The sequence below is a fragment of the Actinoplanes sp. NPDC051851 genome, assembly GCF_040681165.1.
GTDB lineage: Bacteria > Actinomycetota > Actinomycetes > Mycobacteriales > Micromonosporaceae > Actinoplanes.
Window position 1 is genome coordinate 1 of the sequence record NZ_JBFAYF010000005.1, and the last position, 57,671, is coordinate 57,671.

The 57,671-nt window shown below is 70.7% G+C and carries 48 protein-coding genes (1 of these 48 running past the window's edge); 30 read left to right on the forward strand and 18 right to left on the reverse strand.

Translation table 11 applies throughout. From position 1 onward, the window contains the following. The 4 genes from AB0M08_RS06810 to AB0M08_RS06825 form a co-directional block, all read left to right on the forward strand. The coding region (locus tag AB0M08_RS06810) for a transposase (RefSeq protein WP_364489632.1) at positions 1 to 381 on the forward strand (381 nt) is incomplete at its 5' end. After that, positions 378 to 578: a hypothetical protein gene (locus AB0M08_RS06815; RefSeq protein WP_364489635.1), complete on the forward strand. Its 201-nt coding sequence runs from the start codon at positions 378 to 380 to the stop codon at positions 576 to 578. The genes AB0M08_RS06810 and AB0M08_RS06815, both read left to right, overlap by 4 nt. 63 nt (positions 579 to 641) lie before the next feature. Next, a complete protein-coding gene (locus AB0M08_RS06820) occupies positions 642 to 4,028 on the forward strand; it encodes an AAA domain-containing protein (protein WP_364490319.1) in 3,387 nt (1,128 codons plus the stop codon). Beyond that, on the forward strand, positions 4,028 to 4,858 hold the full coding sequence (locus AB0M08_RS06825) for a hypothetical protein (protein WP_364489638.1): 831 nt from the start codon (positions 4,028 to 4,030) through the stop codon (positions 4,856 to 4,858). The genes AB0M08_RS06820 and AB0M08_RS06825 overlap by 1 nt, the downstream gene beginning before the upstream one ends. 238 nt (positions 4,859 to 5,096) lie before the next feature. Here AB0M08_RS06825 and AB0M08_RS06830 read toward each other — a convergent pair whose 3' ends face one another. The 3 genes from AB0M08_RS06830 to AB0M08_RS06840 all read right to left on the reverse strand — a co-directional run bounded on the left by AB0M08_RS06830 (position 5,097) and on the right by AB0M08_RS06840 (position 6,898). Further along, positions 5,097 to 5,480 (reverse strand): hypothetical protein, encoded by a 384-nt coding sequence (locus AB0M08_RS06830; RefSeq protein ID WP_364489640.1) that lies wholly within the window; start codon positions 5,478 to 5,480, stop codon positions 5,097 to 5,099. Beyond that, positions 5,480 to 5,968: a hypothetical protein gene (locus AB0M08_RS06835; protein ID WP_364489643.1), complete on the reverse strand. Its 489-nt coding sequence runs from the start codon at positions 5,966 to 5,968 to the stop codon at positions 5,480 to 5,482. Before AB0M08_RS06835 ends, AB0M08_RS06830 begins: the two co-directional genes overlap by 1 nt. A gap of 183 nt (positions 5,969 to 6,151) precedes the next feature. Then, complete coding sequence (locus tag AB0M08_RS06840; RefSeq protein ID WP_364489646.1) at positions 6,152 to 6,898, reverse strand: sulfite exporter TauE/SafE family protein; 747 nt, start codon at positions 6,896 to 6,898, stop codon at positions 6,152 to 6,154. Positions 6,899 to 7,023: 125 nt separating this feature from the next. Here AB0M08_RS06840 and AB0M08_RS06845 point away from each other — a divergent pair, with 125 nt between their 5' ends. Then, a complete protein-coding gene (locus AB0M08_RS06845) occupies positions 7,024 to 10,317 on the forward strand; it encodes a PAS domain S-box protein (protein WP_364489649.1) in 3,294 nt (1,097 codons plus the stop codon). 180 nt (positions 10,318 to 10,497) lie between these two features. Here AB0M08_RS06845 and AB0M08_RS06850 read toward each other — a convergent pair whose 3' ends face one another. The 3 genes from AB0M08_RS06850 to AB0M08_RS06860 form a co-directional block, all read right to left on the reverse strand. Beyond that, positions 10,498 to 10,821, reverse strand: coding sequence for an STAS domain-containing protein (locus AB0M08_RS06850; RefSeq protein WP_364489652.1), 324 nt, complete (start codon positions 10,819 to 10,821; stop codon positions 10,498 to 10,500). A gap of 159 nt (positions 10,822 to 10,980) precedes the next feature. After that, a complete protein-coding gene (locus AB0M08_RS06855) occupies positions 10,981 to 12,087 on the reverse strand; it encodes a substrate-binding domain-containing protein (protein WP_364489655.1) in 1,107 nt (368 codons plus the stop codon). Beyond that, on the reverse strand, positions 12,084 to 13,958 hold the full coding sequence (locus AB0M08_RS06860) for a heparinase II/III family protein (protein ID WP_364489657.1): 1,875 nt from the start codon (positions 13,956 to 13,958) through the stop codon (positions 12,084 to 12,086). Before AB0M08_RS06860 ends, AB0M08_RS06855 begins: the two co-directional genes overlap by 4 nt. 290 nt (positions 13,959 to 14,248) lie before the next feature. On the opposite strand from AB0M08_RS06860, the gene AB0M08_RS06865 reads away from it, so the two are divergent. Genes AB0M08_RS06865 through kduD form a run of 8 tightly spaced genes read left to right on the forward strand, consistent with a single transcriptional unit; the run spans position 14,249 to position 23,334 of the window. Continuing rightward, complete coding sequence (locus AB0M08_RS06865; protein WP_364489660.1) at positions 14,249 to 16,360, forward strand: DUF2264 domain-containing protein; 2,112 nt, start codon at positions 14,249 to 14,251, stop codon at positions 16,358 to 16,360. Beyond that, positions 16,360 to 17,649, forward strand: a complete 1,290-nt coding sequence (locus AB0M08_RS06870; RefSeq protein ID WP_364489663.1) for an extracellular solute-binding protein — start codon at positions 16,360 to 16,362, stop codon at positions 17,647 to 17,649. Before AB0M08_RS06865 ends, AB0M08_RS06870 begins: the two co-directional genes overlap by 1 nt. Before the next feature lie 58 nt (positions 17,650 to 17,707). After that, positions 17,708 to 18,595, forward strand: coding sequence for a sugar ABC transporter permease (locus AB0M08_RS06875; protein WP_364489666.1), 888 nt, complete (start codon positions 17,708 to 17,710; stop codon positions 18,593 to 18,595). Beyond that, entirely contained in the window at positions 18,595 to 19,488 is an 894-nt protein-coding gene (locus AB0M08_RS06880) for a carbohydrate ABC transporter permease (RefSeq protein ID WP_364489669.1), read from the forward strand. The genes AB0M08_RS06875 and AB0M08_RS06880 overlap by 1 nt, the downstream gene beginning before the upstream one ends. A 52-nt stretch (positions 19,489 to 19,540) precedes the next feature. Continuing rightward, positions 19,541 to 20,413, forward strand: a complete 873-nt coding sequence (locus tag AB0M08_RS06885; protein ID WP_364489672.1) for a hypothetical protein — start codon at positions 19,541 to 19,543, stop codon at positions 20,411 to 20,413. A 55-nt stretch (positions 20,414 to 20,468) separates the two neighbouring features. Continuing rightward, positions 20,469 to 21,740 (forward strand): glycoside hydrolase family 88 protein, encoded by a 1,272-nt coding sequence (locus AB0M08_RS06890; protein WP_364489675.1) that lies wholly within the window; start codon positions 20,469 to 20,471, stop codon positions 21,738 to 21,740. Between the two features lie 10 nt (positions 21,741 to 21,750). Further along, positions 21,751 to 22,575 carry a 5-deoxy-glucuronate isomerase gene (gene iolB, locus AB0M08_RS06895; protein ID WP_364489678.1) on the forward strand — a complete coding sequence of 275 codons (825 nt, stop codon included), beginning with the start codon at positions 21,751 to 21,753 and terminating at the stop codon, positions 22,573 to 22,575. 3 nt (positions 22,576 to 22,578) lie between these two features. Further along, the gene (gene kduD / locus AB0M08_RS06900) at positions 22,579 to 23,334 is read left to right on the forward strand and encodes a 2-dehydro-3-deoxy-D-gluconate 5-dehydrogenase KduD (protein ID WP_364489681.1); all 756 of its coding nucleotides are present in this window, start codon (positions 22,579 to 22,581) and stop codon (positions 23,332 to 23,334) included. Between the two features lie 441 nt (positions 23,335 to 23,775). On the opposite strand, the gene AB0M08_RS06905 is transcribed toward kduD, so the two are convergent. Continuing rightward, positions 23,776 to 25,710, reverse strand: a complete 1,935-nt coding sequence (locus tag AB0M08_RS06905) for a primary-amine oxidase (protein ID WP_364489684.1) — start codon at positions 25,708 to 25,710, stop codon at positions 23,776 to 23,778. Between the two features lie 11 nt (positions 25,711 to 25,721). Beyond that, entirely contained in the window at positions 25,722 to 27,359 is a 1,638-nt protein-coding gene (locus AB0M08_RS06910; RefSeq protein ID WP_364489687.1) for an amidohydrolase, read from the reverse strand. Between the two features lie 176 nt (positions 27,360 to 27,535). Here AB0M08_RS06910 and AB0M08_RS06915 point away from each other — a divergent pair, with 176 nt between their 5' ends. The 9 genes from AB0M08_RS06915 to AB0M08_RS06955 all read left to right on the forward strand — a co-directional run bounded on the left by AB0M08_RS06915 (position 27,536) and on the right by AB0M08_RS06955 (position 37,136). Further along, positions 27,536 to 28,126, forward strand: a complete 591-nt coding sequence (locus AB0M08_RS06915) for a TetR/AcrR family transcriptional regulator (protein ID WP_364489690.1) — start codon at positions 27,536 to 27,538, stop codon at positions 28,124 to 28,126. An 11-nt stretch (positions 28,127 to 28,137) separates the two neighbouring features. Continuing rightward, positions 28,138 to 29,043 (forward strand): LysR family transcriptional regulator, encoded by a 906-nt coding sequence (locus AB0M08_RS06920; protein WP_364489693.1) that lies wholly within the window; start codon positions 28,138 to 28,140, stop codon positions 29,041 to 29,043. Positions 29,044 to 29,256: 213 nt separating this feature from the next. Next, positions 29,257 to 30,660, forward strand: coding sequence for a cytosine permease (locus AB0M08_RS06925; protein WP_364489696.1), 1,404 nt, complete (start codon positions 29,257 to 29,259; stop codon positions 30,658 to 30,660). Continuing rightward, positions 30,657 to 32,129 carry an aldehyde dehydrogenase family protein gene (locus tag AB0M08_RS06930; protein WP_364489699.1) on the forward strand — a complete coding sequence of 491 codons (1,473 nt, stop codon included), beginning with the start codon at positions 30,657 to 30,659 and terminating at the stop codon, positions 32,127 to 32,129. The genes AB0M08_RS06925 and AB0M08_RS06930 overlap by 4 nt, the downstream gene beginning before the upstream one ends. After that, on the forward strand, positions 32,126 to 33,589 hold the full coding sequence (locus AB0M08_RS06935; RefSeq protein WP_364489705.1) for an FAD-dependent oxidoreductase: 1,464 nt from the start codon (positions 32,126 to 32,128) through the stop codon (positions 33,587 to 33,589). The genes AB0M08_RS06930 and AB0M08_RS06935 overlap by 4 nt, the downstream gene beginning before the upstream one ends. 71 nt (positions 33,590 to 33,660) lie before the next feature. Continuing rightward, complete coding sequence (locus AB0M08_RS06940; protein WP_364489708.1) at positions 33,661 to 34,893, forward strand: NAD(P)/FAD-dependent oxidoreductase; 1,233 nt, start codon at positions 33,661 to 33,663, stop codon at positions 34,891 to 34,893. Next, complete coding sequence (locus AB0M08_RS06945; RefSeq protein ID WP_364489711.1) at positions 34,890 to 35,324, forward strand: RidA family protein; 435 nt, start codon at positions 34,890 to 34,892, stop codon at positions 35,322 to 35,324. The genes AB0M08_RS06940 and AB0M08_RS06945 overlap by 4 nt, the downstream gene beginning before the upstream one ends. After that, positions 35,321 to 35,989 (forward strand): DUF1028 domain-containing protein, encoded by a 669-nt coding sequence (locus AB0M08_RS06950; RefSeq protein WP_364489714.1) that lies wholly within the window; start codon positions 35,321 to 35,323, stop codon positions 35,987 to 35,989. The genes AB0M08_RS06945 and AB0M08_RS06950 overlap by 4 nt, the downstream gene beginning before the upstream one ends. After that, entirely contained in the window at positions 35,955 to 37,136 is a 1,182-nt protein-coding gene (locus tag AB0M08_RS06955; protein ID WP_364489717.1) for a M20 family metallopeptidase, read from the forward strand. The genes AB0M08_RS06950 and AB0M08_RS06955 overlap by 35 nt, the downstream gene beginning before the upstream one ends. Here the strand turns inward: AB0M08_RS06955 and AB0M08_RS06960 are convergent. Further along, positions 37,114 to 37,413: a putative quinol monooxygenase gene (locus tag AB0M08_RS06960; protein WP_364489720.1), complete on the reverse strand. Its 300-nt coding sequence runs from the start codon at positions 37,411 to 37,413 to the stop codon at positions 37,114 to 37,116. The two genes, AB0M08_RS06955 and AB0M08_RS06960, sit on opposite strands and share 23 nt — an antisense overlap. Positions 37,414 to 37,461: 48 nt before the next feature. Between AB0M08_RS06960 and AB0M08_RS06965 the strand changes: the two genes are divergently transcribed. After that, the gene (locus AB0M08_RS06965; protein WP_364489723.1) at positions 37,462 to 37,872 is read left to right on the forward strand and encodes a VOC family protein; all 411 of its coding nucleotides are present in this window, start codon (positions 37,462 to 37,464) and stop codon (positions 37,870 to 37,872) included. 122 nt (positions 37,873 to 37,994) lie between these two features. Here AB0M08_RS06965 and AB0M08_RS06970 read toward each other — a convergent pair whose 3' ends face one another. After that, the gene (locus AB0M08_RS06970; protein ID WP_364489726.1) at positions 37,995 to 38,528 is read right to left on the reverse strand and encodes a GNAT family N-acetyltransferase; all 534 of its coding nucleotides are present in this window, start codon (positions 38,526 to 38,528) and stop codon (positions 37,995 to 37,997) included. A 120-nt stretch (positions 38,529 to 38,648) separates the two neighbouring features. Then, the gene (locus AB0M08_RS06975; protein WP_364489729.1) at positions 38,649 to 40,157 is read right to left on the reverse strand and encodes an APC family permease; all 1,509 of its coding nucleotides are present in this window, start codon (positions 40,155 to 40,157) and stop codon (positions 38,649 to 38,651) included. Between the two features lie 237 nt (positions 40,158 to 40,394). On the opposite strand from AB0M08_RS06975, the gene AB0M08_RS06980 reads away from it, so the two are divergent. Both AB0M08_RS06980 and AB0M08_RS06985 read left to right on the forward strand, forming a co-directional pair. Continuing rightward, complete coding sequence (locus AB0M08_RS06980) at positions 40,395 to 42,389, forward strand: endo-1,4-beta-xylanase (protein ID WP_364489732.1); 1,995 nt, start codon at positions 40,395 to 40,397, stop codon at positions 42,387 to 42,389. A gap of 793 nt (positions 42,390 to 43,182) precedes the next feature. Next, complete coding sequence (locus AB0M08_RS06985) at positions 43,183 to 44,364, forward strand: 4-hydroxybenzoate 3-monooxygenase (protein WP_364489735.1); 1,182 nt, start codon at positions 43,183 to 43,185, stop codon at positions 44,362 to 44,364. A 191-nt stretch (positions 44,365 to 44,555) separates the two neighbouring features. Here the strand turns inward: AB0M08_RS06985 and AB0M08_RS06990 are convergent, their stop codons facing one another. Then, on the reverse strand, positions 44,556 to 46,418 hold the full coding sequence (locus tag AB0M08_RS06990) for an ABC transporter ATP-binding protein (protein WP_364489738.1): 1,863 nt from the start codon (positions 46,416 to 46,418) through the stop codon (positions 44,556 to 44,558). A 37-nt stretch (positions 46,419 to 46,455) separates the two neighbouring features. After that, entirely contained in the window at positions 46,456 to 48,078 is a 1,623-nt protein-coding gene (locus AB0M08_RS06995; protein WP_364489741.1) for an ABC transporter ATP-binding protein, read from the reverse strand. A 62-nt stretch (positions 48,079 to 48,140) separates the two neighbouring features. Between AB0M08_RS06995 and AB0M08_RS07000 the strand changes: the two genes are divergently transcribed. Continuing rightward, positions 48,141 to 49,493 (forward strand): glycosyl hydrolase, encoded by a 1,353-nt coding sequence (locus tag AB0M08_RS07000; protein ID WP_364489743.1) that lies wholly within the window; start codon positions 48,141 to 48,143, stop codon positions 49,491 to 49,493. A gap of 6 nt (positions 49,494 to 49,499) precedes the next feature. On the opposite strand, the gene AB0M08_RS07005 is transcribed toward AB0M08_RS07000, so the two are convergent. From AB0M08_RS07005 to gabT, 3 genes are all read right to left on the reverse strand, one after another. After that, a complete protein-coding gene (locus tag AB0M08_RS07005; RefSeq protein ID WP_364489746.1) occupies positions 49,500 to 50,246 on the reverse strand; it encodes a M23 family metallopeptidase in 747 nt (248 codons plus the stop codon). A gap of 123 nt (positions 50,247 to 50,369) precedes the next feature. Continuing rightward, positions 50,370 to 51,752, reverse strand: a complete 1,383-nt coding sequence (locus AB0M08_RS07010) for an NAD-dependent succinate-semialdehyde dehydrogenase (protein ID WP_364489749.1) — start codon at positions 51,750 to 51,752, stop codon at positions 50,370 to 50,372. Further along, a complete protein-coding gene (gabT, locus tag AB0M08_RS07015; RefSeq protein ID WP_364489752.1) occupies positions 51,749 to 53,062 on the reverse strand; it encodes a 4-aminobutyrate--2-oxoglutarate transaminase in 1,314 nt (437 codons plus the stop codon). Before gabT ends, AB0M08_RS07010 begins: the two co-directional genes overlap by 4 nt. A gap of 105 nt (positions 53,063 to 53,167) precedes the next feature. Here gabT and AB0M08_RS07020 point away from each other — a divergent pair, with 105 nt between their 5' ends. Continuing rightward, positions 53,168 to 54,073 carry a LysR family transcriptional regulator gene (locus AB0M08_RS07020; protein ID WP_364489755.1) on the forward strand — a complete coding sequence of 302 codons (906 nt, stop codon included), beginning with the start codon at positions 53,168 to 53,170 and terminating at the stop codon, positions 54,071 to 54,073. Between the two features lie 9 nt (positions 54,074 to 54,082). After that, positions 54,083 to 54,718 carry a histone deacetylase gene (locus tag AB0M08_RS07025; protein ID WP_364489758.1) on the forward strand — a complete coding sequence of 212 codons (636 nt, stop codon included), beginning with the start codon at positions 54,083 to 54,085 and terminating at the stop codon, positions 54,716 to 54,718. Positions 54,719 to 54,972: 254 nt separating this feature from the next. Here AB0M08_RS07025 and AB0M08_RS07030 read toward each other — a convergent pair whose 3' ends face one another. After that, complete coding sequence (locus AB0M08_RS07030) at positions 54,973 to 56,178, reverse strand: pyridoxal phosphate-dependent aminotransferase (RefSeq protein ID WP_364489761.1); 1,206 nt, start codon at positions 56,176 to 56,178, stop codon at positions 54,973 to 54,975. A gap of 104 nt (positions 56,179 to 56,282) precedes the next feature. Here AB0M08_RS07030 and AB0M08_RS07035 point away from each other — a divergent pair, with 104 nt between their 5' ends. Then, on the forward strand, positions 56,283 to 56,693 hold the full coding sequence (locus tag AB0M08_RS07035) for a response regulator (protein WP_364489763.1): 411 nt from the start codon (positions 56,283 to 56,285) through the stop codon (positions 56,691 to 56,693). Positions 56,694 to 56,773: 80 nt separating this feature from the next. Here the strand turns inward: AB0M08_RS07035 and AB0M08_RS07040 are convergent, their stop codons facing one another. Beyond that, positions 56,774 to 56,980, reverse strand: a complete 207-nt coding sequence (locus AB0M08_RS07040; protein WP_364489766.1) for a DNA-binding protein — start codon at positions 56,978 to 56,980, stop codon at positions 56,774 to 56,776. A 143-nt stretch (positions 56,981 to 57,123) separates the two neighbouring features. Between AB0M08_RS07040 and AB0M08_RS07045 the strand changes: the two genes are divergently transcribed. Further along, a protein-coding gene (locus AB0M08_RS07045; RefSeq protein WP_364489769.1) for a LysE family translocator crosses the window boundary here: on the forward strand, positions 57,124 to 57,671 show its 5' portion. The gene runs 82 nt beyond the window's last position; only the first 548 of its 630 coding nucleotides appear in the window; the start codon lies at positions 57,124 to 57,126; its stop codon lies beyond the right edge, outside the window.

Genomic DNA, 57,671 nt, shown 5'->3' on the forward strand with positions numbered 1-57,671 from the left:
GAATCGGTGCACGCCCAGTTCGACAAACTCCTCGACACCACCGGCAGATCACTGCCGAAAGTGGCCGCCTACCTCGACGACGCCCGCGCCGACCTGCTCGCCTTCACCGCCTTCCCACAGCAGATCTGGCGCCAGATCTGGTCCAACAACCCCAACGAACGCCTGAACAAAGAGATCCGCCGCCGCACCGACGTCGTCGGGATCTTCCCCGACCGCGACGCCGTCATCCGCCTCGTCGGCGCCGTCCTGGCCGAACAACACGACGAATGGACCGAAGGCCGCCGCTACTTCGCCCTCGACGTCCTCAAACAAGCTCGCAAGATGCCAGCCGAAACCACCGCCACACCAGCTGACCCGCCCGCACTGGAGACCGCCGCATGACCCACCCGACCGGCGACCCCGCCATCCCCGACCCCGCCGAACGCGAACGGCGCAACGCCGCCCTGCACACCGACAACATCGAGACCGGCTTCTTCAACGACAACGGCCGGCCCACACCCTGGCCCGACGACATCGACCAATGGCGACCCGAAACCGGTGAGCCCGTCACCGTCCAACCCGGCGAACAGCCCTTCTAACCAGCACAACTCGAAAGATCAGCCGTTACACCACTTCCGGGGACTTGACCTCTGCTCCTGCCGCTGGCATGTAACCAGCAGCAACGCCGGGTCGTCGATCAGTTGCGGGCTAACGCGGCGGTCGTCGTGCAGGGGCCTCCGGGAACGGGCAAGACCCACACGATCGCGAACCTGATCAGTGCCCTGCTCGCTGAGGGGCTACGGGTGCTGGTGTCCAGCAGGAACCCGCATCCGCTGCGGGTGATCCACGGCTTGCTGCCCGACGGCATCCGCCGGCTGTCGGTACTGGCGCCGGGCACATCCGTGGAGGATCGCAAGGATCTTGACCGGACCCTGGTCGCCTTGACCGAGCACGCCTCGGTGGCCGACGAGGACGTCCTGCGCAAGGAGATCGAAAGTCTGCGGCTACGCCGTGCCAACTTACATCAGCAATGGGACACGGCCACCGCCGACCTGGGCGAGGTCCGCGCGGAGGAATTTCGGACGGTACCTTCCTCCATCGACGGCTACCGGGGCACACCGGCCCAGCTCATCGCGTTGGTCGAACAAGGCCGTGCCACACACGACTGGATCGTTGCACTGCCCGACAACGCTGCCGCTGCCGCTGCGTTGACCGGTGACGAGGCCACGGAGTTGCTGAGTTGGCTGCGCGCCGGCTACGAGACGGCCGCCGACGACGAGGTACCCGATCCCGCCGTGCTCACGGATCCGCGGACCATGAACCGGGCGGTACGAGCGATCACCGAGGCGCACCGCGTTTTCGGGGCCGACTTCGACGAGGCGGCGACGCTGATGGGAGGGCTCAGCGGCCCGGCGTTGCGGGAGATCACCGCTAGTGTGGATGCCGCCGCGGACGCATTGGGCGCGTGCGGGTTGCAGGAGACCATCAGTTCCTGGGAACGCGACGATTGGCGCACGAGGGCAGCGTCCGATCTGCTGCACCATCGCAACAGCGCGTCGTGGGCCACGCTGACGGCGGCGTTCGAGCAGATCAGCCCGGTGCTACAGGCGGCGGCCTCGGCCGGCGACCGGGACGTGGATTGGGCGCCCGGCCTGACCGAGGCCGACTACGCGCGGCTGCTGAGGCAGGCCAAACGGCTGCGTAACTATCTGCAGGGCAACCGGCGTGTGCGGCGGCTGCTGCCCTCACCCGAACAGGTGCAGGCCGCCGAGTTGTTGACCTCCTGCACCGTGGCCGGCCTGCCGCCCACGACGCTGGCGCAGTTGCGCACCTTGATCGCCGCGTTGCAATCCGAGGGCGCGTGCGCGGCCGCGCTGGAGATGTGTCAGGCCATGATGATTCCCGTCCGGACGGGGACGCGGCGGCTGCAGCTGGCCCAGTTACAGGACGTCAAGATCGGTCTGGACGCGGTCGGCCGGTTGGCGACCGCTCGGCGCCGGATCGAGCAGGCCCTGCAACGGCCGGACTCGCGGTACCTGGTCTCCTCGCCGGCGCGATGGGACCTGATCGTCCGGCTCGTGCGTAATTCCTCACGCGTGGTGGTGGCAGAACAGTTCACCCGCCTTCTGGATCAGCTGCTGCAGACCCTGACCGATACCGCCGCGTCGCTGCGGCCGGGACCGCTGGCCCAGCGGCTGTTCACCGCCGTCGCTGACCGCGATGCCGACGCCTACGCGGGCGCCTACGCCGATGTCGTGCGTGCCCACCACGAGCAGCAGGCACGCATCCGCTGCGAGGAGCTGCTGAACCGGCTCGCCGGCGGATGCCCGGACCTGGCCGAGCTCCTGCGCCTGACCGCGGAGGACCCGGCGTGGGACCGGCGGCTGCCGGCGATACAGCCGGCGTGGGACTGGGCGCGCGCTGCCGCGCAGGTAGGACAGCGCGATGCTGCCCTGCGGGAGCAGCAGTATCAGCACCGTCTTGACCAGATCGAGCAGCAGTGGCTGCGCGCCACGGAGGACCTCGCCGGCAAGGAGGCGCTGCTGCGCTTCAAGGTACGCACCGGGCTACCGCATTGGCAGGCGTTGCAGGCATTCGGTACCGCGGTCGCCCGGTTCGGCAAGACCGGCGGAAAGTACAAGGCCGAGCGTCTCAAGGATCTGCGCTCCGCCATGCGCGACGCCATCCCTGTCATCCCCGCTCTGCTGATGCCCACCGCGGAAGTCGCCAACACCATTCCAGCCGAGGCAGACGCCTTCGACGTCGTGATCGTCGACGAGGCGAGCCAGGTAACGGTGGACGGGGCCTTCATGTTGTGGCTCGCACCCCGCGCCGTGATCGTCGGCGACCACAAGCAGTGCACACCGGGTCATCCTCCCGAGACGCTGCCGGTTTACTGGCGTATGGCCAGGGAATATCTGCCGGAGGTACCCGACCATCTGCGCCGGGGCTTCGGGCCGGACTCCAACCTCTACGAACTCATGTCCACCCAGTTGATGGGCCTGGTCCGGCTGGAAGAGCATTTCCGGTGCATGCCCGAGATCATCGGCTGGTCGTCGCACGAGTTCTACGAAGGAAGGCTGCAACCGCTGCGGCAGTTCGGAGCCGACCGACTCGACCCCTTCGTCGTGGTGCCCGTACACGAGCCCATCGTCGATGGGCTGAGCACGACACTGCAGAACCACACCGAAGCAGCGAAGATCGTCGACGAGATCCGTAAAATGGCCGACGACCCGCGCTATCGGACGAAGTCCATCGGCGTCATCGTCATGTACGCCTCCCGCAGCCATCTCACGCTCGTCAACCGCCTCGTCGAAGACGGCATCGACAAGCCGACCCGCGACCGTCACCGGATCCGGGTCGGTGATCCCGCCGCGTTCCAAGGCGACGAACGAGACGTCATCCTGCTGTCCATGGTCGTGGCGAAGCCCCCCGGCCCGGCGGCGGCACGCCAGGACCGGGAGCGGTTCAACGTGGCCGCCAGCCGCGCCCGCGACCAGCTGTGGATGTTCCTGTCCCTGCCCGATGACCAGCTCAGCCTCGCCGACCTGCGCCACTCGCTGCTGACCTACATGCGGAACCCGCCGAACCCGTTGACCCCGGACCCGCGCCTGGACGCCGCTCCCACCGACCGCCTCGTGCCGCCGTTCGGATCGCTGCTGGAACAGCAGGTCTACCTGGAGCTGCGCCGCCGCGACTTCGCCGTCGTCGCCCAGTACCCGATGCACGGCACCCCGATCGACCTGCTCGTGGTCGGTGACAACGGCCTGCTCGCTGTCGAATGCCACTCCCCCTCGCTACCGATGACCGCTGACGAGATCTCGCGGGACCTCGAACGTGAGCGTCAGCTGCTGCGCTGCGGCTGGGAGATCATCCGTATCCGTGAAAGTGATTACCTGCGCGACCCGCAGACCGCGCTCGATCCCCTCTGGGCCCGGTTGCGCGCGCGCGGCATCGGCCCTACCTCGCTGCGGCCGGCTCCCGCCGGCCGTGCAGAAACCTGGTCACCTGTCAGCGCGTCCGACCTCGACGACGAAGGAGAGATCTAATGCTGGAAGGACTCGACGGCAACGTCCTGGAAGGCATCGCGTATATCGCGTGCGGTGACGGTGACGGACTGCCGGTACGTCGCACCGGCAATGAGCTCGCGAAACTCTTGCAGCAGGCCGGGTGGCAGGACATCCCCCGCTACCAGGAACCACGCCGCACCTGGCTGACCCGGCAACTGCAGACCCGCCGCAACACTCCCGGCGCCGTCGAGGCCGTCGTGAAACGGCTCGCCGACCGCCGCGAGTACATCCACCGGAACCTTCCGCTGGCCAGCGCCCAGATCACCGAGGAACTCAACCAACTACTCACCGTTGAGGGCTTCGAAATCACCCACAACCTCGGTAAACCGGCCGTACGCCGGCTGCAGACCACACCCGGCGCACTCCCGGGCAGCGCAGCCAACACCACCCTGCACGTCGAGATGACAGACCTGGTGCAGGACCCCGCGCTCGCCGCCATCCTGCAGGACCGATTGACCGAAGCCCACATCTGCGAACGCAACGGCGCCTGGATCAGCGCCATCATCATGCTCGGCGGCCTCCTCGAAGGCGTCCTACTCGACGCCGCCTCCACCCGGCTGCCGCAACCGCAGAAACCGCCGCAGAAATGGACGTTGAACGACCTCATCGACACAGCACACCAGCAGAAATGGATCCAGCGTGACGCCCGAGTCTTCGCCCACGTGCTGCGTGACTACCGCAACCTGGTCCACCCCAACGTCCAGCGCACGTTCGGAGACCCGCCGGACAAGGACACCCTGAGCATGTGCTGGCCCGTCGTCAACGCCGCCCTCAACGACCTCGCCGCTACCGCCCCGCACGCCGCCTGATCGCACCCGGCTGTGACCCTCTGCAACAGGGCGGATCTTCGAGTCGAAGATCTAGGGAGGTTGGCCTTCTATGCCGCAACTAGACGGCTACCGCCGGATCCAGTGAGGCTCACAAATAGCCTTGCCAATTAGTGTTGGGGCCCTGGCCCCGGTGCAGGCTCGATGCCACCCTCCGGGCTCGCTGTGGAAGCGCGGAGGCTACCGACCATGCCCGCTCTGAGCACGAGAGCGGGCATGGTCAGTGACTGCCGTAGTTGATGGTCAGGATCGACACCACGCGATGTGGCTCATCGCCAGGCCCCGTCGTGAAAACGTCGCAGTAGGCGTAGTCGGCGCGGGCCTTGCTGGTGAGTTCATAGTGGTGGACCCGTGACCAATTCTCCGCCCACGGCTTGCCGGCCTTTCCGCGCAGGATGGTGATCGACGCTACGGCAGATGGCTCGCCGGGGTTGTTGGCGAGGTGATCCCAGAACTGTTGTGCCTGCTGAATGCCGACCTTGTCGACCAGCTGGTCATAATGTCGTTTGAACTTCTTGTGCACCAGGACGCGGTAGCTGGGTTGCTGACCGGGTTTGCCGCCTGGCCTGCGCGCAGGCTGTGAAGGGTCGTACGCGCTGGACATCAGGGCTCTTCGTCGTCCGGTAACGAGGCGTCGGGACGCGGCGCGTCGTCGAAGTCGGAGATCGAGGGAGCCCCGAGCAGCACGCTGCGGCGCAGGGGGTCTTCGAGCTGTCGAGCTGTTACCCTCCAGGCGTTGACGCATTCCTCCAGGCGGCTTGGGTTCTGGTCGGCGTTTGAGACGACCAATGCCTCGTGGAGTTCTTCGACGAACTCGGTGAGATCGTCGATGTCGAACGCGCGTAGCCAGGCGAGATCTCCGAGCTCACTGACCGTGGGTAGCGTTGCGCGTCGAATAACCCCTTCTAGCCTCAGATGCACCGATGACCACTGGGCCATCGTTTCCAGCCACAGCAGGTGACTCTCGGGAAGCATCACCAGGCTGGTGCCATCTTTGTCCCGAAGACGAGCGCGTCCGGCTCGGGCTTGGCTCAGGAAGTCGACACGTTTTTGGTTCGCTAGGTCACTGGCTTGGAAGATCGTTGAAGTCATAACTCCGTCCTCCTCTTACCTAAGATAGTATGCACGATCCTGGCCGTCAATCGCCGCCGAACCTGTGCCGAGGTGACAGCAAGGTCGCGACAGGGCGGCTGGCGCGTTGCCCAGACAGAGGTGATCCGGCAAACTCGACTGGACACGCGCAGCGATGGACGGCAGTCACATCGACCGCTTCCGCTATCGGGCGAAAACCTTCCACCAGAGGTACGACGCCAGGCCGAGTGCCGCCACCGCGATCGCGATCCGTAACGGGCGCTCCGGGGTACGGCGGACCAGCGCCGGGCCGATCCAGCTGCCCAGCAGGCACCCGACGGCCATCGGCGCCACGGCGGACCAGTGCACCGGGGCGATGAACGCGTACAGGATCGCCGCGGCCAGGTTCGACGCGCCGAGGACCATGCTCTTGACCGCGTTGGTGACCGCGAGCGGCTCGACGGCGGCCACCGCCATCACCGCGAGCAGCAGCACCCCGGCGGCCGCCCCGAAGTACCCGCCGTAGATGCCGATCACGAAGACCATCAGCGGTACCGGGGGACGCCGTCCGGGGCGGCCGTACCAGCGGCGGAGGGGTTCACGGAAGAGCAGCGCCGCCGCACCGATCACGATCAGCCAGGGCACCACCCACTCGAACGCCGAGGACGTTTTCATCAGCAGGATCGCCCCGGCCAGGCCTCCCGCTACGGCGTACATGCTCAAGCTCAGGATGCGGACGGCCTGGCCGCGAAGCTCGCGCTGTGCGCCGGCGAAGGTGCCGGCCGCGGTGGAGAGCAGGGCCACCGAGTTGGTGACGTTGGCGGCGACCGGCGGGATGCCCACGGCCAGCAGGACCGGGTAGCTGACGAGTGAGGCGAGGCCGGCCATCGTTCCGGTGAGGCCGGAACCGACGCCGCCGGCGAAGAGCAGCACAGCATGATCAACGTCCACGGAGAATGACCCTAAACGGGCGATTATCCGAAAAGCGCAGCGGAAGGGATCGCTCCCAGAATCCCGGACGGCGTCACCTCTCAACTCGGCCAACCATCCGGCCGATGAACGCGACGATGAACCGCATGGACACAGCTTCCCGCTCCGGCTACGCCGTGCTCGACCCGGCGCGCCTGGCCGCCGTGGCCGCGACCGGCCTGACCGAGATACCGGACTCCCCGGTGCTCGACCGGATCACGGCGCTGGCCGCTCGCCTGGTAGGCGGACCGTTGACCCTGGTCACCCTGGTCGAGGCCGACGAGCAGTGCTTCGTCTCCCACGCGGGACCGGGCTCCGCGGGGATCTCCCGCCGTACGCCGATGAGCCACTCCTACTGCCGGTACGTCGTGGAGGGCGGCGAGTCCCTGGTGGTCGCGGACGCCCGCGAGCACCCCCTGCTGCGGGACAATCCGGCGATCGTCGACTACCGGGCGATCGCGTACCTGGGCGTGCCGGTCCGCTCCCCGGACGGCATGATCCTGGGCACGCTCTGCGCCGCCGACACCGAGCCGCGGGCCTGGTCCGAGAACGACGTGGCCCTGATGGAGGACCTGGCCGCCGCCGCCACCGCGGAGATCTCCGCCCGGATCACGGCGCACGAGGCCGCGCGGGCCGCCACCCGGCTGAAGCAGATCCTCGAGACGACCCTGGACGCGTTCGTCGCCACCGACGCCGAGGGCCGGATCACCGGCTGGAACGCCGCGGCCGAGCAGCTGTTCGGCTGGGGCGAGCTGGAGGTGCTGGGCCTGTCGTTCGCCGAGCTCGTCGTCGCGCCACGGCACCGGGAGGCGTACGCGACGAAGTCCGCCGACGGTGGCCGGGTGGAGACGCAGGCGGTGCACCGGGGTGGCCGGCAGTTCCCGATCGAGCTGGCCATGACCGAGCTGAAGCAGGCCGACGGGCTGACCCGGCACGCGTTCATCCGGGACATGACGGTCACCCGGCGGACCGAGAAGCTGCGCCGCCTGGAGTACTCGGTGGCCGGCACCCTGGCCGCCGCGCAGAGCACCGCCCAGGCCGTCGAGGAGATCGCCGCCCGGGTGGGCGAGGGCCTGACCTGGCCGTACGTCGAGTACTGGCACCTGAACCCGGAGAACACCCAGCTGATCCGGCTCGCCACGTGGTCCCGGGACGACCAGCTGACCGCCCCGATGCGCGAGATGGCCGGTTTTCCCCGGGGCGGCAGCCTGGTCGGCCAGGTGTGGGAGACCGGGAAGGCCCGGTGGATCCGAGACCTCCCCGAGTCCGGTACGCCCCGGGCCGCAGCCGCCGCCGCGGTGGGGCTGCGCACCGCGGTGGCCGTACCCGTGCGCAACGGCACCGACGTGGTCGGCGTGCTGGCCGCCTTCGACCGGCGCCGGAGCGAGTACGACCCCGAACTCCTCGCCGCCCTGGACACGGTCGCCGCGCACATCGGCGGGTACGTGCACCGTCGCCGCGCCGAGGAACTGGACCTGGAGCTGTCCCGCGCCCGCCAGGAACTGGACCGCCTCGTCTCCAACCTGAGCGACCACCTCTGGACCATCCGGGTGACCGACGGCCGGCCCCGGGTGATCTACTCCAGTCCCAACATCGCGGCCATCTACGGCGGCGTGGGCCCCGACGACGAGAACCTCGCCACGAACATGGCCGAGATCGTCCACCCGGACGACCACGCCGCCTTCGACGACTTCTCCGCCGTGCTCAGTGCCGGACAGCCGGCCCAGGTCACCTGTCGGCTGGTCGGCCGTGACCATGTCACCCGCTGGGTGTGGATCCGGGCGGTGCCGCGCGTCGAGGGCAACGATATGGTCATCGACGGCGTCTGCAGCGACATCACCGAACGCCAGGCGGACAACGCCCGGCTCCGCCAGCAGGCCGAGCTGCTCGACATCACCCCGGCGGCGGTCATCGTCCGCGATCTGGACAGCCGGATCACGTACTGGAACAAGGGCGCGCAGGCCACCTACGGCTGGACCACCGACGCGGTCCTCGGCTGCGTCAGCCACCGCCTGCTCGACACCCGGTTCCCGGTGCTGCACCCGCTGGTCGAGGCCGCGCTGGCCGAGGACGGCCGGTGGGAGGGCGAGCTCGACCACCTGCGCAGCGACGGCACCCGGATCACCGTGCTCTCCCGGCAGGTGATGCAGTACGACGAGGACGCGCAGCCGACCGCGATCCTCGAGGTCAACGTCGACATGACCGCCCGCAAGAACGCCGAGCGCCGCCTCGCCGACAGCGAGCAGCAGCTGCGCACCCAGTTCTCGCTGGCCACCGTCGGCCAGGCCACGCTCAGCCTCGACGGCACGTTCCTGCAGGTCAACCTGGCTCTCGCCGAGATGCTCGGCCGGCCGGTCGAGGAGCTGGAGGGCGCGTTCCTGGACGACGTCACGCACCCCGACGAGCGCCCGGAGAACCACCGCACCGCCGCTCGCCTCTTCACCAACGACACGCCCGCCGACCGTCAGCTGCGCCTGATGCACGCGGACGGGCGCACCGTCGACGCGGCGCTCGGTATGTGCCTGGTCCGGGACAGCGACGGTCAGCCGATCAGCTTCATCGCCGTGGTCCAGGACATCACGGCCCGTCTCGCCGCCGAACGCGAACGCGACGCCGCCGCCGGCCTCCTGGCCGACCGCAATGCCGAGCTGCAGGACACCAACGCCGCCCTGGCCGCCGCGAACGCGCTCAAGCAGGACCTGATGGGCATGCTCTCGCACGAGATCGGCACCCCGCTGACCACGATCTCCGGGTACGCCGAGGCCCTGCTCGCTCGCCCCGCCACCCTCGACCCGTCACAGGCGCGCGCCGCCGACGCCATCGCCCGCTCCGCCCGCCGCCTGGAACTGCTCCGCGGCGAGGTGCTCACCATGGTCACCCTTGACGCCGGCGAGATCCAGGCGACGCCGGAGCCGGTCGACATGGCCACCGCGATCGCCGAGGCCATGGCCACGCTCGACCTGTCGGTCCCGGTCGGCTGCCCACCCGGCATCACGGTGCTGGTCCAGCCGGGCCACCTCCAGCAGATCATCATCAACTTCTGTACGAACGCCGCCAAGTACGCCGGCGGCATCACCGCCATCTCCGTCACCGAGTCCCCGCCACTCCCCGGCACAGCGTCTCCGGCCGGGCCGTCTTCGGGCGCGGTGTCTCCGGCAGGGCACTCCTCGGGCACGGCGACGATCTCGGTCTACGACGAGGGGCCCGGCATCCCGGAACACCTGCGGCCGCAGCTCTTCGACCGTTACACCCGGGCCGCCGACACCGCCACCACGGTCATCGGCCACGGCCTGGGCCTGCACATCGTCAAGGGCCTGGCCGAGGCGAACCACGGCACCGTCGGCTGCCACCCGAACACCCCGACCGGCTCCGTCTTCACCCTGACCCTCCCCACGGCTTAGCCCTCGATGCCCCGTTCCCGCGCGACGACGACACTCGGTCGGCGCGGGGCCGGGCGGCGCGCACACACGAACGGCGTGGGCCGGGGCGGCGCGCACACGAACGGCGCCGACTGGGCCGCGGGCGCATACGAATCTCGGCGGGTGCCTGTGGGCGACTCCGCAACAGGGCGGCGGCCGGGCTCAGATACTGAAGATCTCGGTGAGGCCGGTGACCTCGATGGCCTGGCGCACCGGCGTGGACGGGTTGACGAGGGCCATCGCCAGTCCCGCGGCGGCGGCGCTGTTCCGGGCACTGACCAGGGCACCGAGCGCGTACGAGTCGATGAACGTCACCTCGGCCAGGTCCAGGCTCAGCCGCTCGCAGGAGCACTCCGCCGCGGCCGAGGCCAGGCTGTCCCGCAGCTCGTCCGCGATGTCGACGTCGAGCTCAGCCGCTCGAAGCGCCGCGTGCAGCGTCGTGCCATCACTGCTCTTCCGGTACGACACGATCCCGTTGGTCGTCATGGCGTTCGACCGTACCCATCCCGGCGACCCCCTAAGCGGACTCCGCGCCCGTCATCCGGGCTCCCGGGAGCGTGGACTCCGCGCCCGTCATCCGGGTGGCAGGGAAGGCAGGCTCCGTGCCCGTCATCCGGGTGGCCGGGAGGGTGGACTCCGTGCCCGTCATCCGGGTGGCCGGGAGACTCGTGGGGCGGCGGATGAGTCGCGGACGCGCAGCGCCGGGCTGATCACGATGCGGTGGGTGGGGCGGTCGGGTTCGTTCAGGCGGTCGAGGATCAGGCGGACGGCGGCCCGGCCGATCTCGCTGCACGGTGGGCGTACCGCGGTCAGCGCCGGACTGAACAGCCCGGCCACCTCGTCGTCGTAGGAGACCACCGACAGCGCGCCCGGCACCGCGAGCCCTCGCTCCTCGCAGCGCTGGACCAGGGCGATCGCCTCGGCGTCCGCGTGCACCAGCAGCGCCGTCGTACCCGTCGACAGGCACTGCTCCAGCACCTCGTCGAGCGCCGCCGCGCATCCCGGGTCGGGAGCGTCGGGCACCAGCGTGTCGACCGTGGTCGTCACGTCCAGCCCACACTCGGCCGCGCCCTCCAGCCAGCCCCGGCGCACGTGCGGCCCGGTAGGGCTCGGCTTCGCGAGCACCAGCCCGACCTTGCGGTGCCCGAGCCCGGCGAGGTGTCGCACGGCCATCGCGGCGCCGAGCGAGTGATCCGTGACCACCGACTCGAGGACCGCGTGGTGCGGCCCGGCCGTCGCCGTCCGCTCCACCAGCACGACCGGCATCCCGGTGTCGGCCAGCCAGTCGGTGGTCCGCGAGGCCGACGGCACGTCCATCCGCGGCGCCACGATCAGCCCCTCCACGCCCTGCTCGACCAGCCGGGCCAGCTGCGGCTGATCATCCTCGGTCACATACGACGACCCGCGCAGCACGACCCGCATCAGCATCTCGCGCGCCGCCGACTCGGCCCCGCGCGCCACCGCGGGCCAGTAGTAGTCCAGCGACGGCACCAGCATCCCGATCGCCCCGGCGTCGTCCCCGTCCGGCGGGTCGGCCGACGGCATCGGGCTGGGCAGGGCCACCCCACCGTGCACCCGTTCGACCAGTCCCTCGGCGGCGAGCTGCGCGATGTCCCGCCGGATGGTCACCGCCGCCGCGCCGAGCGTGTCGGTCAGGTCGGAGATGCGCAGCACCCCGTCCCGCTGCAGCGCCTCGAGCAACCGGGCCTTGCGGGTAGCGGCCAGCGGACCCCGCTTGTCCGAAGTGTTCACCGGTGCTCCTTCACGATCAGATCGAGCGTACCGATCGGCCCCAGCCCGCTGACGTCGATCTCCACCCGTGTCAGTCGATCACCCCACACCCCGGTCAGCCACGGATCATCCAGATCACGCACGGTCATCGTCGCGGGCACCGGCGGACTCCACGCGATCTGCGCCGCCCCCGCGCCCTCCAGCGCCGTCACCTCCGCACCCTCCGGCCCGAGCCGCACGTCTCCGGCCACGATCAGGTGCACGCGGGTGCCCGGTCCGCCCCGCTGAAGATCCCACTCGTCACGGATAGTGACCGTATCTGCGGCACGTTCCAGCCGGGCCGTCCGCCGCCAGCTCCGGACTCCCGCTTCCGGGTAGGCGTTCGCCAGTTCCACAGACATCTCCGCGTACGCCTCACGGGCCTCCGTGGCCACGTAGGAGGCGGCCCGATCACGGCCGGCCCCCTGCTCGTGCCCCCGGATCTCGGGCAGATTGTGCCACCCGCTGCGCATCGTCCAGATCTCGTAGCGTCCGGCCCCGAACGTCTGCGCCGTATAGGTCGGCCGCCCCGGATCGACCAGCACCGGGACACCGTTCAGCGCCACGACGAAGCTGCCCACGTCATTGTGGTTGTGGTGCTCGTCGTTGTGACCGCCCTTGACCGCGAGGGTGAGCCCGCCCGACGATCCGGCCTGGGATCGGGCGACGAGCACCTGCGTCGAGGGAAACCACGACTCCCGGTGCAGCCATCCCTCATCCGCCGTTCCGCCGGGGAGGGCGGTCCAGTCCGGGTCGGTGAGGGCGCGCAACAGGCGGCCCAGGCCCTGGCTCTCGTGGGCGACCGGCTCACCCGGCCGACGCTGAGCGGCCGCGTGTGCCTCGGCCGCTCGATCGCCGCTGCGCCGGGCCGCACGGTACAGCACGTGCCACGGCTGATCCGGGGACGGCTTGGCGGGCCCGTCGGCATGATTCAGATACCACGCCCCGCCGAGATGCACCCGGTGCGGAAACGCCACCGTCTCCCGTAGCCTGCCCGCGTGCTCCGCCGGCACGTGTCCGGCCGCCCAGTCGAGGAGGTCGTAGGCCTCGATGAGACGGCAGGCGCCGTTCCACCAGTAGGAGTAGCCCTCGTCGATCGCGCCGTCCTCGGGCAGCGACGCCGCATAGCGCTCCAGGCCCTCGGTGACGAGTCCCACCAGCCGGGCGCGGCGCGCCGGGTCGTCGACCAGGGAGAGCGCGGCGACCAGGACGTTGCCGTGGATCCACGGGTTCCAGTTGTGGACGTCACCGGTCAGGCCGAGCCAGTGCCAGTCCCGTCGCCGCTCGAACGGGGCGAGCACCCGCCGGTCGACCTCGTGGCGGATCCGGGAGCGCAGGCCGGGCACCCGGTCGTCGAGGAGCGGGCCGAGCAGGTGGTCGATCCAGGCCAGCTGGGCGGCGACCTCGCCGGCGCCGAGATCGAGGAACGGATCGGTGACAGTGGGCAGCACGGCGCCGTGCCGGGTGAACGTGTCGTCGTGCGCCGGCCAGCACCAGCTGCTCTGCTCGCAGAGCAGCACCGTGCCGTCGATGACCTCGTCGAGCCAGGCCGGCTCCAGGGTCGCGGCGGCCAGCACGGTCGCGCGGCTCAGGCGGGCCTGGCGGGCGAAGACGACCTGCTCGTAGCGGTCGCGGTCGCCGTCGGCGAAGTAGCGGGCGTATCCGCTGGCGAGGGGCACGGGCCAAGGCGACACGAGGTCGGCCTCGGCCCGCTCCCGCAGACCGTCGAGGGTCGCGGCGTCGAGAATCACCGGATCCCAGACCGCCCGATCGGTGGCCGGCGGCACGACTCGCGTGAGCGCCGGCGAGGGGCGTGCCGGCGTACGGCGAGCAGGCTCTGACGGGGTGGACATCCGGGCCTCCTTCACTGACGCCGTGCTGCGATCGAACCTGATCAGATCAGATCGTTTCCCGGAGCATATCCGGGCTCCGGTCCGGATGCCAGGGCGTCGAGATGCCGGTCCAGACTGGCACATTCGAGCAAAATCCCAGGTCAGATCGGCTGATAGCGGTTTTGGCGTTATCTGAGCGATGGAGACATTGACACGCTCGATTCTGAGCGTTTAACGTCGCCGAAACGATCCGTTCGCCTTGGTTCCCCTCCGATCCCATCGGAGAGTTCCGATCTTTCGGAGTGTGAAGCGTGCCTGACATCGCCTCCACCGCGCCCGACTGGTCCCGTGACGACTGCCTGCGCCTGGCCGACGACCTGCTCGGCTCCGCACTCCGCCACGCCTCCCCGGGCCACGCCCGCATCGTGCCGCCCGGCCCGCCCGGCGGTTACGGGCGGGACGTCGACGGTCTGGAGGGCTTCGCGCGGACGTTCCTGCTGGCCGGGTTCCGGATCGCCGGTGCGGAGGGGGCGGGGCTCGACGATCTCGCCGAGTGGTGTGCGACGGGCATCGCCACCGGCACCGACCCGTCCTCACCCGAGCGCTGGGTCCGCCTCGACGAGCACGGCCAGGCCAAGGTGGAGGCCGCCAGCCTCGCGCTGATCCTGGACATGACGCGGCCGTGGATCTGGGACCGCCTCGACGGGACCGTCCAGCAACGGGTGGTCGACTACCTCTCTCCCGCGGTCGGCGACCCGACGTATCCGCGGATCAACTGGGTCTGGTTCCGGCTGGTGGTGCAGACCTTCCTGCGCTCGGTCGGCGGGCCCTGGTCGGCCACCGAGATGGCGGAGGACCTCGCCACCCACGACACGTTCCGGCGGGCGGACGGCTGGCTCGCGGACGGGGCGGAGCGGTCGTTCGACCACTACACCGGCTGGGCGCTGCACCTCTACCCGGTCCTCTGGGCACGGATGGCCGGCGCGGCCGACCTCGCCGCCGATCGTCACAAGCGGGACGTCGCCGATCTCGACCGCTTCCTGCTCGACGCGACGGCGCTGGTCGGAGCGGACGGCTCGCCCCTGCTCCAGGGCCGCAGCCTGATCTACCGGTTCGCCGCGGCCGCGCCGTTCTGGGCGGGCGTGCTCGCCGAGGTCCCGTCCACCTCGCCGGGCCTGCTGCGCACCGCGGCGACCCGGATCCTGCGGCACTTCGCCGACCACGGCGTCCCCGACGAGGACGGCCTGCTCACACTCGGCTGGCACCACCGGTGGCCGCGTCTCGCCCAGTCGTACTCGGGTCCCGCCTCGCCGTACTGGGCTAGCAAGGGGTTGCTCGGCATCGCCCTGCCGGCCGATCACCCGGTGTGGACCGCGCCGGCCGAGCCGCTGCCGGTCGAGCGCGGCGACGTGCTGCGGGCGGTCCACGCGCCGGGCTGGCTGATCTCCGGCACCCGGGCCGACGGCGTGGTCCGCGTCGTCAATCACGGTACCGACCACGCCGTCGAGGGGGCGACCGGCGCGGACTCGCCGCTCTACGCCCGCCTCGGCTATTCGACCGCGACCTGCCCGGCGCTGGACGAGCCGGGCTGGACCGACCCGCTGGACCAGTCCGTGGTGCTCGTCGACGCGACCGGGCGGACCACCCATCGCAGCGGCCTGCGCACCCTGGCCACCCGGATCGACGGGACCGGGACCGCCGCGGTCGGCGTCGCCGGGTCGGCCTCCCTGGTGCACTGGGTCGACACCGAGCCGGGCGCCCCCGACCACGGTGTCGGCCGCCCCGGGCAGAGCCGGCCGGGCGCGTGGGTCACCGTCTTCTCCCTGGTGCGCGGCGCGCACGAGGTGCGGCTGAGCGAGGTGCGGCTGAGCGAGGTCCGGCCGGACGGGACCGCGCTCGGCGACGACGCGACCGGCGTACGTCTGAGAATCGGATCGTGGCCGGTGGCCGGCGACGGCCCGGCGGCGACGACCAGTTGGTCCGCGACCGCCGTGGGCGAGGGCCGCGTCTCCCGGATCGCCGCCGTCGAGCCCCGCGTGGCCGTCGCGGGGATCACCACGGCGCGCCACGACGCCGGCCCGCTCGGCGACCCGGTGCGGATCCCGTGGCTGGAGTTCCCACCGCGGCCCGGCGCCTGGACGGCCACCCTCGTCACCCTGACCACCGAGCCTGCCGGCACCACCTGGTCCGCCGGCACCACCGAGCCAGCCCGCACCACCGAGCCAGCCCGCACCACCGGGTCCGCCGGCTCCACCGACCCTGGCGGCTCCACCGAGTCCACCGGCACCACGGCACTCGCCGGCTCCACCGACCCGGCGTGCCACCTCGTGCTCGGCGCCGACGGCCCGGACCTGACCGTCCGGGTCACCTGGCCGGACGGCGCCGTCACTCACCACCGCCTCGCCATCTCCAAGGAGTCCTGATGAAACGATCTATCGCGGCCGCCGTCGGCGCCGCCACATTGTCCGCACTGCTGCTCACCGGCTGCGGCTCCGGTGACTCGTCGGGCGGCTCGGACGACAAGACGCTCACCCTGGCCGGCTGGAGCCTGGCGACGACGCCCGAGTTCAAGGTGCTCGCCGACGGCTTCCACGCGACGCACCCGGACATCACCGTCGAGCTCAAGGAGTACGACGCCAAGAACTACGACACCCAGATGGTCGCCGACCTGGCCGCGGGCAAGGCGCCGGACGTCTATGTGCAGAAGAACCTGAAGAACTTCTACACCTACCAGAGCGGCAAGCAGCTGCTCGACGTCTCCGACGTGGCCGTCACCGGAGCCTCCACCGACGCATACAAGGTGGACGGCAAGACCTGGGCGGTGCCGTACCGGCAGGACTCCTGGGTGCTCTTCTACAACAAGGCGCTCTTCGACGAGGCCAAGGTCAAGTACCCGGACGGCTCGTGGACCTGGGACGACTACGCGACCGCGGCCAAGCAGCTCACCACCGGGCTGAAGGCGGCGAACTCCAAGGCGCTCGGCGTCTACGAGCACACCTGGCAGTCCACGCTGCAGGGCTTCGCGCTCGCGCAGAGCCCCGGCGCGAGCCTGGAGAGCGCCGACTACGCGTTCCTCAAGCCGTACTACACCCACGCGGTCGACCTGCAGAACGCCGGGGCGCAGGTCAAGCTCGGCGACGCCACCACCAACAGCCTGACCTACCAGGCCCAGTTCGGTAAGCAGCAGGCGGCCATGATGACCATGGGCACCTGGTACATCGCCACCCTGCTCAGCCAGCAGACGAGCGGCGACGCGGACAAGTTCGAGTGGGGCATCGCGCCGGTGCCGCAGCTGGACGAGTCGACCACCGGCACCTCCGCCACGCCGGTGACCTTCGGCGACCCGACCGGGCTCGGGATCAACCCCAAGATCAGCGAAGGCAAGATCGAAACCGCGAAGGCCTTCCTTGCGTACGCCAGTGGGGCGGACGCCGCGAAGGCCCTGGCCGGCATCGGCATCACCCCGGCCAACACCGACTCGGCCACGACCGACGCGTTCTTCAGTGTCGCGGGAGTGCCCGGCGACGACGTGTCCAAGTTCGCGTTCGCCAAGCACGACACCAAGCCGGAGAACCCGGTCTCGAAGTACACCGCGCCGCTGCAGAACATCCTGAACGACCTGCACACCGCGGTCCTCTCCGGGACCAAGGACATCGACACCGCGATCGCCGAGGCGCAGGAACGCGCCAAGAACGAGGTCCTCAACAAGTGATATCGCGACCGGGTCCGGCTCCGTTCGCGGCGCCGGGCCCGCCATCCCGGGAGTTCCCATGACGACGATGCCGACCGCCCGCAGGGGGCGCGACACCCTGGTGGGCTGGACCTTCCTGCTGCCGAACTTCATCGGCTTCGCGGTCCTCACCATGGTGCCGATCGTGCTGCTCTTCTACTACGCGTTCACCACCTGGGACATCTTCGGCGGGGCGGAGTGGACCGGCCTGGCGAACCTGCGGCAGATGCTGCACGACCGCAGCTTCTGGACCGCGGTGTGGAACACGCTGTACTACACCGTGTTCCACATCCCGCTGACGCTGGCGGTGTCGCTGGGCCTGGCCCTGCTGCTGAACCGGAAACTGCGGGCGGTCGCGTTCTTCCGCACCGTGGCGTTCTTCCCGTACATCACCTCGATCGTGGCGATCGCCCAGGTCTGGAACATGCTGTTCAGCCCGGGGTACGGCCCGATCAACGCGATCCTGCGGGCGGTCGGCGTGGACAACCCGCCGGGCTGGACCACCTCCGCCGAGTGGTCGATGCCGGCCGTGATCGTCGTCGGCACCTGGCGCGAGATGGGCTACTACATGCTGCTCTTCCTCGCCGGGTTGCAGACGGTGCCGGGTGAGCTCTACGAGGCCGCCCGGGTGGACGGCGCCAACGCCTGGCAGCGGTTCCGATCGGTGACGCTGCCCGGGCTGCGGCCGATCACCTTCTTCGTGACGGTGCTGCTGACCATCGGCAGCTTCAAGGTCTTCGACCTGATCCTGGTGATGACCGACGGCGGTCCGGGCCAGTCCACCCTGGTGCTGTCTCAGTACATCTTCCAGAAGGGCTTCGAGGAGAACCAGTTCGGTTACGCCTCCGCGGTCTCGGTGGTGCTCTTCCTGCTCTGCCTCCTCGTCACCGTCGTGCAGTTCCTGGTGAACCGGCGGAGGGACGCCTGATGAGCACGCTGCTGAACCCCGCACCGGCGGGCACCCGGCTCGATCCGGTCACGCCGTCCCGGCCGTCCCGCCGTGGTCACCGGATCGGGCGGCTCCTGGGCTACCTCGCGCTGATCGTGGCCTCGGCGGCGGTGCTGCTGCCGTTCTACTGGATGGTCGTGTCGTCGCTGAAGACGAACAACGAGGTCTTCACCGTCCCGGTCCGCTGGTTGCCGGAGACGGCGGTCTGGCACAACTACGCCGCCATCTGGGACCGCACCGGCATCACCACGTGGCTCGGCAACACCGTGCTGCTCTCCGTCGTGGTCACGTTCCTGCAGGTCCTCACCGGGAGCTTCGCGGCGTACGGGTTCGCCAAGATGCGCTTCCCCGGCCGCGACGTGCTCTTCCTGGGCTATGTGGGGACGCTGGCGGTGCCGTGGCAGTCGTACATGATCCCGCAGTTCGTGCTGCTGTCGAAGATGCACCTCTCCGACACGCTCTGGTCGATCATCGCGATCCAGGCGTTCGGCGCGCTCGGCGTCTTCATGATGAAGCAGTACTACGAGTCCATCCCGGACGAGCTGTTGGACGCGGCCCGGATCGACGGGATGAGCGAGTACGGCATCTACCGCCGGATCATGTTGCCGCTCTCCACCCCGGCGCTGGCCAGCCTCGCGCTGATCACCCTGGTCAACACGTGGAACGACTACCTCGGGCCGCTGCTCTACCTGCGCAGCAGCAACCTCTGGACGATCCAGCTCGGCCTGCGCAGCTTCATCGACAACTACAACGCCGAGTACGCGCTGATCATGACGGGCTCGGTGCTCTCGGTACTGCCGATCACGATCGTCTTCATGCTCGGGCAGCGGTACTTCGTCGAGGGCATCGCCACCACCGGACTGAAGGGGTGAGCGGGATGTCCACGTGGAGCATCGTCACCACCGAGCCGAAGGGGTGAGCGGGATGCGCCTGCGCCACGAGACCATCGGTTCGATCTTCGACCTGGTCTACCTCGCACTCGCCACCAACCTGCTGCTCGCGGTGGCCTGGTTGCCCGCGCTCGCGGCGATGTACGGGTCCTGGCCGCTGCTCGCGCTCGCCGCCCCGTTCTGCGCGCCCGGGCTGTGCGCGGTGTTCGCGGTGTTCGCGGCCTACAGCGGCGAGCGCTCGGTGACCGTCGTCCGGACCTTCGCGCGGGCCTGGCGTGCCACGGCGCGCCGGGCGATCCCGCTCGGCGCGCTCACCGCCGGCGCGCTGGTGGTGCTCGGCGTGGACATCCGGGCGGCGTGGGGGCACCGGGCCGGCGCGCTGGTCATCCCGGTGCTCGCGGTGCTGATGACGCTGGTCGTGGCGACCGCGCTGCTCGCCCTGGTGGCGCTCGCGGAACGTCCGGCCGCCCGGCTGCGCGACGTGCTCCGGGTGGGCGGCTACCTGGCGGTCCGGCGCTGGTACCTGACACTGCCGTCGCTCGCGGTGCTGGTCCTGCTCGAGGCGATGTTCACCGCGCAACCGGCGCTCGCCCTCGCGCTGGCGACGTCCCCGCTGCTCTACGCGAGCTGGGCGAACAGCCGCTTCACCCTGACCCCGGCCCTCGGCCCCGTCCCGCGAGTGGCGGTCCCGGCCCCTGATCCCGGCCCGCGAGTGGCGGTCCCGGCCCTTGGCCCCGCCTCGCGAGGGGCGGTTCCGACGCCTGATCCCGGCCCGCGAGTGGCGGTCCCGGCCCGCGATCCCGTCCGGCGATCGGCGGTTCCGGCGTCCGGCGCCTCGCCGCGGCTGGTCCCCGCGGTTGCGTCCACGGGATCGGGCACCCGGTCAACCGGCCCGGGGCACCCATGAGACCCAGCTGACACGGCGCAGCGGGCGACAGAGATGACCACGACGAAGGGAACACATGACGGCGATCGATGTCCGGGCCGGGTTCGATGCGGGGGCGGTCGGTGCTGCGGTGTCCGCGGCGCTGCGCACCATCGACGTGAACCTCTCCGTGCTCGGGGACCGGTACCCCGGCGACACCACCGTCGAGGAGCGCTACCGGCTGCGTCCCGCCGCCGCGGGACAGCCGGTGGGCTCCAATGTGGGGTGGACCGCCAGCTTCTGGCCGGGGATGCTCTGGCTCGCGTACGACCTGACCGGCGAGGAGAGATACCTGACGGCGGCCACCGGGCACATCGCCGACTTCGCCGAGCGCATCGACCGGCGCATCGACATCGAGACTCATGACCTCGGATTCCTCTACATCCTGAGTTGCGTGGTGGGCTTCCGGCGTACGGGAGAAAAGCAGGCGAGACAGGCGGCGCTGACGGCGGCCGACCGGCTGATGGATCGCGTGCTGGAACCCGCCGGGATCATCCAGGCCTGGGGTGACCTGTCGAATCCCGCGCAGCGGGGCCGGACCATCATCGACAGCCTGATGAACACGCCGCTGCTCTTCTGGGCGAGCCGGGAGAGCGGCGACGGGCGGTACGCGGACGCGGCCCGGCGGCACATCGCGCAGCTCCGGGACCATATCCTGCGGCCGGACGGTACGACGTATCACACGTTCTACTGGGATCCGGTGACCGGCGAGCCGCTGCGCGGGGAGACCGAGCAGGGGCACGCCGACGACTCGTGCTGGGCGCGCGGGCAGGCGTGGGGGATCTACGGGTTCACGCTGAACCACCGGCACACCGGGGATCCGACGCTGCTCACGGCCGCCCGGCGCTGCGCCGACCACTTCCTCGCCAGCCTGCCCGATGACCACGTGCCGTACTGGGATCTCGCCCTCACCGACGAGGAGCGGGACTCGTCGGCGGCCGCCATCGCGGTCTGCGGACTGCTGGAGCTCGCGGACGCCCTGGACGGCACCGAAGCCGGCGGCGGCGGAAACGGCAGCGGCGGAAACGGCAGCGGCGAGGCCGGCGGCGGCGGAAACGGCAGCGGCGAGGCCGGCGGCGGCGGAAACGGCAGCGGCGATCACTACCGGACAGCCGCTGGGCGGATCCTCGCCTCACTGATCAGCGGTTACGCCACCGCCGGGCAGCCGCGTTTCGACGCGCTGCTCCGGCACGGCGTGTATGACAAGCCCAAGAACGTGGGCGTCGACGAGGGCACGCTCTGGGGCGACTACTTCTACCTGGAAGCCCTCACGCGCGTCACCCGTCCCGAGTGGAACCACCCCTGGTAAGGAGCCGACCATGGACTACAAGTATCACTGCAACATCCCCGCCCGGAGCGGGCGCAACGAGCTGCCCTTCAACCCGTGCAAGCTGCTCGACTTCACGCTGCTCCGGCTCGGCGCGGGGGAGTCCTGGTCGGGGGAGTCCGGCGACCGGGAGATCCTCGCCGTGATCCTCAGCGGCAAGGCCACCTTCACCGTCGGCGCGGCGAAGTTCCCCGAGGTGGGCGGGCGGCCGAACGTCTTCTCCGGCAAGCCGCACTCGGTCTACATCCCGGCCGGCACCTCGGTGACCGTCGAGGCGCACGGACCGGTGGAGATCGCGCTGCCGAGCGCGCCGAGCGATCTCGCCGTGGAGCCGTACGTGATCGCGCCGGACCGGGTCGCGGCCGGGCGCTGGGGTGCGGCGAACTTCGGGCGGACGTACCACCAGATCCTGACCGAGATCAGTCAGCCGGACCTGCCGGCGCGGCGGCTCATCGTCGGCGAGACGTTCACGCCGAGCGGGAACTGGAGCACCTACCCGCCGCATCGGCACAAGCACGACAACCTGCCGGCCGAGGCCGCGCACGAGGAGATGTACTACTTCAAGGTCCAGCCCAGCGACGGCTTCGGCATCTGCCGGATGTACACCGACGAGGGTTATGAGGAGAATTTCACCGTACGCGACCACGGCATGCACATGATGCCGGAGGGATACCACACCGTGGTCAGCGCGCCCGGATACGTCACGTATTACCTCTGGGTGCTCGCCGGCACCCAGCGCACCCAGGGCGCACACGAGGACACTAGCCTCTCGTGGGTGGGTAGGACCGTTCCGATGCTGCGCGACCTGGGGCACTGATAAATGATTTTGGACCGTTTCCGGCTGGACGGACGGGTCGCGGTGGTCACCGGGGCCAACCGGGGCATCGGGCAGGCGTTCGCCGTGGCCCTGGCGCAGGCCGGTGCCGACGTCGCGATGCTCGGGCGCACCGAACCCGCCGCGACCACCGAGGCGGTCGAGAAGGCCGGGCGGCGCGCGCTGTGGCTGCCGGGTGACATCGCCACGGTGGACCACGACGGCGCGATCGGCCGGGTGGTGTCCGAATTCGGTCGCGTCGACGTGCTGGTCAACAACGCCGGGATCATCCGGCGGGCACCGGCGGCGGACACCACGGCGGCCGACTGGCGTGAGGTGATCGGCGTCGACCTGGACGCGGTCTTCCACCTCTCGCAGGCCGCCGGGCGGGTGATGCTCCGGCAGGGGCGCGGTTCGATCGTCAACGTGGCATCGATGCTGTCGTTCCAGGGCGGGATCCGGGTGCCGGCGTACGCGGCGGCGAAGCACGGGGTGGTCGGGCTGACGAAGGCGCTGGCCAACGAGTGGGCCGGGCTCGGGGTGAACGTCAACGCGATCGCGCCGGGCTACATCGCCACCGACAACACCGCGGCGCTGCGGGCGGACGAGTCCCGGAACGCCGCGATCCTGGAGCGTATCCCGGCCGGGCGCTGGGGTTCCCCGGACGACCTGGCCGGCACGGTGGTCTTCCTGGCCTCGGACGCCGCGCGCTACCTGCACGGCACGGTCATCCCGGTCGACGGAGGATGGCTGGCCCGCTGACTCGGTGGGCCGCTGACTCGGTGGGCCGCCGGCCTGGTGGGTCGCCGGCCTGGTCATGTTGGACGCGTGGCCGTGGTGGGGACCGTGTGGAGTCCGGGCGGCGCGAGTGATCGCGCCGCCCGGCGCCGTCAACTCATCAAGCGTTGCTCCTCGTGTTTCCGCGCCCGCAAGGCCGTCTGCCTCGCCGGCGAGTATCCGAGCTGCGGCCTGAACCGCATGCTCAGGTACCTGGGCACGAGTAGCTCGATCAGGTTGAACCACCTGCCACGCACTGTTGCTCCCCGATGCTGGACCGCCCCCGAGCCGGCCGCCGGGCTCGGGAGAACCCGGCGCAACAACTCTGCAATTGTCGATGCCACCCTCGCGTAAGGCCCGCTACCCCCGCGCGCCCATTTCCCGCATGGAGAGACAGTGATCAATGATCATGGGGGTGAGCAGGACTCATCCGTTGCCGCAGCATCCGCCCTCGGGGGAGGGGCCGGAGGTCGGCGCGCAGTGCGGGCGAGGGGCCGGAACGTCCAGCGCCGGGTTCCGGTCGAAGAAACCCTCCGGCTTCAGTACGAAGCCCGCGTAGTCCACCGGCATGATCGGCCAGTCCTCCGGCCTCGGGAAGTGTGTCAGCCCGAACGTGTGCCAGACGACGATGTCCGTGCCGTCCACGTCGCGGTCCGCCTTCACCCAGGTGTCGATTCCGGTCAGTCCCGGGTTCTGGTTGACGAACCGCCCGGCCGGGTAGCGCTCCGCGTCGTCCTGCGCCGTCACCCACAGATGCCGGGTCGTGAACGCCGCCCGCCGGGCGATCGACGAGGCGGGGTCGGCCAGCAAGGTCGGTAGCCCCTCCGGATGCAGCGTGTACCCGACCGGCCTGCCGACCCGGTTCAGCGACGACGGGTTCGAGATGTGCCAGGTCCGCCCCACCGAGCCGTCCGCCAGCCGTCCGCCGTCCGACTCCCGTCGCAGCCGGGTCGCCTTCCTGGTGAAGGCGTTACCGTACGGATTGAGATCGGAGATCGGAACCCGCACCGCGTCCACCTCGTCGACCGCGTTGCCGACCCCGTCCACCATCATGTCCAGCCGGGCGGAGAAGAGGTGCTGGTGGTACGGCGCTCCCACCCCCGGCGCGATCTCACCGGCCCACGGGTAGTCCCCGCCGGGGTGGACCGAGGCGAACACCACGCCGGTCGCCTTGCACTCCAGTTCGATGGTCCCGTCCAGGTAGAGGTACCAGTAGAACCCGTAGTCGTAGTTCCCGACGGTGATGAAGAACGAGATGACCAGCCGTCGCTGGCGTCGTACCGAAGAAGATCTGTTGTACATGTCGGTGTGTTTCCAGAGCAGGCCGTGGTCCTCCTCGTGCATGCAGATCGCGTTCGGCAGCAGCCGCGGGTTACCGTCGTCGTCCGCGATCGCCGCGTCGAAGTAGTGGATCTCGCCGAGGCAGTCGCAGCCCAGGGTGAGCGCGTTGGTGTCCTTGCCGAGCGAGTACTCCCCGGCGTCGAAGTAGTTCTGCCAGAACCGCACCGGCGACGGGTCGCCGTAGGGCACCACCATCTCGGCGACCGAGGCCCGGTAGACGATCGGCCGCAGCGTGCCACCGTCCTCGAATCCGATCTGGTGCAGGGTCAGCCCCTCCACCTGGTCGAACCCGATCCGGAACCGCCACTTCTCCCAGGTGACGACGTTCCCGTCGACGGTGAAGCTGGCGCCCTCGGGCTGCGTGATCTGAATCGGCCGCTGGGTGGTCCGTTCGGCGGTCGGAAGGTGGTAGTCCTCGGCCGCCGTGGGCACCGGGAACTCCGCGTCGTCGATCAGCTGGACCACCTCGCCGGTGATCAGGTCGACGTAGGCCACGATCCCGTCGATCGGGTGCGCCCACACGTTGTCGTCGTCGCCCAGCTGCAGGAACGACAGGCAGCGGACCAGGCGCCGGCCCTGTTCGCCGGCGATGTCGAAGACGCCCGCGCTCAGCGCCGAGATCCGGATGCGCTCGGGCGTGGTGAGTCCCCGTCGCGCCATCGCCGCACACCACGCGTCGTCGGACCAGAGGATCCTCTCGACCAGGTCGAACTCCTCGCCCATGATCGGCGGCTGTCCCTCGGTGCGGACGTCGACGACTCGCTGGTCGAGCACCGTGCCCGTGGTCAGCGAGGTCAGGACGTCTCGTACCTCGCCGGTGGTCCGGTCGAGCAGCACGGTCGACACCTGCCGGTCCCACGGCGTCCCGGGCTCCCAGCCCACGACGAACGACTTCGGCGGTTCCACGAGCATGACCAGCGGAAACCGGGTCGTGGCGGAGATGAGTCCATTCTTGTCAAGAAGATTGCGATTCAAGGCGATCTCGTCGGGGGTGAGCCGGTCCAGGGGGTGTGCGGCCATGATCGATTCCCTCATGAGTGGTAGACGGGCACGCCGTCGACAAAGGTAGACGTGACGCGAATATCCGAAATATTGGATTTATCGGTCGTGATGGGATCGGTGGAGAGGATCACCAGGTCGGCGGCCTTGCCGACGGCGAGCGAGCCGGTGGTCACGTCCAGGCGGTTCGCCCGCGCCGCGCCGATCGTGTAGGCCGCCAGCGCCGTCTCCACCGGGATGCCCTCGCCGGCGAGCAGGGGAGAGGTCTGCGCCCGGGAGTCCTGCGCGTGCGGATCCGCCGCCGGTGCCGTCCGGTTCACCGCGGTGTGGATCCCCCAGAGCGGATCCGGGCTCGACACCGGCCAGTCCGATCCCATCGCCAGCGCCGTCCCGGCCGCCGCGAGCGTGCCGAAGGCGAAGTGCATCTCCCGTTGTGAGCAGGTCAGATAGGGCAGCTTGGTCTCCACGAGCACCGCGTCCTGCCGCGCCCAGAGCGGCTGCACGTTGGCGATCACCCCGAGCTCGCGCAGCCGCGGTACGTCCGCCGGGTCGATCAGGTCGATGTGCGCGATCTGGTGCCGGTGGTCCCACGCCCGATCCGAATCGGCCACCGCGTCCAGGCACTCCCGCACCGCCCGGTCCCCGACGGCGTGCAGGTGGATGTCGAACCGTTCGGCGGCGAGCCGCCGCACGACCTCGGTCAAGACCCGCGGTTCGATGAAGCTGAGCCCGTGATTGTGCTCCGTTTGCGCGTACGCCGAAAGCACCGCGGCCGTCAGGTTCTCGCAGACGCCATCCTGCATGATCTTGACGGCCGTCCCCTGGAACCGCCCGCCGGCGGTGGCCGCCCGCCGTTCCCGCAGCAGCTCGATCTGATCGATGCCGGCCTCCCGCTCCCACCAGAGCGCGCCGGTGACCTTCGCGGTCAGCCAGCCCTCGGCCTCCGCCGACCGGTAGACGTCGTACGGATCGGGCGCGCCGAGGATCGCCCCGATCGCCGCGTCCTGCCACGCCGTGACGCCGAGGCTGTGCAGGTGGCTCTGTGCCGCGCGCAGCGCCTGCCGCTGTGCCGCGAAGTCCGGCTGCGGGACGAGGGCCATCACCAGGTCGCCCGCCGACTCGCTGAGCATCCCGGTCGGCTCGCCCGCCACATCCCGGTGGATCACCCCGCCGTCCGGGTCCGGGGTGTCCCGGGTGATCCCGGCGGCGGCGAGCGCGGCCGAGTTCGCCCACACGCCGTGCGCGTCGTGGCTGAGGAAGGCGGCCGGCCGGTCCGGGACCAGCCGGTCCAGCTCGTGCCGGTCCGGGAAGCCGCCGGGGAACGCGTCGCCGTACCAGCCGGAGCCCTGCACCCAGCCGATCTCCGGGTTCCGTCCGGCGTACGCGCCGATCAGCTCCCGGTACTCGGCGAGGCCGTGCACGCCGGCCAGGTCGCACCCGGTCAGCTGCAGCCCGCCGACGACCGGGTGGATGTGCGCGTCCTGAAATCCGGGCAGCAGCGCCCCACCCCGAAGATCGACGACTTCGGTACGTGTCCCGCGAAGCTCCCGGACGTCGTCGCTCCCGATTGCGACGATCACACCGTCCCGCACCGCGACCGCATCCACCGGCCCGCCGCCGGTCATCGTGTGGATGGCGCCACCATGGAAGATCCAGTCCGCAGTCGTCACGACACGGCCTCCTTCATTCTTTGCGCTACATCGCAAACTATGGCGGTTGACCCTGCCCTAGAACAGTTTCAAACTGGTGAAACGCTGCGCACTGTTTTTCGATGCAGCTCATCAAGGAAAATGATGCATCAAGGGTGATGCATCAAGAATGATGCATCAAGAACGGTGGAGCGTGGATGGCCAGGCCGAAGGAACAGAGCGTCCGCCGTGGCGAGATCGTCGCCGCCGCGCAGCGGGCGATCGTCGCGCGCGGTCTCGCCGGATTGCGGATCAAGGACGTCGCGCAGGAGGCGGGCCTCTCGCCCGGCGCGGTCAGCTACTACTACCGGGATTTCGAGGATCTGCTCGCCGACGTGCACCAGGACGCGGTCGACCGGTTCTACTGGCAGCGGTTGCGCGCCATCGAGGCGATCACCGAGCCGGCCGGGCAACTCGTCGCGCTGGTTCGCGGCGGTGTCGCGAACGGGCCGGACGACGAGACCTGCCTCGTCCTGTACGAACTGCATGTGCACGCCGCCCGGAACCGTACGCACGCGGTGTTGATGACCGCGCTCTACGATCGTGAGGTCTCGCTCTACCGGCAGGTGCTGCGCGCGCTCCCGCTGGATCCGGGCACCGCGGACACGGTCGCCGCGAACGCGGTCGCCCTGGAGGACGGGTACGGGCTGCACATCGCGGGCCGGAACCCGCACGTCCCGCCGAAGCAGGCCCGGGAACGGATCCTGGCGTATCTGACCGCCGCCACCGGCGCCGACCTGAAGGGCTGAGGGCTGAGCACATGGCCGACCCGTCGTTCACGTTCCTGCAGCTGCGGTACTTCGCGGCCGCCGCCGAGCTGGGCAGCATGACCGCGGCCGCGAAGGAGTTGCGGGTCTCGCAGTCCGCGGTCTCCACCGCCGTCGCCCAGCTGGAGAAGGAGCTGCGCGTCCAGCTGCTGCTGCGGCATCACGCGCGCGGGCTCACCCTGACCGCGGCCGGGCAGGCGTTCCACCGGGAGCTGCGCAGCTTCCTGGCGCACTCGGTGGAGCTGGCCGAGTCGGCCCGGATCGCCGGTCAGGGCCTGGTCGGCGACCTCACGGTGGGCTGTTTCTCGACGCTGGCCCCGTTCCGGCTGCCGGGCCTGCTCACCCGGTACGAGTCCGCGTACCCGCAGGTGCGGCTCGACGTCCTGGAGGCCGAGCACGCGACGCTGAAGCGGGCGCTGCGGGCCGGCGACTGCGAGGTAGCGGTCACGTACGGCTACGACCTCGACGACGACGTCGACCGGCAGGTGATCGACTCGTCTCCGCCGTACGCCATAGTCGCGGCGACGCATCGCCTCGCCGCGCGCGGTGAGGTCTCCCTCGCGGAGCTCGCGGCCGAACCGATGATCCTGCTCGACCTGCCGCACAGCGGCGCCTACCTGGAGGGCCTGATCGCCCGCACCGGGGTGACCCCGGCGATCCGGCACCGGACCACCGGGTTCGAGACGGTCCGTGCCCTGGTCGCGCACGGCCGAGGGTATGCCCTGCTCAACCAGCGCCCGTCGGGGGACACCACCTACGACGGCAGCCCGGTCGTCGCGCTCCGGCTGCGGGACGAGGTCGAGCCGCTGGAGATCGTGGTCGCCTGGATGAAGGGCGTCCGGCTGACGCACCGCGCCCGGGCGTTCGTGACGATGGCGCGCGAGGCGTACCGCAGCTGAAAATCCGATGCTCTGCATGTGCCGAGCCGATGGGTGGTTACGAGACCGTCACCCGGGGGCCGTGAGGATGTCGGCGACGTTACGTGCGGTGACCCGGTGCGGTTTGCATCTGTGAATCAGATGCAAACCCCCGGTTACTAATGTTTGTCCGATGACTGCCGTCGGGCCGATAGTCGCTTCACCCCGTTAGCCCACGGCCTCCAGGGAGACGCCATGGACTCCACAGCGACATCCGGAAACGCGACACTCGGCGTCGAGTCGCGCACGATCGACCATATTCCGCTCACTGAACGACACGGCACCGCGCGGAACCTCTTCACCATCTGGTTCGGCGGCAACATCATGCTTCTCACGGTCGCCACCGGCGCCGTCGGCACCGCCGTCTACGGGCTGCCGATCTGGCCGACGATCATCGCGCTGATCATCGGCAACGTCGCCGGTGGCATCGTGATGGCGCTGCACGCCGCGCAGGGCCCGCAGATGGGCGTACCGCAGATGCTGCAGACCCGGGCGCAGTTCGGCTCGTTCGGCAGCCTGCTCGTCGTCATCATCGTGATCCTGATGTACGTCGGCTTCTTCGCCTCGAACATGGTGCTCGGCGGCCAGTCACTGGCGGCGGTCACCCCGATCCCGGAGACCCCGGCCATCGTCATCGCCGGCGTGGTCAGCCTGCTCGGCCCGGTCCTCGGCTACCGCTTCCTGCACCTGCTCGGCACGTTCACCACGGTCGTCTCGGGCGCGGTGATGGTGCTCGCCTTCGTCTGGGCGCTCGGCGTCGACGGCCTGCCGGCCGGTGCGGCGAGCAGCGGCGGCTTCAGCTGGCTCGGCTTCATGGGTACGCTCTCACTCGCCGCGCTCTGGCAGATCGCGTACGCCCCCTACGTCTCCGACTACACCCGCTACATGCCCCGGGACACCGGCGTGCGCCCCGCGTTCTGGGCCACCTGGTCCGGCTCGGTGCTCGGCTCGGTCTTCCCGATGATCCTCGGCGCCCTGGTCGGCCTCGCCTTCCCGGACGACGACTCGATCACCGGGCTGGGCGCGCTGACCCACGGCATCGGCACGCTGGTCATCGCGGTCTTCGGCGTCGGCATCGCGGTCACCAACGGGATGAACCTGTACTGCGGGGCGCTCTCCGCGATCACCGTCGGTCAGACGCTCTTCCCGCGCTGGCAGCCCGGCGCGATGGCGCGTACCGGGATCTCGGTGGTGCTCTTCGCCGGTGCGCTGGTGATGGGCCTGGCCGGGAAGGACGACTTCCTGGTCAACTTCACCAACTTCATGCTGCTGCTCTTCTGCGTGCTGATCCCGTGGACCGCGATCAACCTGATCGACTACTACTTCCTCAAGCACGGCGAGTACGACCTGGCCTCGCTCTTCGACCGTGACGGCGGCGTCTACGGGCGGGTCAACCCGATCGCGGTCGCCTGCTACGTGCTCGGCATCGGCGTCCAGATCCCGTTCCTGAGCACCGCGCTCTACACCGGCCCGGTCGCGTCCAGCATCGATGGCGTGGACATCTCATGGATCGTCGGTCTGCTCGTCATCTGCCCGCTCTACTACGTGCTGATGAAGCGCACCGCTTCGGCGCGCGTCCCCGCAGTTCAGGAGGCATGAGACCGATGCAGGACTGGCACGCGATCGCGGCGGGTGTGAAGCCCCGCACGGACGCTTTCATCGACGGCGGGTTCGTGCCGGCCGCGGACGGGCGGCGTCTGCCGAGCGTCGATCCGGCGACCGGCGCGGTGCTCGCCGAGGTCGCGGCGTGCGGTGCGCAGGACGTCGACCGTGCGGTCGCGGCCGCCCGCCGGGCGTTTCCGGGATGGGCGGCCACCCCGCCGGGCGAGCGCAAGGCGGTTCTGCTCCGGCTTGCTTCTCTCGTACGGGCGAACGCCGACGAACTGGCCGTGCTGGACAGCCTGGACGCGGGGAAGCTGATCGGCGACACCGCCACGGTCGACGTGCCCGGCTCGGCGGCCATCCTCCAGTGGTACGCCGAGACGATCGACAAGGCCTACGGCGAGATCGCGCCGACCGCCCGCGGCGACCTGGCCCTGGTCAGCCGGGAGCCGCTCGGGGTGGTGGCGGCCGTGGTGCCGTGGAACTACCCGCTCGAGATGGCCGTCTGGAAGATCGCCCCGGCGCTCGCCGCGGGCAACGCCGTGGTGCTCAAGCCCGCCGAGGAGTCCCCGCTCTCGGTGCTGCGGCTCGCCGAGCTGGCGGCCGAGGCGGGCCTCCCCGACGGCGTGCTGAACGTGGTGCCGGGGGAGGGGCCGGTCGCAGGGAAGGCGCTCGGCCTGCACCCGGACGTCGACGTGGTCACCTTCACCGGGTCCACGCCGGTCGGCAAGCTGTTCCTGCGGTACGCGGGAGAGTCCAACATGAAGCAGGTCTGGCTGGAGTGCGGCGGCAAGTCCGCGAACGTGGTCTTCGCCGACGCGGCCGACCTGGACGCGGTCGCCGACGGCGTCTGCTTCGGCATCTTCACCAACGCCGGCCAGGTCTGCTCGGCGAACTCGCGGCTGCTGGTCGAGCGCCCGATCCTCGACGAGCTGCTCGCGAAGGTCGCCGAGCGGGCGGGACGGATCCGGCTCGGCGACCCGCTGCGGAGTGACACCACGATGGGCCCGCTGGTCAGCAACGCCCAGGCGGCTCGCGTTCTCGAATACATCGCGGTGGGAGAGCGGGAGGGCCGCACGATCCTGGCCGGGGGCGAGACCGGCCTGGGCCCGGCGTTCGTCGCCCCGGCGATCTTCGAGGTGGGGCCGGAGAGCCGGCTCAGCCGGGAGGAGGTCTTCGGGCCGGTGCTGGCCGTGCAGGCCTTCGACACCGAGGACGAGGCGGTGGCCCGCGCGAACGACTCGATCTACGGGCTGGCCGCGTCGGTCTGGTCGGACAGCCTGCGCCGCGCCCACCGGGTCGCGGCCGCCCTGCGGGCCGGCACCGTCTCGGTCAACACGGTGGACGCGCTCGACGTGACCACCCCGTTCGGCGGGTTCGGGCAGTCCGGGTTCGGGCGGGATCTCTCGCCGCACGCCCTGGACAAGTTCACCGCCCTCAAGACCACCTGGGTGAACTACCGATGAGCGACTACCTGATCGTGGGCGGCGGGACCGCCGGATGCATCCTCGCGGCCCGGCTCTCCGAGGACCCGGACGTCACCGTCGAGCTGCTCGAATGGGGGCCCTCCGACGAGGGCGAGCCGCGTGCCCACGAGATCCGGCGCTGGGCCGAGATGCTGGAGGGCGAGTACGACCTCGACTACCGCAGCGTCCCGCAGGAGCGCGGCAACAGCGCGATCCGGCAGGCCCGGCTGCGCATCCTGGGCGGCTGCTCCACCGCGAACACGATGATCGCGTGGCGCCCCCTCGCCGCCGACCTGCGGGAATGGGGCGAGGGCTGGTCGCCGGAGGAGGTGCTGCCGTACTACGACCGGCTCCGGATCCCGATCCACCCGGTCGCCGAGGCGGACCGGAACCCGTACGTCGCGGACGTGGTCGAGGCCGCGTCGACGGCGCTCGGCGTCCCGGTGCAGGAGCGCTGGAACGACGGGCGGCTGGACGAGCGCGCCGAGGGGACCGGGTTCTTCGAGGTCGGCTACGACCCGGCGAGCAACGTCCGGGGCTCCAGCTCGATCCACTACCTGCACGACGTGCTGGACCGCCCCAATCTCACGGTCCGTACCGGTGTCCGCGCCACCAGGATCCTGATCGAAGACGGGCGTGCGACCGGTGTGGAGACCACGGCGGGCGTGCTGACCGCGGGCCGCGAGGTGGTCGTCTGCGCCGGGGCGATCGACTCCCCGGCACTGCTCCAGCGCTCGGGGATCGGCCCGAAGCCGGTGTTGGAGGCTTCCGGCGTACCGCAGAGAATCGATCTTCCGGGTGTCGGCGCGAACCTGATGGATCATGCGGAGGGCCTGATCCTCTGGGAGGCGGTGAAGGCGCCGCCGTCGACGTGCGCGAGCGGGTGGGACGCCGGCACCATGATCAGCGTGGACGGTGATCCGGAACGGCCGGACGTGCTGATGCACTTCCCGGTCGAGCCGTGGGCGGTGCACGCCGTGAACTACGGTGTCGAGCTGCCGGAACACGTCGTGCAGATCGCGCCGAACGTGGCCCGCCCGCACAGCCGGGGCCGGGTCTGGATCACCTCGGCCGACCCGGACGTGCCGCCGTCGATCGACTACGGCTACTTCACCGACCCGGACGGCCACGACGAGCGGATGCTGATCGAGGGCATCCTCGCCGCCCGCCGGATCGCCGGGCAGGAGCCGTTCAAGTCCTGGCTGGTCCGGGAGATCTTCCCCGGCGACCGTGACCTGTCCGAGGCGCTGCGCGCCACCCATCAGACCGTCTACCACGTCTCCGGCACCTGCGCGATCGGCCCGGTGCTCGACCCCGGGCTGCGCGTGCACGGGGTGGCGAACCTGCGCGTCGTGGACGCCTCGGTGCTGCCGGTGGTCCCCTCGGTGAACCCGGTCATCACCGTCATGGTCGTCGCCGAGAGGGCGGCTGACCTGCTTAAAAAAGCAAATCAGATTTAGTACGCCGAAAACATCTGTTTGCTTAATGGCGTCGCTCGGCCGACGCTGGACCCAGCTACTGAGGAGGGGCCTTGGAAGAGGTCGAAGTTCTCGTCGTCGGCGCCGGTCAGGCCGGTGTGGCGATGAGTGAGCACCTGAGCGACGCGGGCGTGCCGCACCTGGTCCTGGAACGGCACCGGATCGCCGAACGCTGGCGGTCGGAGCGCTGGGACTCGCTGGTCGCGAACGGTCCCGCGTGGCACGACCGCTTCCCGGGACTCGAGTTCCCGGACGTCGCGCCCGACGGATTCGCGTCGAAGGAGCAGGTCGCGGCGTACTTCGAGGCGTACGCCGAGAAGATCGGCGCGCCGATCCGGACCGGCGTCACGGTGACCTCGGTGACCCGGATCGAGGGCCGGCCCGGCTTCCGGGTGGAGACCTCGGACGGGCCGATCGAGGCACGGTACGTGGTCGCGGCGACCGGCCCGTTCCAGAAGCCGGTGATCCCGCCGATCGTCCCCGAGGGCGTGGTGGCGCACCAGATCCACTCCAGCGCGTACCGGAACCCGGAGCAGCTTCCCGAGGGGGCGGTCCTGGTGGTCGGCGCCGGGTCGTCCGGGGTGCAGATCGCGGACGAACTGCGCCGGGCCGGCCGGACCGTCCACCTCTCGGTCGGGCCGCACGACCGGCCGCCGCGCAGCTACCGCGGACGGGACTTCTGCTGGTGGCTGGGCGTGCTGCAGAAGTGGGACATGGAGACGCCGCCGGAGGGCGCCGCGCACGTGACGATCGCGGTCAGCGGCGCGCGTGGCGGGCACACGGTGGACTTCCGCGAGCTGGCCGCCTCGGGTGTCAACCTGGTCGGGATGACCGCTTCCCATCAGGACGGCACCCTGCACTTCGCCGACGATCTGGCGGCGAACATCGCCGCCGGGGACGCCAACTACCTGGCCCTGCTGGACGAGGCCGACGCCTACGTGACCCGCAACGGCCTGGACCTGCCGGAGGAGCCGTCGGCTCGGGAGCTCGGCCCGGCACCCGCCGCGTCGTCGTCCGCTCTCGACGTCTCCGCGGTGGGGACGATCATCTGGGCCACCGGCTTCGCGGCCGACTACGGCTGGCTGAAGGTCGGCGCGCTCGACGAGAACGGTCGTCCGCGGCACCGCCGCGGCGTCTCCACCGAGCCCGGCGTCTACTTCCTCGGCCTGCCGTGGCTGTCGCGGCGCGGGTCCAGCTTCATCTGGGGCGTCTGGCACGACGCCAAGCACGTCGCCGGGCACATCACCACCCAGCGTGGGTACCTCTCGTTTGGAGACGCACGTTGAGTAACCCACCGATCGTCGCGGGCGGTCACACCCGGATCCGGCCGTTCAACACCCGGGACACCTACCCCGAGCAGAACCTCGACAACGATCTGTGCCAGGCCGTGGTGGCCGGGAACACCGTGTACGTCCGCGGTCAGATCGGGCAGGACCTGGACACCAGCGAGTCGGTCGGGGTCGGCGACGTGGTGGCGCAGACCGAGCAGGCGATGTCCAACGTGAGCATGCTGCTCGGTGAGGCCGGCGCGTCGATGGAGCACCTGGTCAAGTTGACGATCTACATCGTCGATCCGCGCTACCGCGAGGCCGTCTACCGGACCGTCGGGCGCTGGACCAAGGGCGTGCACCCGATCTCCACCGGGCTGGTCGTCTCCGGACTCGCCCGTCCCGAGTGGCTGGTCGAGATCGACGCGGTCGCGGTCCTCCCGTCATGACGTTCAGCATCGCGGGAACCGACGGCAGCGGCGCGCTCGGCATCGCCATCAGCTCGTCCAGCCCGGCCGTCGCCGCTCGCTGTGCGCATCTGCGCCCCGGCGTCGGTGCCGCCTGCTCACAGAACGTCACCGACCCGCGGCTCGGCCCGCTGCTGCTCTCCCGGCTCGCGGACGGCTCGTCCCCGGCCGCGGCCCTGGCGTCGGTCACCGCGCAGCGGGGCGACATCGCCTTCCGGCAGCTCACGATCCTCTCCCCGTACGGCGAGAGCGCCCACTTCACCGGCTCGTCGGCGCTCGGCCTGACCGGGGCGGTCTCCGGGCCGAACGCCGTGGCCGCCGGGAACATGCTCGCGGACCCGGGCGTGCCCTCGGCCATGGTGACCGCGTTCGGACAGTCCACCGGGGACCTCGAAGTGCGCCTGATGACGGCCCTGAGCGCGGGGCTCGCGGCGGGCGGCGAGGCCGGGCCGGTGCACTCGGCGGGGCTGATCGTGGTGCGGTCGGTGCCGTGGCCGGAGACGGATCTGCGGGTGGACTGGTCCGACGCGCCGATCGCCGGCCTGGCCGGGCTGCTGGAACGCTGGCTGCCCCAGCGGGACGACTACGTTACGCGGGCCCTGCACCCCGGGGATGCTCCGACGTACGGCGTACCCGGAGATGAGTGACCGCAAGAAGGCCGCGGCCGCAACCGTCGCGGGTGTCTCCCGTGAGTTGATCGCGCTCTCCGAGCGGCTGCACGCCAACCCGGAGACCGCCTGGCAGGAGCACCGGGCGGCGGACTGGGTCGGCTCGGTCCTTTCCGCTCAGGGTTTCACGGTCACCCCGCGCTATCTCGGACTGGAGACGGCGCTCCTGGCCACCTACGGCTCTGGACCGATTCGGATCGGGATCTGCGCGGAGTACGACGCGCTGCCGGGGCTCGGGCACGCCTGCGGGCACAACCTGATCGCGGCCTCGTCGGTCGGCGCGGCCCTGGCCCTGGCGCCGCTCGCCGACGAGCTCGGGCTGACCGTCTCGGTGTACGGCACGCCGGCCGAGGAGGGCGGCGGCGGCAAGATCGAGATGCTGAAGCGCGGGGCGTTCGCGGGACTCGATCTGGCGATGATGGCGCACCCGGCGCCCGTAGACGTGGCCGAGGCGGAACCGTTCGCGGTGTCCCACTCGCACGTCGCCTATCGCGGCAAGGCGGCGCACGCGGCGGCCTATCCCGAGCACGGCGTCAACGCGGCCGACGCGTTCACCGTGGCCCAGGTGGCGATCGGCCTGCTCCGGCAGCAACTGCCTTCCACGGTACGCGTCCACGGGGTGATGACCAGCGGCGGCGAGGCGCCGAACGCGATACCGGAGGAGACGTCGGGGCGCTGGTACGTCCGGGCGTCGACGCTCGCCGAACTGGCCGAGGTCGAGCCGAGGATCCGGCGCTGCTTCGAGGCGGGGGCGCTGGCCACCGGGTGCACGCTGACCATCGAACCGGAGAGCGAGCCGTACTCCGAGTTCCGGGCCGACGCGCGGGCGCTGGCGTTCTACCGCCGCAACGCCGTCGAGCTGGGGCGGGTCTTCGCGGACGGGAGCACCGCGTCCCGGATGAACCGGGCCTCCACCGACATGGGGAACGTGTCGCTGGTGGTGCCGGCCATCCACCCGTACATCGGGATCGGGTCGCTGCCGGCACTCAACCATCAGCGCGAGTTCGCCGCCCACTGCGTCGGGCCGCTCGCCGAGAAGGCGTTGCTGGACGCGGCGACGGCGCTGGCGTGGACGGCGATCGACTGCGCTCGTACGCCCTCTCCTACAGGCCCAGACCCCCGCTGACCCGGGTCTCCCGGCTGGTGAACTCGCCGGTCAGCATCGGCATCGCCGTCCCGATCGCGGCGCGGGTCTCGGGGAGCCGCAGGGACGCGTCGTGGTGCTCCTTGCTCTCCCAGACCTCGCTGACCCAGATGGTCACGTCGTCGGCCTCGTCCACGCCGACGACGTAGAGGTGACAGCCGGCGGCGCGCAGCCCGTCGGCGCCACTGAGCAGGATCGCCACCACGTCGTCGCGGTGACCGGGCTTGGTCTTCATCGAGCCGATGTATCCGTACGCCACAGGGCTTCCCTTCCCTTTCTTGTCGTACCCAGGATGCAGGATGGGCACATGGCGCTACGGGTGGACCTGACGTTCGACACGGCACACGCCGAGCGGCTCGCCGAGTTCTGGAAACTGGCCCTGGGCTACGAGGACGAGCCGCCGCCACCGCCGTTCGCGACACGCGACGAGTGGGCGGCGTCCTTCGACGATCCCGAGGACTCCGGCGGCGGCGCCTGGCTGCACGATCCGGCCGGGGTGGGCCCGCGGCTCAGCTTCCTCGACGTGCCCGAGCCCAAGCGGGCCAAGAACCGCATGCACCTCGACATCCGGGTCGGCCGCTCCGCCGACCAGTGGCAGCGCATCGAACAGAAGGCCGCCGAGCTGGTCGCCGCGGGCGCCACCATCCTGCACACCACCGACGGCCACCACATCGTGATGGCCGACCCGGAGGGCAACGAGTTCTGCATCGCTCCCTGATCAGGCCGCCCCTCGCCGCTTGACCCTCGCGGCTCGCGGCCTCTCGCCGCGGCTTGCGGGTCAGGCGCGGCCTCTCGCCGCGGTTTGCGGGTCAGCCGCGGCTTTTCGCCGCGGCTCGCGGGTCAGGCGCGGCGTTCGCGGAGGACGAAGCGGCCGGTCTCGCCCGGGGCGGTGGGGTCGCGGTCGAACTGCCGGACTTCCGGGAAGCCGGCCCGTTCGGCGACGATGCCGGAGGCGACGTTGGCGACATCGTGCTGGATCGCGATCCGGTCGATGCCGTCGAGGGCCAGCGCGACGCGGGCGATGGCGTCGACGGCGGCCGTCATGTAGCCGCGCCGGGTGTACGTCGAGCGCAGCCAGTAGCCGATCTCCAGCACGCCGGGGCCGAGCCGTGTCATCAGGCCGATCGAGCCGATCAGCTCGCCGACCGTGGTGAAGATGGCGTAGTTGAACTCGGTGCCGGCCTCCCAGCTCTTCACCGAGCGTTCGATGTACTCCCGCGTGTCGCTGAGCACGTAGCTGTCGGACGCCCAGGGCAGGAACGGCTCCAGCTCGGGGATCGACTCCCGGATCGCGGCCGTCCCCTCCTCGGCCCACTCGGCTTCCCACCGTTTCAGCACGAGCTGTCCAGCATTGATCATCTCAGGCGGTTCCATGCCCGCAAGCCTCCCATTCGCCGCACCCCTCGTCGATCCCGCGGGTGCCGGGGCGGGGGATGCGGCGGTTGGTTCTGAGGGGTGTCTCGAGGGGGCCGGACACCCCTCAGAACCAGCCGCTCAGGGAAGGGCAGAGGCCGGGTCGGCGTCGGTGGAGGGGAGGGGCGTGGTGCGGAGGGTGGCGCCGCGGAGGTAGCCGACGGCGCCCAGGATCAGGAGAGCGGCCAGGGTGCCCAGGGTGAAGAGCTCGAACCGGGACTGGGTGACGCCCCAGATGTCGGTGAAGGAGTAGTCCAGGGAGAAGAGGAACTCCAGGGTGCCGGGGAAGACCGCCACCCAGGAACCGAGCAGGACCCAGGCGAAGCAGATGGCGCCCAGTGCGGCGAAACCGCGGTCGGAGACCGGGACGCGGTAGGGGCGGGGGACGTCGGCCTTGCGGAGGCGGACGGCGGCCGGGATCACCAGGAGGTAGCTGAGCAGGAACGTGGAGATGGAGATGGTCAGCACGACGCCGAAGACCGCGGCGCTGTCGCCGGTGATGCGCATCGAGGCCAGCAGGAAGACGGTGGCTACCACGCCGGAGAGGATGTTCACCCGGACCGGGGTGCCGAGGCGCTCGGAGAAGCGGCCGAAGAAGCCGCCGAAGAACGAGCCGTCGGCGGCGGCCATCGCCTGCATGCGGTCGGAGACGATCATCCAGGCGGAGCCCTGGCTGGCCAGGATGAAGACCATGGCGACGGCGGTGATCGTGAGCAGGGTGTCGGCGGCGCCGCCGTAGACCGAGTAGACCGTGGCGACCGCGTCGAGCAGGCCGCCGATGCCGGTGATCTGGTCGGCGGGGATGACCAGCAGGATGGCGAGGATCGGGATCAGGTAGCAGGCGGCGGCGGTCGCGCAGGAGCGGGCGATGGAGACCGGGACGTCGCGGGCCGGGTTCTGCATCTCGCCGGCGGCGCTGCTGGAGGATTCGAAGCCGAGGTACGCGAAGAGCAGGATCGGCACCGAACCGAAGAGACCGGCCAGCGTCGGGCTGAAGCTGCCCGTCGAGAGGCCCGCGGTGCCGTGCTGAGCGGCGTAGATGATCGTGGTGAGGACGAAGAAGACCAGCAGCGCGACCTTGACCACGGCGCCGGCGGTGGGGAGCCACTTGCCGCGCTTCAGGCTGACCACGGCGGCCAGCACGGTGATCCAGATGAACACGATCTTGAACGCGTAGTCGGCGAACGAGCCGGACGGGAGCGGGGAGAGGTAGCTGTCCCAGGTCTCGGCGGCGAGGAAGGCCATCGAGCCGCCCACCCAGACCGGCTGGGTCACCCAGGTGAGCAGGGCGGCGATCGCGGCGGCGCCCCGGCCGAACGCGGTGCGCACCCAGATGTAGGCCCCGCCCTCCTGCGGGAACGCGGCGCCCACCTCGGCGAAGATCAGGCCGTACGGGACCAGGAAGAAGACGGCGAGCACGAGAGCCCAGGTGAACGCCTCGGCGCCGTAGGTGGAGACCTGCCCGAGCGTCTCCAGGCCGACGACCGCGGCGATCATCAGGAAGATGATGTCGAAGCGGCCGAGCGTGCGGTGAAGCCGGCCGGTCTGTTCCACGGCGAGACTGGTCGAACTGTCGGTCGGTGCCGGCACGGCAGGCCTCACATTCTTTACGGCACATCGCAAACTATGGCCGTTGACCTTGCCCGAAATTCGTTTCCAACTGGTGAAACAGGTCGCATGAATTTTCGATGGTGAGCATCAACACGACAGATGGGTACGGGTGGCCTGGCAACAGGCCGGACACACGATTGTAATGGGAGCGCTCCCATGTAACGATGACCATCACTGTCGTCAACGCGTAACGCGTACACAAAAAATCGAGGGACCATGCAGATGCGCCTGCTCGCGCGGCTCGCCTTGGCCACCCTGGTGGTCGCGGCTCCGCTCTCCCTGGCTCTCCAATCGCAGGCCGCGCAGGCGGCCGATCCCGTCACCGTCCTGACCAGCGACTTCGAGGACGGCACCGTCCAGAGCTGGGGCGGCCGCTCGGCCGAGACCCTGGCCAACAGCACCACGGTCGCCCACGGCGGCACGCACAGCCTCGCCGTCACCGGGCGCACCGCGGCCTGGCAGGGGCCCGCGCTCAGCGTGCTCAGCACCTTCGCGAAGGGCACCGCTTACACCATCTCGGTCTGGGTGCGGATGGCCGACACCTCGGACAGCGCCCGGCTCAGCGTCGAGCGCCGGACCAGCGGCACCGCCTCCTACGACACGGTGGTCGGCAACACCGCGGTGACCAGCGGCGGATGGGTCAACCTGGTCGGTCACTACACGCTCGCCTACGACGTCGACTTCCTCTCCGTGTACGTCGAGACGGCCTCCACCACCGGTTCGCTCTACATCGACGACGTGACGGCCACCTATGTGCCGGCCCAGCCGATCCAGACCGACATCCCCTCGGTGAAGGACGTGGTCACCGAGTTCCCGGTCGGCGCCGCGATCACCGGCGCGGAGATCCTCAACGAGCACGGCCAGCTGCTCACCAAGCACTTCGGCTCGGTGACGCCCGGCAACGCGCTGAAGTGGGACGCGACCGAGCCGACCGAGAACACCTTCACCTACACGCAGGCAGACCCCCTCATCGCGTACGCGAAAAGCAATGGACTGGCCATCCGGGGGCACACCTTCGTGTGGCACAACCAGACGCCGTCCTGGGTGTTCCTGGACGCCAACGGCGCCGCGATGACGGCCACCGCCGAGAACAAGGCGCTGCTGCTGTCCCGCCTCGAGAACCACATCCGGAACGTGGCCGCGCACTACGGCGACACGATCGGCACCTGGGACGTGGTCAACGAGGTGATCGACGAGTCCCAGTCGGACGGGATGCGCCGTTCCACCTGGTACACCATCACCGGACTGGACTACATCCGCACGGCGTTCCGGGTGGCCCGCGAGGTGCTGCCGAACGCGACGCTCTGCATCAACGACTACAACACCAACGTGGCGGCCAAGCGGGACGCGCTCTACAACCTGGTGTCGCAGCTGCTCAACGAGGGCGTACCGATCGACTGCGTCGGCCATCAGATGCACATCAACGTGAGCTGGCCGGCCGTGTCCGACGTCGAGGCGAGCATCCAGAAGTTCGCCACGCTCGGGGTCGAGCAGCAGGTCACCGAGATGGACGTGAGCATCTACACCAGCAGCAGCGAGTCGTACACCACGCCCCCGGCCGAGCGGCTGCTGGCGCAGGCCTACGTGTACCGGGACATGTTCGCGCTGTTCCGCGAGTACGCGGACGACATCACCTCGGTGACACTCTGGGGCCTGGCCGACGACAACACCTGGCTGGACACGTACCCGGTGGCCCGCAAGGACGCGCCACTGCTCTTCGACACGGTGCTGCAGGCCAAGTCCGCGTACTGGGGCGTGGTCGACCCGACGAAGATCTCCACGACCACGTCGTCCTCACCGTCAGCGTCGTCTTCACCGTCAGCCTCGTCCTCGTCCTCGTCCTCGTCCTCGCCGTCGGCCTCGGCGTCCACGTCGGCCTCGCCCGGTACCTCCGCGTGCTCCGTGGCGTACCGGGTCACCGGATCCTGGACCGGGGGCTTCCAGGGGGATGTGAAGATCACGAACACCGGGACCGCCGCGATCAACGGGTGGACGCTGGCCTGGACCTTCACCGGCGGGCAGACGGTCACCCAGCTCTGGAACGGGACGGTCAGCCAGAGCGGGTCCGCGGTCACCGTGACCAACGCGTCGTACAACGGGACGGTGGCCGCCGGGGGATCTACGTCGATCGGCTTCCTCGGCTCGTGGGCCGGGACCAACCCGGTGCCCACCGCATTCACCGTGAACGGCACCGCCTGCGCCGTGGCCTGAGAAAGGTCCAGCTAATCCTGTTCATTCCGTTCGTCCCCTTCTTTCGCAGGGAGGTGCAGCACGCGCTTTCCCGGAGTCCGGGGTCCGGCCGAAATGGTCCTGTACGTTTCGGACCGGACCGCGGGGCGGGTCAACGTGGACCCGCTCGTATCGCGTGTTCGCCGGGCGATCGTCGGCCGCTCGATCGTGATCTCGCCGGTCACGGCCTGCCGTGCGTTACGGTCGGCCGCTCGTCGTGCGGTGCGTTACGGTCGGCCGCTCGTCGTGCGTTACGGTCGGCCGCTCGTCGTGGCCAGGGGCGGCAGGCGTACACGTCGATGTCTGTGGGGGGCGGTGCAGCCGCACGATGCGTGATCGTGTCGCTCCAGCGCCCGCCCGAGGGCGCGCCAGGCACTCAAACAGTCATCGTGTGCCCGTGCCGCCCCGTGCTCAGCTTGATCGTGTACCTCCGGCGCCCCACGGAACAGGATTGCGCGCTCGCGCCGCCCTCCACGCGCGAAGTGTGTCCCCGCACCGCCCTCTACGGGCCGGAACGTGTGCCGGAGCCGCCCCTCAGCGAATCACCGTGTACCGCAGTCGCCCCACCACGGCTTGCCGTGTGCTGCAGCCGCCCCGGCGCTCCAGCGGGGCCGATACATCTGGCTTGATGCATCTGGCTTGATGCATCTAGCTTGATGCATCTAGCTTGATGCATCTGGGGTGATGCATCTGGGGTGATGCATCGTTTTTGATGCTTCGGTTCTGATCCATTCGGGCGTTCCGTGCTGTCGGGGTGATCTCCATAATGGACGGCATGTCTGCGGAGAGCACGACGGTGGGGATCATCGGGGCGGGGCCGGCCGGACTGGCGCTCGCGAACCTTCTGCAGCGGTCCGGGGTTGCCTGTGTGGTGCTGGAGCTGCGGGAACGGGCGTATGTCGAGGAGCGCCAGCGGGCCGGGGTGATCGACCACTTCGTGGGGCAGATCTTCGAGGAGTCCGGGCTCGCCGAGGCGCTGACCGCGGGTATGCCGGTGGAGACGCTGCTGGAGATCCGGAACGAGGGGGTGCCGCGCTTCCTGGACGGTCCGGGGCTCGCCGGTGGCCGTCCCAGTCGGCTGGTGCCGCAGCAGATGCTGGTCCGCCGGATGATCGGCACGTTCCAGGATGGCGGCGGGGACCTGCGCTTCGGGGCGCGGGACATCACACTGCACGACCTGGACGGCGCGCGCCCGCGGGTGGTGTACCGGGACGCCGACGGCACCGAGCGCGAGCTGACCTGCGACTATCTGGCCGGGTGCGACGGGTACCACGGGGTGAGCCGGGGCAGCATCCCGGACGGGGAACTGACCACGTACCGCTTCGACCACCGGCTCGGCTGGTACACGGTGCTGGCCGACTCGCCGGCGCCGCGCTACCCGCTGATGGCGATCAGCCGGCACGGGTTCGCGGCGCAGTTCGCGCGGGGTCCGCACGCGAGCCGGTTCTACCTGCAGCACCCGTACGGTGAGGACCCGCGGAACTGGTCGGACGAGTACACCTGGGAGCAACTCCGCCTCCGGCTCGGGGACGATGCGCTGCCGATCGGCGCGATCACCGGCCGTGAGGTCGTCGAGATGCGCAGCTTCGTGGTGGAGCCGATGGCGTACCGGAAGCTGTTCCTGGTGGGGGATGCGGCGCACATCATCACGCCGATGGGTGCGAAGGGCATGAACCTGGCGGTCACCGACGCGTACGTGCTGGCCCGGGCGATCATCGCGGCCGAGGAGAAGGGCGATGGCAGCGGGCTGGCGGCGTACTCCGACGTGTGCCTGCGCCGTACCTGGGACTACCAGGAGTTCTCCCGCTGGTTCTCGGAGATGGTCCACGAGGCGGGCGACCACTCCGAGGACGGCGCCTTCCGGCGGAAGCTGGCCCAGGCCCGCCTGGAGCGCCTGTTCAGCTCCCCGACGGCGGGCGCGGCCTTCGCCGACCTGATGGCGGGCACTCCCGTCTGACGGACCGATACGGCCGGCGATGGCGGGGCGTGGATCTTCTTGGCTGGCGCGCAGGGGTGTCTCAGGCGCCGCGAGGCACCCCTGGCGACCAGCCGGGGAAGATCCACCGGCGATGCGGAGAGCGGTGGGACCACCGTGGGCGCGGGTCACCGACTTCACGCCGCGGAATGTGCAGTTCGACTACGTGTGAGTCACGGGGTGGGCGGGCGGTCGCCGGAGGTGGCGGGAGAGGGTGACGGGGTGCCGGTCCAGGCCTGCCAGAGGTGGTGGTAGCGGCCGGCTGAGGCCAGCAGGGCGGCGTGGGTGCCCTCCTCGACGACGCGGCCGGCGTCCATCACCAGGATGCGGTCGGCGGTGGCGGCCTGGGTCAGGCGGTGGGCGATGATCAGGGTGGTGCGGCCCTCGGTGGCCGCCGTGGCGGCGTGGTCCAGGTCGCGGGCGCCGGTGCTGCCGGCCTCGGCGGTGGCCTCGTCGAGGATCGCGACCGCGGGGTCGGCGAGGAGTAGGCGGGCCATGGCGAGTTGCTGGGCGCGGGCCGGGGTGAGCTGGTGGCCGCCCTCGCCGACGTGGGTGGCCAGGCCCTCCGGGAGCGTCGCCAGCCATGACGAGGCGCCGATGCGGTCCAGGGCCGTGGCCAGGTCCGCGTCGGTGGCGTCCGGGCGGGCCAGGCGCAGGTCCTCGGCGAGCGGGCCGGCGAAGACGTGTACCTCCTGGCTGATCAGGGCGACCGGGCCGTCGGCGGTGACCGAGCCGGAGTGCGGTTCGAGCAGGCCGGCGGCGATCGCGGCCAGGGTGCTCTTGCCGGCGCCGCTCGCGCCGACCAGGGCGACCCGTTCGCCGGGCGCGAGCCGGAGCGCGATGTCGGCGAGGATCACCGGGCCGTCCGGGTCGTAGCGGTGCTCGGCGACGGTCACCTCCAGCGCGCCGGACTCGGCACCGGAGGGTGCCGCGGCGGGTGAGCCGGAAAAATCAGAAATGTCGGAAATATCGGCTGCGCTGAGGGGGCAGGCGGCGGCGGGTGCGGCGGCAGCGGCGGGTGCGGCGGGTGCGGCAGCAGCGGCGGGGGCGGGGGCGGGGAGGGAGGCGACGCCGACGATGCGGGAGAGGGCGGCGGTGGCCAGCATCGTGGTGTCGGCCTCCATCAGCAGGATGCCGATCGGGTTGAAGAGGCGGTGGAAGTAGAGCGCCGCCGCGGTCGCCGCGCCGACCGTGCCCAGACCGTCGCGGACCAGCAGGAAGCCGACGACCAGGACGGCGGCGAGGCCGATCAGCTCGGCGCGGTTCAGGCGTGAGGTGAAGCGGGTGTAGAGCTGGAAGACCTCCAGCGCGAGGTCGCGGCCGATGGCGGAGCGTGCCGCGATCCGGTCCACGTGCTCGCGCTCGGTACGGTACGCCCGGACCGTCGCCGCGCCGCCGAGGGCGCCGGAGAGCGCCTGGGTACGCTCCCCGGCGGCGACCCGCTCCTTCGCGAAGTACGGCATCGAGCGGGGCAGGTACCAGCGCAGGGCGAGGGCGTACCCGGGTGCGGCGGCGAGTCCGGCCAGGCCGAGCCGCCAGTCCAGGGCGAACAGCCCGGCGGCGGTGAGCAGCACCGAGAGCAGCGCCCAGGCGAGGACCGGGCCGCTCGTGGTGATGGCGTTGGCGACCAGCGCGACGTCGTCGCCGGTCCGGGAGAGCAGGTCGCCGGTGCCGGCCCGTTCCAGGGTGGCGCGGGGCAGGTGCAGGGCGCGGTCGACGACGCGTTCCCGGAGCCGGGCCACCACCGTCTCGCCGAGGCGGGCGGCGAGGGTGGCGCCGGCCGCGGTCAGTGCGCCGCCGGCCAGGGCGGAGACCGCGATCGCCACGGCCAGCATGACGACCCGGCGGGTGTCCGCGCCGGCCATCACGTCGTCGACGAGGCGGCCGAGCACCCAGGGCGGTACCAGTCCGGCGGCCGCGGCGGCCACCAGCATGACCAGGGTGGTCGCGGTGAGGCCGGGCAGCTGGGCGAGCTCGGCCCGCGCCGCGGCCCACGTCTCACGCGGCGTGGCGATGGGCAGAAGCGGTCTGGTCACGGCGCGACCTTCCAGAGCCGGAAAAGGATCGGGGGCGTCATCGGAGCACGGTCTCCCGGTAGCGCGGGTCGGCGGCGAGCAGCCGTTCGTGGGTGTCCTCGGCGACGATCCGGCCGTCGTCCAGCACGACGACCCGGTCGGCGGCGCCCAGCAGGGCGGGACTGCTGGTGACGATCAGCGTCGCCCGGGGGGCGGGGCGCGCCGACGGGAGGCGTTCGGCGATCAGCGACTCGGTGACCGCGTCGACCGAGGTGGTGGGGTCGTGCAGGACCAGCACCGCGGGCTCGGCGGCGAACGCCCGGGCCAGCGCGACCCGCTGCCGCTGCCCGCCGGAGAGGTTGGCGCCGCGTTCGATCAGCACCTGGTCGAGGCCGTCCGGATGGCCGTCCCGGATGTCCTCGGCGGCGGCGGAGCGGAGATGCCGGTCGTCGCCGCCGAGGTTGGCGCGCAGGGTGCCCTCGAAGAGCGTGACGTGGTGCGGCTCGGCGTGCAGCGCGCCGTCGATCAGGATGGTGCCCTGGTAGTCGTCCCGGGCGACCGCCCCGGCGAGCAGGGTGACCAGGGCCTCGGCGTCCCGCGGGTCGTGGGCGAGCACGGCGAGCACCTCGCCCGCGCCCAGGGACAGGTCGACGCGGCGGAGGGGACCGTACGTGAGCCCGGAGATCGTGAGGCGGACGGAGGCCGGCGGCGGTGCGGTGAGCGTGCCCACCTCCCAGGCCGGCGCGGCGTCGACGACACGGGCCACCCGGCCGGCCGAGGCGCGTGCGGTGGCGAGGATCTGCAGGCAGTGGCCGAGGGTCTGCACCGGCTCGGCGATGAACTGGGCGAGACCGACCACCGAGACCAGCTCGCCGACGGTGAGCCGGCCGCGCAGCGCGAGCCAGCCGGCCACCCCGGTGATCGCGGCGAGCAGCAGCCCGTTGACCGCGGTGACCAGGCCCAGGTGCAGGCCCTTCGCGGTGGCGGCGCGCAGCGTGTCGGTGAGCGCGTCCCGGCTCGCGGTGGCGTAGCGGCGGGCCGCGTGGTGCTGCGCGTTGAGGCCGCGGAGCACACGCAGGCCGGTGACCAGGTCGGAGGCGAGGGCGTTGGTCGTCGCGAGGGCCGCCTGCTGCGTCTCGCTCCGGCGGGTCAGCAGCGGCGCGAGGCGCTGCATCGCCAGGAGCACCAGGGGTACGGCCACCAGCACACCGAGACCGAGCGGCAGGTCGACGGCGATCAGCGCGACCGCGGCGACGACCAGGGCGGTGGTGGCCGCGAACGCCATGCCCGCGCCGTGCAGCATCTGCGCGGCGAGATCGGTGTCGGACGCCGCGATGGTGAGCACCTCGCCGTCGCGCAGCCCGGACCGGTGCCCGCGCGGGTCGAGCGCGCGTTCGGCGATCTCCACCCGGATCGCGTACGCCTCGTGCTCGATCGCGGCGAAGACCTGCCGGGAGCCGAAGCGGTAGGCGAGCGCCAGCACGGTGAAGAGCGCGGCGAGCCCGGCCAGTGAGAACAGCAGCGCGGTGGTGTCCGAGGGTGCCACCGCCCGGTCGATGATCACGCCGATCGCGACCGGGACCAGCGCCTCGGAGGTCTGGTGCAGGCAGAGCAGCGCGACGCCGCCGCCGATCCGGGCGCGCTGCCGCCGCAGAGCTCTTCGCAGTACGTGTGTCGACATGCCCCGCCGTTCGGTGATTTAGGGTGGCCTTACTTTATCCATCGACAACGGGGAGTTCCTTGATGGTGCGCCGGATAGTGACGGTTCTCGCGCTGGTCATGGCGGGTCTGGCGGTCCCTCGGCCGGCGCTCGCGGCGAACAGCGGCGTGCTGGAGTACCTCGGCCGGATCTCCGGGACGGCGACACTCTCCGGGCAGTACAACCGTCAGCCGCTCGCGACACCGTCGATGTGGTCGCAGCGGGCGTACGACATCACCGGGGCGTGGCCGGCGGTCTGGGGGCAGGACTTCGAGTTCGAGGCGAGCGAGGTGGCCGCCCGGCAGACCATGGTCGACGAGGCGATCAGCCAGTGGAGTGCCGGATCGCTGGTCACCCTCTCCTGGCACGTCTGCCCGCCGACCGTGGCGGAGCCCTGCGACTACTACGACGACGTGCGCGGGGACCTCACCGACGCGCAGTGGACCGAGATCCTGACCGACGGGTCGGCGCTGAACACGGCGTGGAAGGCGCGGCTGGACGCGATCGTGCCGTACCTCGCCCAGCTGCGCGACGCGGGCGTCGAGGTGCTGTTCCGGCCGCTGCACGAGCTGAACGAGACGGCGTTCTGGTGGAGCGGGCACACCGGCAGTCCCGCGCTCTACCGGATCACCCACGACTACCTGCTGGCGCAGGGGCTGACCAACCTGGTCTGGGTCTGGAACGTGGACGACTGGGCGGCCTCGACGGCGCTGGCGAAGTACTACCCTGGCGCGGACTACGTGGACGTGGTCACCCTCGACGTGTACCGGAACCGCTTCCCGACGCAGGAGTACTACGACGCGATCCGGGCGATCGCGGGCGGGAAGCCGATCGCGCTCGGCGAGGTGGCGAGCGTGCCGGCGCCCGCGGACCTGGCCGGGCAGCCGCTCTGGACGTACTGGCTGCCGTGGGCGGAGTACCTGGTCGACGCCGCCTACAACACCGACGACGCGATCCGGGCCACCTACGCCGACGGCCGGACCGTCAACCGGGACGAGGTGGCGGTGCCGGTGAACCTGTCGAAGGGGCGGCCCACGTACGCCTCGTCGGTGGACAGCACCACCCGGCCGGCCACCTCCGCGACCGACGCGAGCATGACGACACGCTGGTCCAGTGCGTACACGAGTGATGGTTGGATCTATGTCGATCTCGGGGCGGTGCGGAGCGTGCGCTCGGTGCAACTGGCCTGGGAGGTGGCGTACGCGAAGAAGTATCAGATCCAGACCTCGACCGATCAGACCACCTGGACCACCGTCTACCAGAACGACGCCGGTGACGGCGGGACCGACGCCATCGCGTTCACGACCCCGGTCGGCGCCCGGTACGTGAAGATGTACGCCTGGTCCCGCGCCACCGTGTACGGCTACTCGCTCTGGGACATGAGCGTGTTCGGCTGACCGGGGCTATTCGGTGGTCGGCGCCTTGGGGCAGCCGTTCTTCTCCTGCCAGGCCTTCGTCGCGGCCGCCGCCGACTTGTCCTTGCCGGCCTTCCAGGCGTCCAGGTACCGCCACGGCCAGATGGTGCCCCGCTGGTTCCACCAGTCGCCGGTCTCCGCGCACGGCGGGGAGATGCCGAAGTGCAGGTGGCAGGCGCTCGCGTCGCCGGTGTCGCCGACCTTCGCGATGGTCTCGCCGCCGGTGACCCGGGCGCCCACCTTGATCTTGGCGGCGATGAACGAGAGGTGCGAGCCGTAGTAGCGGGCGCCGTCGTCACCGAGGATGGAGATGGAGAGGCCGCCGCGGGTGGCCCCGTCGTTCACCGACGCCTTCCAGGTGTCCTTCTTCGAGACCGCCAGGACGGTGCCGCTGACCACGGCGCGCACCTTGTTCCCGCAGTTCGTGATGATGTCGCTGGCCGGGTAGTCGTGGTGGGTGTGCGCGTACGAGTTGTTCCCGACCACCGGGAAGTAGAAGTCCAGCTTCGTGGTCGCCGCAGCGGACGCCGACGCCGACGCGGAGGGCGACGCGGTCGCCTCCAGCGAGGGCGAGGGCGAGGACGGCAGGGCGGGTGAGGCGGCGGCCGACGCGGTGTCGGCGACCACCGGCGGCGCGGACGCCTCGAAGAAGACCGGGTCGCCGGACCCGCCGCCGCACCCGGCCAGGCTGATCATCGACAAGCCCGCCACGAACCAGGCTCCGAACCTGCGCACCGTTGCCGTCCCCCTTCCGGCGGCCGCGGGCGCGGCACCGACCGAACACCCTACGCCTTCCGGGCAACGGCTCCATAGACGGCGACCTGATCGGCGGTGGCCCGCTGATCGGAACAGCGGCCGTCAGGACGGCCAGTCGACGCTGAAATACTGCGTCTCCTGGAACTCGCGCAACCCCTCGCGGGCACCCTCGCGGCCCAGGCCGCTCTGCTTGACGCCGCCGAACGGGGCCGACGGGTCGGAGACCAGACCGCGGTTGACGCCGATCATGCCGGCCTCGATCCGCTCGCTGATCCGCAGCGCGCGGCCCAGGTCACCGGCGAAGACGTAGGCCGCGAGGCCGTACTCCGTGTCGTTGACCAGCCCGAGCAGCTCGTCCTCGTCGCGCCAGGTGACGACCGGGGCGACCGGGCCGAAGATCTCCTCGCGGACGATCGGGGCGTCCGGCGCGACGTCGATCAGCACGGTCGGCGGGTAGAAGTGGCCGGGCGCCTCCGGCACCGTGGCCCGGTGGGTCACCCGCGCGCCGTTCTCGATCGCTTCCTCCACCGTACGGGCGACGCGCTGGGCCGCGGCGGCGCTGATCAGCGGGCCGATCGCCGCACCGTCGGCGGCCGGGCCCACGGCGAGCTTCTCCACCTCGGCGCCGAACCGGGCGACGAACGCGTGCACCACGTCCGCGTGCACCAGGAACCGGTTCGCGGCGGTGCACGCCTGGCCGCCGTTGCGGAACTTGGCGATCATCGCGCCGGCCACCGCGGCGTCCAGGTCGGCGTCCTCGGTGACGACGAACGGCGCGTTGCCGCCCAGCTCCATCGACGAGTTGACCACCCGGTCGGCGGCGTGCCGGAGCAGCACCCGGCCCACGGTGGTGCTGCCGGTGAACGAGATCTTGCGGACCCGTTCGTCGTTGAGCCAGGCGCCGACCACGGTGGACGCGCTGGTCGTGGTGACCACGGTGACCACGCCGTCGGGCAGGCCCGCCTCGGTGAGCAGCCGGGCGATGGCGAGCGCGGTCAGCGGGGTCTCGGCGGCGGGCTTCAGCACCACGGTGCATCCGGCCGCGATCGCCGGGCCGATCTTCCGGGTCACCATGGCGGCCGGGAAGTTCCAGGGCGTGACCAGCGCGGCGACGCCGACCGGGCGGTGCGTGACCAGCGTGCGGGTGCCGCCGGCCGGGGACTCGCCGTACTCGCCGCCGGGGCGGACCGCCTCCTCGGCGAACCAGCGGAAGAACTCGGCCGCGTAGGTGACCTCACCGGCGGCGTCCGCGAACGACTTGCCGTTCTCGCGGGTGATCAGTTTCGCCAGCTCGGTGCGGTCCCGGATCATGAGCTCGTACGCCCGGTGCAGGATCTCGGACCGGGTGCGGGGAGCCGTACGCGAAAAAGCGCCGAAAGCGGAGGCCGCGGCATCCACCGCGCGCCGGGCGTCGTCGGCGTCGCCGTCCGCGACCTCCGCGATCGGCTCGAGGGTGGCCGGGTCGATGACCTGGAAGATGTTCACTCGGTCTCCTGGAATGCCTCGGCCAGCACGTCGAAGGCCTCGTCGAGCAGGTCGTCGGTGATCGTCAGTGGGGGCAGGAAGCGCAGCACGTTGCCGTAGGTGCCGCAGCTCAGCACGATGACGCCGCGCTGGTGGCAGTAGCGGGCGACGTCCCGGGCCAGGCGCGGGTCGGCCTCGGTGGTGCCCGGCCTGACCAGCTCGATCGCGACCATGCCGCCCCGGCCGCGCAGGTCGCCGATCCGGTCGTCGCCGATCTTCCGGATCTTGTCGAAGATCAGCTGCTGGACGGTGCGGGCCCGCTCGACCAGGCCGTCCTCCTCGATGGTCGCGATCGCGGCGAGCGCGGCGGCACACGCGATCGGGTTGCCGCCGTAGGTGCCGCCCAGGCCACCCGCGTGCGGCGCCGCCATGATCTCGGCGCGGCCGGTGACCGCGGAGAGCGGCAGCCCGCCCGCGATGCCCTTGGCCGTCACGATCAGGTCCGGGACCACGCCCTCGCGGTCGCAGGCGAACATGTCGCCGGTACGGGCGAAACCGGTCTGCACCTCGTCGGCGACGAAGACCACGCCGCTCGCCCGGCACCACGCCGCGAGCGCGGGGAGGAAGCCGTCGGCGGGCTCGATGAAGCCGCCCTCACCCTGGATCGGCTCGATCACCACGGCCGCCAGGTTCTCCGCGCCGACCTGCTTCTCGAGCAGGTCGATCGCTACGGCTGCCGCCTCGGCCCCGGTCTTTCCGTCCTTGAACGGGTATGACCCCGGCGCCCGGTAGACCTCCGGAGCGAACGGACCGAAGCCGTGCTTGTACGGCATGCTCTTCGCGGTCATCGCCATGGTCAGGTTGGTCCGGCCGTGGTACGCGTGATCGAAGACGGCCACCGCGTCCTTCCCGGTGTACGCGCGGGCGATCTTCACCGCGTTCTCCACCGCCTCGGCACCGGAGTTGAAGAGCGCGCTGCGCTTCTCGTGGTCTCCCGGGGTGAGCCGGTTCAGCGCCTCGCAGACCGCCACGTAGCCGTCGTACGGGGTGACCATGAAGCAGGTGTGGGTGAACGCCTGGACCTGCTCGGTCACCGCCGCGACCACCCGGGGCGCGCTGGCGCCGACCGTGGTCACCGCGATGCCGGACCCGAGGTCGATCAGGTGGTTGCCGTCGACGTCGACGACGATCCCGCCGCCGGCGCTCGCGGCGAAGACCGGCATCGTGGTGCCGACACCGCCGGCCACCGCGGCCTGCTTGCGTTCCATGAGCTCCACGGATCGGGGGCCGGGGAGCTCGGTGACGAGTCTGCGCTGCTGAGTTGGGCTCACCCGGCCAGTCTGGGAACCGCGACCTATGCTCGTCCAGTTCCTTTCAGGCAGCATGGCTATGCTCTTTGGGCATGGAGGATCACTGACCCTGGAGGCTCGCTGAGCATGGAGCTGCGCCACCTGCGCTACTTCGTGGCGATCGCCGAGGCCGGCACGGTCAGCGCGGCCGCAGCCCGCCTGCACCTGACCCAGCCGGTGCTCTCCCGCCAGCTCGGCAAGCTGGAGCGCGAACTCGGCGTCGCCCTCTTCGACCGCTCCGGGCGGCGCCTCGAGGTGACCGCGACCGGTCAGGCGCTGCTCCCGCTCGCCCGAGACGTGCTGGGCCGGGCCGACGCGCTGCGAGTGGCGGCCGGGTTCTTCGCACACGGCCGCCTGGAACGGCTGACGATCGGCGCGCCGACGGTCACCCTCACCGACGTGGTCGCGCCCTTCATCGCCACCCTGGAACCGGACGATCCGGACGTCGACGTGCTCGGCGCCGACGGCAGCACCCCGGCCGAAGCGCTCCGGCTCGGCGCCGACCTGGCCATCGGGACCGTCCAGCCGCAGGATCCCTATCGGTCACAGCCGCTCGCGGTGCTGCCGGTCTGGGCGTACGTCCCACCCGGGCACCCGTGGGCCGCCCTGCCGGTGGTACCGCTCGCCGAGCTGGTGCGGGCGCCGCTGATCGGGATGCCGCCGACCTTCACCTCCCGGCAGTCGCTCGACGCGGCCGTGGTCGAGGCCGGGGCGACGTACCGGTCGCTGACCGAGGCGGCGAACGGGACGGTGGCCCAGGCCCTGGCCGCGGCCGGCCGGGGGATCGCGGTGGCCTCGGACGACCCGCGGTTCGGGCTGGTGCCGCTCGGCATCGACCTGGGTGGCCGGCGCCTGAGCATCCGGCTGGTGGCCGCCTGGGACTCCCGGCACGCGGCCGCCGCGACGCTGGCCGACTTCGCCGACCGCCTCGGCGCCTTCGTCCGGGACCGCTACGCCTTTCTGGGTACGCCCTCCGGCGACACCCGCTCGTAGGATTCCCCGGTGGGGATCGAGCTGGTCTGGTACGCCGCTTACGGGTCGAACATGTACGCCGCGCGACTCCGGTACTACCTCGCGGGAGGGCGCCCGCCCGGTGGCCGCCGGGTCCTGCCGGGGTGCCGGGACGCGGCGGAGCCCCTGGACACCGCGGCGGTGACGCTGCCCGGCGGGATCTACTTCGGGCTGGAGTCCGGACAGTGGACCGGCGGGCTGGCCATGTACGACCCGGAGCTGCCCGGGACGGTGGCGGCGCGGGCGTACCTGCTGACCGCCGGGCAGTTCTCCGACCTGGCCGCCCAGGAGATGTACCAGGACCCGGGGGTCGACCTGGAGGTGCTCGACGACGTGGTCCGGCACGGGCGGGTGCGGCTGGGGCCGGGGCGCTACGAGACGCTGGTCTGCGCGGGGGAGCGTGCGGGGCACCCGGTCCTGACGTTCACGGCACCGTGGACGGCTCGGGACGTCGAGCCCAACGCCCCGGCGGCGGCGTACCTCTCGATGCTCGCCGGCGGCCTGCACGAGGCCCACGGCTGGACCCCCGGCGAGATCGTCACCTACCTGGCCGCCCGCCCGGGCGTCCACGGCGCATGGTCCCGCGCCGACCTGCACAGTCTCGTCACCGAGGTCCTGCCCTCCTGACTGACGTCCACGAGGGCACGCGTGATCCCGCTGGTCAGTCCCGCCCGAGACACCCCTGCACGCCAGCCCGCCCCCTGGCAGGCGGTGCCCGGTCGGCGGCCATGACGAAACCCGGCCGACGGAGCCGGCGGTTCGCGGCCGACGGTGTTCGGGCGATCTCGCTGAGCGTCGCCGGCCGGGCGATGGCGGTGCGGGTGGCCGGGTGCAGTTGCGGGCGTGGGCGTGGGTGGCTCGGGCGTACCGGGAATGGGGCTTTACTGGTGGTAGTCGGTGAGGAAGGTGCCGAGGCGGGTGACGGCCTCGGTGAGTACCTCGGTCGGGGCCAGGAAGACCAGGCGCAGGTAGTTGGGCTCGTCGATGTTGAAGCCGGTGCCGTGCGAGACCAGCAGGTGCTGCTGCTCCAGCAGGTCGATCACCAGGCGCTCGTCGTCCCGGATCTTGTGGACCGCCGGGTCGAGGCGGGCGAAAAGGTACAGCGCTCCGGCGGGCTTCACGCAGTCCACGCCGGGGATCGCGGTCAGGCCCTGCCAGGCCTGCTCGCGCTGGTCGTAGAGCCGCCCGCCCGGCCGGATCAGCGCCTCGATGCTCTGGTATCCGCCGAGTGCCGTCTGCACCGCGTGCTGCGCCGGGACGTTCGGGCAGAGCCGCATGTTCGCCAGCAGCTGCAGGCCGTCCAGGTACTCGCCGCCGCGGCCGCCGAAGCCGCTGACCGCGAGCCAGCCGGAGCGGAACCCGGCCGCCCGGTACGTCTTCGACAGGCCGCCCATGCTGACGATCGGCACGTCCGGCGCGAGCGCCGCCAGGGTGTGGTGCCGGGCTCCGTCGTACGTGATCTTGTCGTAGATCTCGTCGGCGAAGACCAGCAGATCGTGCCGGCGCGCGATCTCCAGCATGCCGAGCAGCGTCTCCCGGCTGTAGACGGCGCCGGTCGGGTTGTTCGGGTTGATGATCACCATGGCCCGGGTGTGCTCGGTGACCCGGGACGCGAGGTGTTCCAGATCGGGCATCCAGCCGGCGCTCTCGTCGCAGCGGTAGTGCACCGCGCGCCCGCCGGAGAGCGTCACCGCGCCGGTCCAGAGCGGGTAGTCCGGGCTCGGCACCAGCACCTCGTCGCCGGTGTCGAGCAGCGCCTGCAGACCGAGGACGATCAGCTCGGAGACGCCGTTGCCGAGCATCACGTCGTCCGGCTGGACGCTGGTGACGCCCTGGTTCTGGTAGTACTGCGCCACCGCCACCCGGGCCGAGTAGATGCCGCGGGCGTCGCTGTACCCCTGCGCGACCCCGATGTTGTGCACCACGTCGGCGACGATCGGCTCCGGCGTGGTCAGCCCCCACGGCGCCGGGTTGCCGATGTTCAGCTTGATGATCTTGCTCCCGGCGGCCTCCAGCTCCTGTGCCCGGCGCAGAACCGGACCCCGGATGTCGTACCGGACGCTCTTCAACCGGGCTGCCTGCTTCACGCTGCTGGTCTCCGTTCTGTGCCGTCGGTGCCGCGCGGTCAGTCGCTCCGCGTGCGCAACTGTGTTGTGCTGGTGGTCCGGGCCGCGCGGCCGATTGCCAGGGTATGGCTTTCAAGACTCGAACCAAACCCGTCGCCACCGATACGGCCAATCACACGGTCCTGGTCGTCGACGACGATCCGGGCGTCCGCGACCTGATCGCCTTCATCCTGGGCCGTACCGGATACCGGGTGATCACCGCCGCCGACGGCCCGACCGCGCTCGACGTCTTCCGGGAGTCCCGCCCTGACCTGGTGCTGCTCGACTTCGTCATGCCAGGCCTGGACGGGGTGAGTGTCTGCTCCCGGATCCGCGAGGAGGCCGAGGCCGCCCGCATACCGGTGGTGATGATGAGCGGTCAGGCCACCAAGGAGCAGATCGGCCGGGCGTTCGCGTCCGGGGCCGCCGAGTACGTCGACAAGCCGGTCCAGCTCCCCGAGTTGGTAGCGCTGATGCGTACGTACCTCTCGTCCTAGAGCCCGTGTTTCGGAGTCCGACCGGGGCTGCGGCGCGGTCCAGAGCGTGGCTGGCACCCGGCCGGACTCCGAAGCGCTGGCTAGTCCCGGTGCTTCCGGAACATCCGCCGGTGGCGGGCGTCTCGCTCGGCGATCCACGCCTCGATGTCCGAGGCCAGCCAGACCCGTCCCATGGCCAGCTCGTCCACCGGGTCGGGCCAGTCCGCTCGTTCGGTGAGTTGCTGAACACGTTGCCGGGTGACCGCGAGCCGGCGCGCGATCTCCTGAACTCCCATCAATACGCCCATGGCGCATGACTATAGTCAGGGGACAGGATATAATCCCGTTCTGAACAGGGGATATCTGTGATTCAGCCGCTGTGGGGATGACGCCGGTCATGCTAGTCACGGCGCGATGGGCGTCGATGCTCCCGGCCGGGTACCGTGTGCGGATGGTGTCCTCGGGGCAGGTCGGCGGGCTCGCGCTCGCCTGTGTCGTGCTGATCGCGGTGCCCGGCCCCGGCGTGCTGTTCATCATCGGTCGCGCGCTGACGTATGGTCGCGCCGCCGCGCTGGCCGGGGTCGTCGGCAACGCGGTGGGTTCCTACTGCGCGGCCGTCTGCGTCGCCGTCGGGCTGGGGCCGCTGCTGGAGCGCTCCGCCCTCCTGCTTCAGATGATCAAGTGGGTCGGTGCGCTCTATCTGCTCTGGCTGGGCGTGCAGGCGCTGCGGCACGCCGGCACCTGGGCGGAGATCAACACCCCTTCTCCCGTACGGCCACGGAGCTCCATCCGGTCGGGCGCCGTCGTCGGCTTCACCAACCCGAAGACCTACATCGTCTTCGCCGCGATCCTGCCCCAGTTCCTCGATCGATCCGGCGGCGCGATCCCGCTCCAGATGCTGGTGCTCGCCGTGGTCCCGGTCCTGATCGGCCTCGTCCTCGACAGCACCTGGGCGGTGGCGGCGGCGCGCGCCCGGTCCTGGCTGGCGCACTCCCGGGA

Coding starts and splice junctions, on each gene's coding strand:
- AB0M08_RS06815 (WP_364489635.1), top strand. CDS start 378: ATGACCCACCCGACCGGCGACCCCGCCATCCCCGACCCCGCCGAACGC.
- AB0M08_RS06825 (WP_364489638.1), top strand. CDS start 4,028: ATGCTGGAAGGACTCGACGGCAACGTCCTGGAAGGCATCGCGTATATC.
- AB0M08_RS06830 (WP_364489640.1), bottom strand. CDS start 5,480: ATGTCCAGCGCGTACGACCCTTCACAGCCTGCGCGCAGGCCAGGCGGC.
- AB0M08_RS06835 (WP_364489643.1), bottom strand. CDS start 5,968: ATGACTTCAACGATCTTCCAAGCCAGTGACCTAGCGAACCAAAAACGT.
- AB0M08_RS06845 (WP_364489649.1), top strand. CDS start 7,024: ATGGACACAGCTTCCCGCTCCGGCTACGCCGTGCTCGACCCGGCGCGC.
- AB0M08_RS06850 (WP_364489652.1), bottom strand. CDS start 10,821: ATGACGACCAACGGGATCGTGTCGTACCGGAAGAGCAGTGATGGCACG.
- AB0M08_RS06860 (WP_364489657.1), bottom strand. CDS start 13,958: ATGTCCACCCCGTCAGAGCCTGCTCGCCGTACGCCGGCACGCCCCTCG.
- AB0M08_RS06870 (WP_364489663.1), top strand. CDS start 16,360: ATGAAACGATCTATCGCGGCCGCCGTCGGCGCCGCCACATTGTCCGCA.
- AB0M08_RS06875 (WP_364489666.1), top strand. CDS start 17,708: ATGACGACGATGCCGACCGCCCGCAGGGGGCGCGACACCCTGGTGGGC.
- AB0M08_RS06880 (WP_364489669.1), top strand. CDS start 18,595: ATGAGCACGCTGCTGAACCCCGCACCGGCGGGCACCCGGCTCGATCCG.
- AB0M08_RS06885 (WP_364489672.1), top strand. CDS start 19,541: ATGCGCCTGCGCCACGAGACCATCGGTTCGATCTTCGACCTGGTCTAC.
- AB0M08_RS06890 (WP_364489675.1), top strand. CDS start 20,469: ATGACGGCGATCGATGTCCGGGCCGGGTTCGATGCGGGGGCGGTCGGT.
- iolB (WP_364489678.1), top strand. CDS start 21,751: ATGGACTACAAGTATCACTGCAACATCCCCGCCCGGAGCGGGCGCAAC.
- kduD (WP_364489681.1), top strand. CDS start 22,579: ATGATTTTGGACCGTTTCCGGCTGGACGGACGGGTCGCGGTGGTCACC.
- AB0M08_RS06905 (WP_364489684.1), bottom strand. CDS start 25,710: ATGGCCGCACACCCCCTGGACCGGCTCACCCCCGACGAGATCGCCTTG.
- AB0M08_RS06915 (WP_364489690.1), top strand. CDS start 27,536: ATGGCCAGGCCGAAGGAACAGAGCGTCCGCCGTGGCGAGATCGTCGCC.
- AB0M08_RS06920 (WP_364489693.1), top strand. CDS start 28,138: ATGGCCGACCCGTCGTTCACGTTCCTGCAGCTGCGGTACTTCGCGGCC.
- AB0M08_RS06925 (WP_364489696.1), top strand. CDS start 29,257: ATGGACTCCACAGCGACATCCGGAAACGCGACACTCGGCGTCGAGTCG.
- AB0M08_RS06930 (WP_364489699.1), top strand. CDS start 30,657: ATGAGACCGATGCAGGACTGGCACGCGATCGCGGCGGGTGTGAAGCCC.
- AB0M08_RS06935 (WP_364489705.1), top strand. CDS start 32,126: ATGAGCGACTACCTGATCGTGGGCGGCGGGACCGCCGGATGCATCCTC.
- AB0M08_RS06950 (WP_364489714.1), top strand. CDS start 35,321: ATGACGTTCAGCATCGCGGGAACCGACGGCAGCGGCGCGCTCGGCATC.
- AB0M08_RS06955 (WP_364489717.1), top strand. CDS start 35,955: ATGCTCCGACGTACGGCGTACCCGGAGATGAGTGACCGCAAGAAGGCC.
- AB0M08_RS06965 (WP_364489723.1), top strand. CDS start 37,462: ATGGCGCTACGGGTGGACCTGACGTTCGACACGGCACACGCCGAGCGG.
- AB0M08_RS06970 (WP_364489726.1), bottom strand. CDS start 38,528: ATGGAACCGCCTGAGATGATCAATGCTGGACAGCTCGTGCTGAAACGG.
- AB0M08_RS06980 (WP_364489732.1), top strand. CDS start 40,395: ATGCAGATGCGCCTGCTCGCGCGGCTCGCCTTGGCCACCCTGGTGGTC.
- AB0M08_RS06985 (WP_364489735.1), top strand. CDS start 43,183: ATGTCTGCGGAGAGCACGACGGTGGGGATCATCGGGGCGGGGCCGGCC.
- AB0M08_RS06995 (WP_364489741.1), bottom strand. CDS start 48,078: ATGTCGACACACGTACTGCGAAGAGCTCTGCGGCGGCAGCGCGCCCGG.
- AB0M08_RS07000 (WP_364489743.1), top strand. CDS start 48,141: ATGGTGCGCCGGATAGTGACGGTTCTCGCGCTGGTCATGGCGGGTCTG.
- AB0M08_RS07020 (WP_364489755.1), top strand. CDS start 53,168: ATGGAGCTGCGCCACCTGCGCTACTTCGTGGCGATCGCCGAGGCCGGC.
- AB0M08_RS07035 (WP_364489763.1), top strand. CDS start 56,283: ATGGCTTTCAAGACTCGAACCAAACCCGTCGCCACCGATACGGCCAAT.
- AB0M08_RS07040 (WP_364489766.1), bottom strand. CDS start 56,980: ATGGGCGTATTGATGGGAGTTCAGGAGATCGCGCGCCGGCTCGCGGTC.